This is a genomic window from Pantoea agglomerans NBRC 102470 (assembly GCF_001598475.1).
GTDB classification, from domain to species: domain Bacteria; phylum Pseudomonadota; class Gammaproteobacteria; order Enterobacterales; family Enterobacteriaceae; genus Pantoea; species Pantoea agglomerans.
This window is the reverse complement of the sequence record NZ_BCZA01000005.1, coordinates 173,015-229,085: the sequence shown is the minus strand read 5'-3', so window position 1 is coordinate 229,085 and position 56,071 is coordinate 173,015. Positions and strand designations below refer to the sequence as shown.

Here is a 56,071-nt window from a genome sequence, read left to right as displayed (position 1 = left end):
TTGTTGCGTATTCTATGTAACGCGTTACTTAAAAACGAGATCTGAACCACAATATAAGTATTCGCTATCGTTATATTTTCCAGAAAAGTTCCAGAGATCACGTCCTGTTTACAAATACTTCACTTCAGATAACCACATAATTATTGTCTGAATTTTACACCGGGCGTAAAGTGACACTATTGCTCACATTTTTAGCAATCACATCCTTTACTGTAATGTATAGCAATGGCTATACTTTATAGCAGCATCTATTACACCGATAACAATAAACGAATTTCACTTGCACCTGCTAACCCCTAAGCTGCCGGGGCAGGCAAATGTTCAGACAGGGTACCGGATATGTTTGAAAGTCGTACCGCCGAGCGCGCCGCTCGCGGAGTCAGAAAAGTCAAACTCGCACTACTGGGGCCCGCTTTTATCGCCGCTATCGGCTATATCGATCCGGGCAACTTTGCGACCAACATTCAGGCGGGCGCTGCTTACGGCTACAAATTGCTGTGGGTGGTGGTATGGGCCAACATCATGGCCATGCTGATTCAGCTGATGTCAGCCAAGCTGGGTATCGCTACCGGCAAAAACCTCGCTGAACACATCCGCGATCGTTTTCCCCGGCCTGCCGTCTGGTTTTACTGGGTGCAGGCGGAAATTATCGCCATGGCCACTGACCTGGCGGAATTTATCGGTGCCGCGCTGGGGTTCAAACTGCTGCTCGGCATTTCTTTGATGCAGGGCGCGGTGCTGACAGGCATCGCCACGTTCCTGATATTGATGTTACAGAGCCGGGGGCAAAAGCCGCTGGAGCTGGTGATTGGCGGACTTCTGCTGTTTGTGGCGGCGGCCTATATCGTCGAACTCTTCTTCTCTCAGCCCAGTGTCAAAGAGCTGGTGATCGGTATGGCGCTGCCCGCGTTACCAACGTCGGATGCCGTATTCCTGGCGGCGGGTGTGCTGGGTGCGACCATTATGCCGCACGTGATTTACCTGCACTCCGCGCTGACGCAGGGCAAAAGTGAGGACAGCAAAGGTCAGCGGTACTCCTCAACTAAACTGGATGTGGCGATTGCCATGACCATCGCCGGATTTGTTAACCTGGCGATGATGGCGACCGCCGCAGCGGCGTTTCACTTCAGCGGGCACAGTAAAATCGCTGAACTCGATCAGGCCTATCTGACGCTGCAACCGCTGTTAGGTCAGGCAGCGGCGACGGTGTTTGGTCTGAGCCTGGTGGCCGCCGGATTATCTTCAACGGTGGTCGGTACGCTGGCGGGGCAGGTGGTGATGCAGGGCTTTATCCACTTCCATATTCCCCTGTGGGTGCGCCGAACCGTCACCATGCTGCCCTCTTTTATTGTCATCTGGGCCGGCTGGGACCCGACAAGGGTGCTGGTGATGAGTCAGGTGCTGCTGAGTTTTGGTATTGCGCTGGCGTTGATTCCGCTGCTCTCCTTTACCGGCAACCACGAGCTGATGGGCGAAGATATGGTTAACTCGCGTCTGATGCAGAATACCGGGCGACTGATCGTGCTGCTGGTGATTACGCTGAATCTTTACCTGCTGGTGGGTGAAGCGCTGGGGCTGTAGCGGTTATGGTAAACAAGAAAACGCCCGGTTCTGCCGGGCGTTTTCTTGTTGGCAACGTCTGGCCAGGTTCGCAGTGATACCGAGCCAGCGCAGGAAACACGGTCAGATCGGAAAGACGCAAAATCCGTCATCCATGACATGCTCGGCCCGCGCGATTACGCACCTCATCCCTGAGGTGCGCCCGTAGCCGGGCCAACGCGTTGCGTTGTTCAAAAACGCTCCCGGCGTTTTTGTCCATGGCGCGGGACGCTTTCCTCTTCTGACCGTGTTCCCTGCGCGTTGAGTTTATGCGTTGCGGCCAGAATCACACTGATTGAAGTCTTTGTGTTGTCTGAAACGCCCGGTTCTGCCGGGCGTTTTTATTAATGGCGATCGTGTCCGTGATGGTCTGGACCGCGATGGTCAGGACCACGACGGTCATGATGATCCCAGCCACGATCACGATCGCGGCGATACTGATGTTCCCAGCGACGCTCACGGTCGCGCTCATGCCAGCGGCGTTCGCGCTCCCACTGCTGCTGACGACGCCACTCTTCGTGTCGCCACCAGCGGCGTTCGTTGTAAGAATAGCGGTCGTTCCACCAGCGCGGTTCACGCCAGCGACCACCATCCCAGTAATAGCCACGGCGATCGCGATCGCCAAGATTCAGGGTGACGCCGGGGGCCAGAGTAATAGAGGCACTGGAGGCCTGGGCTGTGTGGTGTGCCAGCGGCGACAACAGGGCCAGCAGGGCAGCAAAAATAAGGGCTCTTTTCATTTTTTTCTCCTCATCAACAGTCTGACACTGTTGCGGCGCAGCGATTATGCCTGCGTATTGCTGTTGTTACCGCATCATTGTGTCGGAAGATTGTGAGGAAATTGGGGAGAGAAAGGGGTTTGAGACTATTCTGGCGCAGAAAACGCCCGGCCTCAGCCGGGCGCTAAAACCGTTACAGCAGCGCCGCGTCAATCGCCGCTAACTCGCTGTCGCTGAACTGACGGCGAGCGAGCATCGCCACCGCGTCATCGATCTGGGCCGTTTTGCTGGCTCCGATCAGTACTGAAGTCACACGCTCATCGCGCAGCACCCACGCCAGCGCCATCTGCGCCAGCTTCTGTTCGCGCTGCTGCGCAATAGCATTAAGCTTGCGGACTTTCTCCATCTTCTCATCCGTCAGCTGGTTCTCATTCAGGAACTTGCTGCCGCTGGCCGCGCGCGAATCTTCCGGAATGCCCTGCAGATAGCGATCGGTGAGCACGCCGCCTGCCAGCGGAGAGAAGGCGATACAGCCGACGCCCGCATCGCCCAACGTCTGAATCAATCCCTGCTCAGGTGTGCGTTCAAACATCGAATAGCGCGGCTGGTGAATCAGACAAGGGGTGCCGAGATCGCGCAGGATAGCTATCGCTTCGGCGGCGAGATCGGCCGGATAGTTAGAAAGGGCAGCGTAAAGCGCTTTGCCCTGGCGCACCACATGATCCAGCGCGCGCATCGTCTCTTCCAGCGGGGTTTCCGGATCGGGACGGTGATGATAGAAAATATCCACATACTCCAGCCCCATTCGCTTCAGGCTCTGATCCAGACTGGCGACCAGATATTTACGCGAACCCCAATCCCCATAAGGCCCCTGCCACATGGTATAGCCCGCTTTTGTGGAGATGATCAGCTCATCACGATGGGCACGAAAATCTTCCCGCATAATACGCCCGAAGTTCTCTTCGGCTGAGCCAGGGGGTGGACCGTAATTGTTGGCTAAGTCGAAGTGCGTAATGCCAAGGTCAAACGCATGACGCAGCAGCTCACGGCTGTTATCGACCCGGGTACTGTCACCAAAGTTATGCCACAGTCCCAGCGAAATGGCGGGCAGTTTGATTCCGCTGCGGCCGCTGCGGCGATATTCCATCTGTTGATAGCGATCGGGATGAGGGAAAAGGGACATTCAGCGCTCCTGGGTAAAAACGGGGATATGTGCCAAAAGTCTATCAGTGTATACGGTTACACTCAGTGACAGCGCGCTGCAATTCGCATTTTTACAGAATATTCCGCCAGCGTAACGTCGCCTTTCCAGCCATTGCGGCTGGCTAAAATAGCGGCACGCCTCGCTAATTTCATCCTCTGTCAGATACTTAACCCGACTCTTCCCTGAAAGGAATGCGCAATGTCCACGTTTACTGTTGGAGATTACCTGCTGACCCGTCTGCAGGAGATTGGTGTAAAGCATCTGTTTGGCGTGCCGGGCGACTATAACCTGCAATTTCTTGACCGCGTCATCGCCCATCCGGCCATCAGCTGGGTAGGCTGCGCTAATGAGCTTAACGCAGCCTATGCGGCAGACGGTTATGCACGCTGCAACGGCGCGGGAGCGCTATTGACCACCTTTGGTGTGGGCGAGCTCAGCGCGATTAATGGCATTGCGGGCAGTTATGCCGAGTATCTGCCGGTGATCCATATCGTTGGCGCGCCTGCGACGCAGGCCCAGTTGCAGGGGGATTGTGTTCATCATTCGCTGGGCGATGGCGATTTCCAGCATTTTATTCGCATGGCCACAGAAGTCAGTGCGGCAACGGCACAGCTTAACGCCGACAACGCCACGGCTGAGATTGATCGCGTGATCGTCAGTGCGCTGCAGGCCCGCCGTCCCGGCTATTTGTCGCTGGCCGTCGACGTGGCAGCCATGGAGGTGCAGCCACCCGCGCAGCCCCTGAACAGTCATCAATCCTCTTCGCCCGCTGCGCGTCGCGCTTTCAGCGATGCTGCGGAACGTTTGCTGGCACCGGCGCAGCGGGTTTCACTCCTGGCCGATTTTCTTGCGCTGCGCTGGCAGCAGCAGTCCGCACTGGCCGCGCTGCGTGAACAGTGTGCGATTCCCTGTGCCAGCCTGCTGATGGGCAAGGGGGTTCTGGATGAACAGCAGCCGGGTTACGTCGGTACCTATGCCGGTGAGGCCAGCGCAGGTCAGGTGTGCGAACAGATCGAGCAGGTGGATGTGGCGATCTGCGTCGGGGTGCGATTTACCGACACCATTACTGCAGGCTTCACGCAGCAGTTTAACCCTGAGCGGCTGATTGATCTGCAGCCCCTCAGCGCCAGCGTGGGCGGTGAACGTTTTGCGCCACTGTCGATGGCGGATGCGCTGAGCGAACTGCTGCCGCTGTTTGAACGCTATGGCCAGCAGTGGCAACCCGGTGCCACGCCGCCCGCCGCGCAGCCTGCAGAACCGGCGGCGGTGATCAGCCAGCAGGCGTTCTGGCAGGCGATGCAGGCATTCCTGCAACCCGGCGACCTTATTCTGGCCGAGCAGGGGACAGCCGCCTTTGGGGCCGCCGCGTTAAGATTGCCCTCGCAGGCGCAGCTGGTGGTTCAGCCATTATGGGGATCAATCGGCTATACTCTTCCGGCAGCATTTGGCGCGCAGACTGCCGATCCTGATCGCCGGGTTATCCTGATCATCGGGGACGGTTCGGCGCAGCTGACAATTCAGGAACTGGGTTCGATGCTGCGTGACCAGCAGCGACTGATACTCTTTTTGCTGAATAATGAAGGCTATACCGTCGAACGGGCGATTCATGGCGCAACACAACGTTACAATGATATTGCCCAGTGGAACTGGACGGCCTTACCGCACGCCCTTAGCCTGCAGGGCCAGGCGCAGAGCTGGCGTATCAGTGAAACGGTGCAGTTAGAGGAAGTGATGGCGCGACTCTCAGAGCCGAAGTGGCTCTCTCTGGTTGAAGTCGTCATGCAGAAAGAGGATTTGCCGCCACTGCTACGAAAAGTCACCGCCTGCCTGAATCAACGCAACGGCTGCTAAGATTCAGATAGTTGCCGCTGTGCAGGGTGGACTATCGCGGTTAGGCTGTAGCACACCTGAGTAAGACGCTCACCAATCGCACCGGTGAGCGTTGTTGTTTTATGGGCAGAATTTTATAGTGTCCTCCAACTCTTAAGACCCCAAGCGGAGCAACAGAAGAATGACAACCTATGCCTTGGTCGGCGATGTCGGCGGTACTAACGCACGCCTCGCCCTGTGTGAGGTGGAAAGCGGCAGCATCACCCAGGCCAAAACATTCTCAACATCAGAATACGACAGCCTCGAAGCCGTCATCCGCCACTATCTTGATGAACAACAGCAGGACGTTAAAGATGGCTGTATTGCCATTGCCTGCCCGATTACCGATGACTGGGTTGAAATGACCAACCATGACTGGGCGTTTTCCACGCGCAAGCTCAAAGAGAACATCGGTTTTGAACACCTGGAAATCATTAACGACTTCACTGCGGTATCTATGGCGATCCCGATGCTGACCGCCGAAAACGTGATTCAGTTTGGCGGTACAGAGCCAGTCAAAGATAAACCTATCGCGATTTATGGTGCCGGCACCGGATTAGGCGTCAGCCATCTGGTGCATGTGGACAAGCGCTGGGTCAGCCTGCCAGGTGAGGGCGGTCATGTCGACTTCGCTGCCAACAGCGAAGAAGAAGATCAGATCCTGGAAGTGCTGCGCGAAGAGCTGGGCCATGTTTCAGCGGAACGTGTGCTGTCAGGTGCCGGTCTGGTTAACCTCTATCGTGCGATTGTTAAAGTGGATAATCGCGTGCCGGAAAACCTGAAGCCGAAAGATGTCAGCCAGCGTGCGCTGGATGACAGCTGCACCGACTGCCGTCGCGCGCTGTCAATGTTCTGCGTCATCATGGGCCGTTTCGGCGGCAACCTGGCGCTGAATCTTGGCACCTTTGGTGGTGTCTATATTGCCGGTGGCATCGTGCCACGCTTCCTGGAGTTCTTTAAGTCGTCGGGTTTCCGTGCGGCGTTTGAAGATAAAGGCCGCTTCCGCGACTATGTTGCCAGCATCCCGGTTTATATGATTACGCACGACCAGCCTGGCCTGCTGGGCGCGGGCGCGCATCTGCGCCAGACGCTGGGTCGCGAAATCTGATTCTGCTTTACCTCGCGCGCACTGCCATTCTGCGCGCGAGCGATTTTCCCGATCGGCCTGCTTCAGCGGGGCAGGATCGGGAAAACCCCCGGATTTTTTGCTGCTGCTCTCCTGCTTCGCCACCCCCCTTTCTGAACAGGCCTTTAACCCTCCTGCGCTACAGGCGCATCAGCTGTCGAAACTGCTTCACCTTACTGCGGCTGACCGGCACCTGAAACTCCAGATCGCGCAGCTTCAGCAGATAGGTGTTGTTAAACCACGGCTCGATTTCACGAATCTTGCTGAGGCTGACGCAGAAAGAGCGGTGGCAGCGGAAAAATTGCTGTTCCGGCAGGCGTGAACAGAACTCGGTAATATTCATCGACATCACGTAGGATTCGCGCCGGGTATAAACAAAGGTCAGCTTCTCATGCGCCTCAACGTAGTAAATATCATTCACGTCAGTGACGATAATGCGCTCATCTTTGATCAGGTTGACTGTCTGCGGCGCGGGCGTGGCGCTGAGATGGCTGACCGCCTGCTGCGCCTGCGCTGTGGCTTCGAGCTTGTTCAGCATGGTAACAATCCGCGACTCCTGATAGGGCTTGAGAATGTAGTCAAACGCCTCCAGCTCAAACGCTTCCACCGCATGCTCTTTCCACGCGGTAATAAAGACAATCAGTGGCTTATGGGCAAACTGATGGATATTCTGTGCCAGCAGCATGCCATCCAGTGAGGGGATGTTGATATCGAGAAAAATCACATCAACCCGATGCTGTTGCAGATACTTCAGCACGTCCAGACCATCGTCAAAACAGGCTTCAATCTCGATTTTGCTGTGATGCTGAATCATCCAGCTCAGCTCCTGCTGCGCCAGGAATTCATCTTCCACAATAATGGCTTTCATAACAGATTCTCCGCCAGGCGCTGGCCATTCTTACTCAGCGTAAAGGAAATCTCGGTGCCCGGCTGATGCCGCACGATATTCAATCCCTGACCCGACAAAAGTTTTACCCGATGATGCACATTGAGCAGGCCGATTTTATTACCGGGCATTTCGTTGCGCGCCACCCGTGCTATCACTTCGTCACTGATGCCCTGGCCGGTGTCCCGCACCGAGATCCGCACCTGATCGCCCAGATCCCGGACGCTCAGCGTCACCACGCCTTTGCCTTTACAGGGCTGGATGCCATGGACAATGGCATTCTCCACCAGAGGCTGGATCAGCAGACTCGGCAGCAGAAAATGGAGATCCTCATCGACGTCATAGATCATCGTCAGCTTATCGCCAAACCGGGCCTGCTCGATGGCGATGTAATCTTTCACCTGCCACAGCTCTTTACGGATGTCGATTAGCTCATCGTCGTTCAGTTCCAGGTTGTAGCGCAGATAGCGTGACAGATTTATCACCAGCTGACGGGCGGTATCGGGATTGAGCCGGATAGAAGAGGAGATAGCATTCAGGGCGTTGAACAGGAAATGAGGATTTATTTTACTTTGCAGCGCACGCAGTTCCGCTTTATTAGCCATCTCGCGTAACTGCTCGGCACGCGATACTTCAAGCTGGGTTGAGATGATTTGTGACAGGCCGATCGCCATCTCCTTCAGCGAGCCGGTAATACGGTGTGCGCGGCGATAGTAGATTTTCAGCGTGCCGGTGACTTTGCCTTTCTCCCACAGCGGGATCACGATCATGGAGTGAATATCTTTGGTGCGATGCGCTTCATCGTTGTTCTTAATGATAATTTTACCGCTGGCGATCGACTGCGCCGTGGTGGGGCTGATGCCATCATCCCCATGTTTATAGTTGTGTTCGCCATAGCCGACGTAGGCCAGAATCTGTTTTTTATCGGTCATCGCCACCGCATCGGCTTTGATCTCCCGTCGGATAATGTCACAGATGTTGCGCAGCGAGTCGCTGTTCACCTGACGGAACAGCGGCAGGGTTTTATTGGCGATCTCCAGCGCCAGCTTGGCCTGGCGGGCGGCAATCGCCTCTTTTTCCCCCTCGACGCTCTGCACCAGCAGTACAATGATGCCGATACTGGAGGCACCGAGGATCATCGGCAGGGCAATTTCCGACACAATCGCCAGCCCGAGTGAGGTGGGGCGCGCCCACACAACAATCAACAACATCGTCAGGGCTTCACAGAGCATGCCGCCGACGATACCGGCACGCCAGCGGTGCTCTTTCAGTACCCGGCGATTAATACCGCCCGCGACGATACCGGCAATGATGCTGGTAATCAGGCAGGGCACGGAGGTCACGCCGTGAATATCGATCAGAAAACGGTGCAGACCGGCGATAACCCCGGTGGCGATCCCGACCCAGGGGCCAAACAGAATGCCACCCGCCATCACGGCGATGACCCGCACATTCAGCAGTGAACCATCGACATCGACACCCGACCAGGTACTCAACAGCGCAAACAGGGAAAAGATGGCAGTAACGGCTACTTTCTCCGCACGGGTGTGTTCATCTTTTTGCAGCAGCTGACGAAACGGGCGGGTGCGTGTCAGGAAGAACAGGCAGATCAGCATCAGGGCGGCGCGGTCAAATACTGCCAGTAACATCGTGAAGTGGGAGGACACAGGCGACTCGTCGGCAATGGAAAGTGCCTCTATGATAAAAAATGTGATCGCGAACCGCTAGCGTCCCGATCAATCACGGCGGGAGTTAGTGTTTCAGATCAATTTTTACGGCATATCTGCAAAAAGAGGAAAGGTTGAGTGCATTAAAGGGGAACAGTTTTTTCGCCCTGCAGAGGCTGGTCGCTAAGGTGCCGTTTTGCTATGTTGCGCGATGAGGCGCGCCAGTGACCGCTGGAAAACCGCGCCCATCGGGAGCATCAGATGCAACTTGTCACCGCCAGATTAACCCTGAGTAAATTACAGCCAGAAGACTGGCAACTGTTTCGTGCCGTCCATGAAGATCGCAACACCATGACCTGGGTGAGCGAAGTCCCCGATGAAGCGGATATCCGCCAGCGCTTCACCGAGCGTCTGGCCCCCTGGCAGGCGAGCAGTTTTCATATGCTCTGCCTGGTTGCGCGACGTCGTGACAACGGTGAGCCGATTGGCCTGTTTGGCTGCAGCCCCGAATGGGAGCCATACCGTCAGGCGGAGGTGGGCTATATGCTGCTGCATCGCCACTGCGGTCAGGGATATGGCAGCGAAGCCCTGGCGGCGCTGTGTCAGTTTTTGCTTGAAGCCGATTTCCACAAACTCAAAGCGATGGTGATTGAAGGGAACTGGGCGTCACGCCGTATTCTGGAGAAAAACGGCTTTCAGCTGGAGGGCACGCTACGGGATAATTATCTGCTGAACGGCTGCTGGGTGAACGATTGGCTGCTGGGGCGGCTGAATCCGCAAAAATAAAAATATTTTCCGCCACCCTCGACAAAATGATCCTCGCCACGTTATGTTCGTAACGGGTCACCACAGTGACCCGCGTCGCTCGGACGGTCCGGGCGCTTACGTAATCCAGAGGACATCATGGCTGATAACAGCACACCCCGTCGTTTCTCGCGTATCGAACGTTTACCCCCTTACGTTTTCAACATCACCGCTGAACTGAAGATGGCTGCGCGTCGGCGCGGCGAAGATATCATCGACTTTTCAATGGGCAACCCGGATGGTCCGACTCCGCCACACATCGTCGAAAAGTTATGCCAGGTGGCGCAGCGTGACGATACCCACGGTTATTCCACTTCTCGCGGTATTCCGCGCCTGCGCCGGGCGATCTCGCGCTGGTACGCCGATCGCTATCAGGTTGAGATCGATCCTGAATCAGAGGCGATTGTCACCATCGGTTCCAAAGAGGGGCTGGCGCACCTGATGCTGGCGACGCTGGATCACGGTGATACCGTGCTGGTGCCCAATCCCAGCTATCCGATCCATATCTACGGTGCGGTGATTGCCGGGGCGCAGGTACGCTCGGTGCCGCTGGTGGCGGGTGTCGACTTCTTCAATGAGCTGGAACGCGCCATCCGCGAGAGCTATCCCAAGCCAAAAATGATGATCCTCGGCTTCCCGTCCAACCCCACCGCACAGTGTGTGGAGCTCGACTTTTTCGAACGGGTGATTGCGCTGGCGAAGCAGTACAACGTGCTGGTGATCCACGATCTGGCCTATGCCGACATCGTCTACGATGGCTGGAAAGCGCCATCGATTATGCAGGTGCCGGGCGCGCGTGATGTCGCCGTCGAATTCTTTACACTGTCAAAAAGCTACAACATGGCGGGCTGGCGTATCGGTTTCATGGTGGGCAACAAAGAGCTGGTCGCCGCGCTGGCGCGAATCAAAAGTTATCATGACTACGGCACCTTTACGCCACTGCAGGTGGCGGCGATTGCGGCGCTGGAAGGGGATCAACAGTGCGTACGCGACATCGCAGAGCAGTACAAACGCCGCCGTGATGTGCTGGTCAAAGGCTTGCATGAAGCGGGCTGGATGGTGGATAACCCGAAAGCCTCAATGTACGTCTGGGCAAAAATACCGGACCATTACGCACATCTGGGGTCGCTGGAGTTTGCCAAGAGACTGCTGCAGGAGGCGAAAGTCTGTGTCTCGCCCGGTATCGGGTTTGGCGACTATGGCGACACGCACGTGCGTTTTGCGCTGATAGAGAACAGCGATCGTATTCGTCAGGCGGTACGGGGAATTAAAGCGATGTTTCGTGCCGATGGCATATTGCCAGGCAGCATAAAAATGGAAGAAGAACGCTGACAGCCAGCAGGGGCGACTCAGGGGTCGCCCCGTAGCGGCACTGTCACGCCATTACTTCAGCAGCAGAACAAAGGTTCCGAACCAAAGTAACGCGAAAAAAGATATTCCCATCAAGGCATATTTCACAAAGCAACTCCTCTGAGCGGTTACGATGATGGCGATCCCAAACCAGTGCAACGCGAACAGATGTGGAAAAGAGATCGCCATTTACAGTCATGGTCTGCTCTCTTCCGGGTTGATCTGAATAACTCAGAACAGGATCGAGCGCTAATTTACGCGTAATCCTCCCCAAATGAAATAGGTCCGTTCTGAGATATTGCTCACAATTTTACGGCACTTCGATTTCAGGGATCGCCGACATGCCTACACGTAACTGAGCCAGATGCTGTTGGTCGCCATCCAGCACAATTTTCACCGGCAGACGTTGAACGACTTTAGTGTAGTTGCCGGTGGCGTTATCGGGAGAGATCGCAGAAAAAGTTGCGCCGGTGGCCGGTGCGATGCTGTCCACATGACCAGTAAAGGTCTTGCCCGGCAGGGCGTCCACCCGGATCCGCACCCGCTGGCCGGGACGCACATCGCTTAACTGCGTCTCAAGATAGTTAGCGGTTATGTAGGTTTGCTGCAGTGGCACCACCGCCAGCAGACGGGTGCCGGCTGATACGTACGCGCCGGTCCGCACCGAGCGCTGACCCACCATGCCGTCAACGGGCGCAGTAATGCGGGTGTAGGAGAGATTCAACCTGGCCTGATCGACGCTGGCCTTCGCCGCTGCAACGTCTGCTTCTGCTGAACGCACCGCCGCCTGTAACACTCCCACCTGTTTTACTGCTGATGCCAGCGCGGCCTGACTCTGATGCACGGCTGCCAGTGCCGAGCGCTGGTTTGAGCTGGCTTTCTGCTGATCGTCGGCTGCCACGGTACCGCTTTTATAGAGGCGGTTATAACGATCGGCGCTCTGACCGGCATACTGCGCAGAGGCTTCGCTGGCCGCGACGCTGGCTTTCTGCTGATCAATCACCGACTGCTGCTGCTCCAGCTGTGCCTGGCTGCTCAGCAGTTTCGCCTGGCTCACCTGCAGGTCAGCCTCCGCACTCTCAAGCGCCACACGATAGTCACGATCGTCCAGCGTCGCCAGCAGCTGACCCGCTTTGACCTGCTGATTATCCTGCACCTGCACGTGGCTGATGTAGCCCGAGACTTTCGGTGCCACCAGGGTGTAGTCCGCATTGACGTAAGCGTCGTTGGTGCGGTGATCATTGCCGGTCATCAGTGACCAGACCACAAAAGCGATGGCCAGTAACACCAGCAGCAACAGACTCAGCAGCAGGGTTCTTTTCATTTCGAAAGCACGCATATTCAGTTATTCCGGGAAGGGTTTTGAATCAAAGTTTGAGGCGGCCACACCCGTTTTGGCAGGATGGCGGTAAGCAATAACAGGCAGGCGGCAAAGCCGGTCAGCATCAGCCAGCTGTCGCTCAGACCAAGGATCGTGGCCTGATGCCTGACCAGGGAAGCGAATCCGCTGAGATTATCGGCGGCGCTGATGCTGCCATCCGGCAACAGCGGCAAGCTGCTGCTGGCCTGACTGGCCGTCGGCGCTGTCATCAGCCAGCTGCGACTGGCCGCCTGATTAATCAGCACACTGGAGTGAAACTGCTCACGATGCGAAAGGAAAACCTCAACCAGCGTAGAGGCAGCGATGCTGGAAAAGCCGCGCACCGTATTAAACATTGCCGAGGCAAACGGGCCTTCTGGCGGGGCCACAACGCTGGTGGCGCTCATCAGTATCGGCAAAATGATCATCGGTTGTCCGAACGCCTGCAGGATCTGCAGCAGCCAGAAATTCTGTCTTGCCCAGTCACTGGTGATCTGTGTGCCCAGCAGACAGGAGGACACCAGCAAGCCGACGCCCGCCGTCAGCATCCAGCGGCAGTCGATCCAGCGGATATTCAGCAGGGCTGCAATCAGCGGTGCGATCAGCAGTTGCGGCAGACCCACCGCCAGCGCCAGCGGGGCAAACTCAAGGGTGCGAAAGCCGCTGACCTGAGCAAAATAGGCCGAAGGCAGCGCGGAGCCAGAAAGCCCAAGGATGAGCACGCAGGCCAGGCCCAGCAAGCCATGCGCCAGATTTGGCCGTCGGAGCATCTGCAATTTAAACAGCGGCAGCGGGTAAAACCACTCATTAATCAGGAAAACCAGCAGCAGCGGCAGCGCGGTGAGCAACATACCGGTAATCAGTGGCGAGTTCAGCCAGTCGAGGCGCTCACCCTGGGTCAGCACCAGAATCAGCAGCGCAACACCACTGCAGCCGGTCACCATGCCGAACAGATCGATCTGCTGAAAGCGTTCCGGTCGCAGCGGATCCTGGGGCAATCCCCATCCTGTCAGCAGCATAGCGATCAGCATCAACGGCACGACCTGCCAGAACACCATCATCCAGCTGACGTGATCGGTCCACAACGAGGCCAGCGAGGCCGCCATATTGGGACCAAACGTTGCGGTCAGGGCATAGCCCGCCAGGCCAAAAAGTTTAAAGGGCGGCGGCAGAAAGCGCAGGGCGACCGTCATCAGCATTGGCGGTAAGGCGCCGCCAAACAGGCCCTGCAATACGCGCAGGCTGATAAATAGCGTCGGATCCCGCACCAGCGGCAGCAGAATGCCAGTCAGCATAAATCCCGCCGACACGCCTAACGTAAAACGCCGCAGCGACAGGGTGACGGCAAACCAGGGCGCAATCATCATGGCGGCCACTTCTGCCGCCTGATAGCCAGAGATAATCCAGCTACCCTGATCGTAACTGATGCCGATCGCGGCACGGATATCGGCCAGCGCGATATCACTGACGCGATCGTTCAGCCCGGAGGTTAGGGCGGCGATGAGCACGCCGACTAATCCCAGTGCCAGTTGCAGTGTAAAAGGATGAGGGGCCGGCGCGGCGGCAGGCTTAGCGTTCATTGCAGGCGATCTCGTTATTATGATGCAGTGTACTGCGATGTGATACAGGTCGTAATATTACATCCCGGTATACTGTATTGCAATGTGGTACAGGCTGTAAAAAGTGCGGCATTCGCGCTACAGTAAGGCAGCTCAAACAGGACGACGCTATGGCACATCAACCCTCCAGCCGCGAGGATGAAAAAACGGGCGGTATACAGGTCATCGCCCGTGCGGCAAAAATTCTTAATGCGCTTGGCGAACAGCCCGGCGGCATGAGCCTCGGTGAGATCGCTCAGGCGGTCGAACTGCCGCGCTCAACGGTGCAGCGTATTGTTGCCGCGCTCGACAGTGCAGAGCTGGTGCGCAGCAGCGGGGCGGGCGGACTGCGTCTGGGGCCAGCGCTGTTAAAACTAATCTCCAGCGTACATACCGATGTGGTTGATCTGGTCAGTCCGCTGCTGGAAAAACTCTCTTCCGACACCAATGAAACCGTCTCGCTGGCGCGCGCCAGCGGCAGTCAGCTGGCGATTATTCACCACGTGGTGGCGTCGCGTGAGCTTCGGGTGGTTCCGCATATGGGACTCAATCTGCCGCTCTACAGCACCTCCGGTGGACGGGCGTTGCTGGCGCTGGAGTGTGAAAAAGATGTACGGACGATCGTTGGCGACGCCTGGCAGGAGTTAACCGATATGACGGTGAAAACGCTGCCTCAGTTGCTGCAACTTATCAGGGAAGTGCGCGAAACCGGTATCGCCGTGGATCGCGGTGAAACGCTGGAAGGTATCTCTACCATGGCGTTTGCGCTGGATACGCTGTTTGGTCGCTTTTCTGTCTCTTTGCTGGTGCCTTCTGCACGTTTTCTGCGACACGAAGCCCGTTTTCGTGACGAGATGCTGAAGTGTAAAGAGGCACTGGTGCGTGAAATCGGCAAAGTCGCCGCGATAGAAGGATAAGCATTCGATGAAAACCCTGCTGATGGCCATTGATCACTCTCCGGTAGCGGAAAAAGTGGTCGCCTTAACCATTGAAGAAGCGCTGGCGCATCGCGCCGAGGTGGTCGTGCTGTGCTGCGTCGATCCCGCTTACTCCTCCTGTAATCAGCCAATGGAAATTGATGCGGGTGAAGATCCGGCCGATTTTGTGGCTGCGCAGGATGAGCAGAATACGGCAGAAATGGTGGTGCGCCATGCACTGGCTCCGTTACTGCGTGCGGGCATTAATGCGCGGGGCATGATTCTGGCGGGTGACGCGGCAGATACTATCGTTGCCCAGTCGCAACAGCTCAAGGCCAGCATGATTATCATGGGACGTCGCCATCTCTCCTCTTTGAATCGGCTGTTAAAAGGCTCGGTCAGCGCATCGGTTATTGAGCGCGCTCACTGTCCTGTGCTGATCGATGTGCGTAAGGATTAATCCCGCCGCATGAATGCTCTGCTTTTTATTACGCTGGCCGCGTTTGCGCTGCTGGCGCTGATTGTTATTGTGCTGATCAAAACCACCCGGCTGCGTTTGTGGCAGGGGCTGATCATCTTTCTGCTGCCCCTGATACTGGCGAATCTGCTCTGGTTCAGCTGGGTTGCGCCGCATCAGTTGCAGGCCAGTCAGCGTGAGCAGGCGGTAAATCAACTGGCAAAGATGCCCGGTTATCGGGTGCTGCAGACTCAGGAACCGGCGTTATGGCTGTTGCTGACCCAGGAGCTGACCCGGCGCATCCGTGCGGGGGAGCCGGCTGAGAAGGCGACGGGCGAGCTACGTGGCTGGCTGATTGAGGTGATTAATCAGCGGCTGATGCGCGGAACTGACGCGGCGGTGGTCAACTATATCAGCGTCTCGGTTGAAGAGATGCGGGCGCTGAACCAAATCGATCCGGGCCTCTGCTTCCGTTATCTCTATCCGCAGGTGAGTGGCGGCATCAATCTGCTGACCACGCTGCCGCCGTCGCTGAATCGCAAAGAGGCGGATGCCATGGAGCAGCTGCTGCTGAACAGTCCATTGCCCGATCAGCCACTGGATAAGGCGCTGGCGCAGGATGATCTGCAAAAAATTGTCGCCCGGCTCTATCAGCAGTGGGGGGATAAGCTGCAGCAGCTGAATATGCCTGCCGACACGGCGGTTGATCGCTCATCGCTGTGTGCCATGTCGATTGATCTCTACAGCGCGATTCTGGCATTACCTGACAAGCGCGCCGCTAACCTGTTACGTAGAATGATTGCACTGACTGGCCAGTAAGCGGCAGCGGAGCAGCGGAATAGCGGAATAGCGGGCGAAAAAAAGCCCGCTAAGCGCGGGCAGGGAAGAGAGGAACAGATTTTTATTTTTGGCATTTCCTGGTGTGGTGCAGTCTTCGTTTTGTCTGAATGCATCTTGTCACGCCGTGCATGATAGTGATAGCCGTTTAATCGTATTACATTAATCGGTAAAAGCTTCTCAAGTTTTGAACTTTCGCGCATTAATCCTATGGATGCGCGGCATGCTGCGTCATAAACTGCGCGGCAACGTGAGGATAACTTAATGAAAAAACTAATAACCGGCGCACTGGCGCTGATTTTGCTGAGTGGATGTACTGCCAGCAAACCCGGGGCATTTGAACGTGTAGATGAAGATCCAGGCTCAAATACCGTGCAGTACCGTTTTGACCCGGTAAAGGTCAATCGTGATGCAATGAATATTGATCTGGCGAATTACTGCAGTAATAAAGGCTTTGATAAAGTCGAGGCGTTACCTGTGCAGGAGAGTCATATTCCGGGACTGCAGAAAGCGTGGTTCCAGTGTAATTATGCTGTAAAAAGCTAAATAAAACGGGCGGGATAATTATCCCGCCCTTAAAGTTTAATGCTTTTATTTTATGCTGTGTGACATCTTTGCCCGTTAGCGGCGATGGTGACCGCCATGATACCCACCGTGATAACCTCCATAGTAGCCTCCATGATATCCGCCGCCACCCCCGCGGTGCCAGCCATTGTCGTGTCTGGGGCTGATGATACAACCACTTAATAAGGTCATCAGCGCAACCACCGAAGCGACTTTAATTAATCTCTTCATCGGAAGCTTCTCCTCTTTTCCAATGACTATGACACTACGCTGGAAAAGTGGAGTGAAGATGCAGGCTTTGTAGAGTTATTTAAGAAGGTATGACGGAATATTTCAGAGTGCTGCGTTTTGCAGCGGAGAATAATAAAGAAATAAGAATGAACTGAATAGTAAATACTATCAAAGAGAATAGTCTCAAAATCAAGCAAAAATAATTCTCATTTGAAAGTTTTTACAACTACATTATTAGCATGTCAGTTCAATGGGAGAGAAACATGGCGCATGACGTTAAAAATATTCTGGCTTTACAGGCTGAACTGGGCGAATGCCCGCTCTGGTCAGTGGAAGAACAGGTGCTGTACTGTGTCGATATTCTGGCACCCGCCATTCACCGTTTTGATCCGGTCAGCGGTGAACTGCAAACCTTCCCGCAGGCGGAAGAGGTGGGATGCATCGGTCTGCGTGAGCAGGGCGGTCTGATAGCTGCATTACGTGGCGGTGTCTGGCTGCTGGATGCGCAGGGCAAGCCAGAGAAAAAGATCGCAGAAAATCCCGGTGAGGCTGCGCAAAGCCGATTTAATGATGGTCGCGTTGATCCCTGGGGAAATTTCTGGTGCGGCAGCCTGTGGGAACCGCAGGACAAAAATGGCGGGCTGCTGTGCCGCGTGACGCCTGACCTGAAGCTGGAAGTCAAAGCGCGTGACATTAAAATTTCCAACGGGCTGGCCTTCTCTCCCGACCGGCGCTGGATGTATCACAGTGACACGCCGAATGAAGCGCTCTATCGCTATCCATTAAACGCGCAGGGCGAACCGGGCGAACGCACCCTGTTCCGCCGTTTCGACGCGAAAGGTGGATTGCCGGATGGTGCCGCAGTGGATAGCGAAGGATTTTACTGGTCCGCACAGTTTGATGGCGGTCGCGTAGTACGCATCGATCCCCAGAGCAGCGAAATCGTCGATGAGATCCTGCTGCCGGTGAAGTGGCCAACCATGGTGGCCTTTGGTGGCGCCGATCTTAAAACGCTGTTTATTACCAGTTCACGGGAAGATCGCACCGAAGAGGAGCTGGCACGCTATCCGCAGTCAGGCGATATCTTTGCGGTGGACGTCTCGGTGGCGGGCATGGCAGAGCCGCGATTCCGCGGCTAAACGTGAACGGGCCGCTCTGGCGCGGCCCGTCGTGATGGTTAATGACGTTGCAATACAGGTGTTGCTGTAACAGAACTCTGTGGTAAGCGGATGGTGAGTGACAGGAACAGGGAGATGACCAGCAGCGTCATAATCAGGCTGAAGGTGACGGTGAACCCGCCAAACAGCGAGGCGACCAGTGAGCCCAGCACGCTTCCGATACCAAATCCGAGATAGAGCAAACCATAGTTTTTTGTCAGGTTGTTAAGGCCGAAAAAGTCACTGACCAGCGACGGGAATACCGTGATGGTACCGCCAAAGCTGAAGGCTACACAGGCGAGTGACAGGAAGAAGGTGATCTCATTCATTCGGGTAAACAGCAGCACGCTCATCCCGATCAGCGACACGATTTGCGCCAGTGAAATAACCCGGATGCGCATCATTTTGTCAGACAGTATGCCCAGCACCAGACGGCCACTCAGGTTGGCAATCGCAATCACCGTTACCGCACTGGCAGCAGTCTGCGTAGTCAGATGCACCAGCCCTTCGCCGATATCTTTGGCAACGCCTATCACATAGAGACCGCTCATGCAGGCTGTCAGGAACATCAGCGCCAGCATCCAGTACTGAGGCAGACGCACCGACTGTGCCAGCGTGTAATCCCGCGCATGTTGCTGACCATTCGTGCTGCTCCCGGTATCCTGAAGGGGGGCATCACGCATCAGCAGTGCACCGAGGATAATCATCGACATCGCGAGCACGCCCCAGATCATAAAGGTCTGCTCCAGACCCACCGTTGCCAGCAACGCCCCGCAGATAAATTTGAATCCCAGACTACCAAGACCGTAAGCGCCAATCGCACAGGCAGAGATCATCCCTTTGCGCTCCGGAAACCACTTCACGCAGTTTGAGAGCGTCATCAGGTAACCTGCGCCATCCGCCAGACCCACCAGCAGCCCGGCGCTGAAATAGAGCATCATCAGGTTATTAGCATGCGCAGTAAGCCAGAAACCCAGCGCCATCAGCACACCCGCCCCGATAGTGACGCGGCGTACGCCAAAACGTTCCTGTAATTTACCGGCCAGCGAGGAGGCAATAGCCAGCCCCAGACTCAGCAGACCAAACGAAAAAGCGACCTGACTGACCGTCGCATCCAGCTTCTGTGAAAGCTGGCCGTTGAACAAACTCCACGTGTAGACTGACCCCAGCGCGAACTGAGTGATTACCGTTCCGAACAATGTAAGCCAGCGAGCACGCTGGTAAGAAGCCTGTTGAGTCTGGTTCATAATTTTTCTCTCCCATCCGGGAATCTGGAAACTGCGGTCAGAATAAAGCAGTGATTCGCGCGCGTGAGCAGTAAAGGCATGAACGGAACGGATCGGGGAATGAAATGCCATTCAGGCGGTATGAATGGCATCGGGAGAGGTTAGCGACGTCGCGTCAAAAGTAAGCAAAACGGCAGCTTAATGATTAAGCGTAATTAGCCGTAAGATAATGTTTCAATCAGATGATTCTGTGAGCAGGTTTTCAGATTATTTGCCAGGCTAACAGTTCACTTATCAGGAGGAAATATGAAAGACCGGACATATGAATCCAGCACCAGTGAGGATGAAGTTTGCTGCATCATCGGTCAGGCGGTGATTGAACTCAGTACAGAACAACAGCCTGTGACCAAATCGACGCTGGCATTAAAACTGCTGTCGATGGCCGATCGTGATAGTGACGATGAGCGTGTTCTTCTTTACTGGATTGCGCGTAAAGCGATCAATAAACCACAGAAACTCCTTCAGCAGCAGTGGGCATAACGCCCATCCGGACGCGGGCTTCAGCCCGCCTCCGCGTCAGATGATTATCCGGCGACGACTTGCCGGCCAACGGGCAAACATCACGATATTGCCCAGTAAAATCATGACAAGGCCAGGGATGGCGCTGGCATGCCACTCATATCCTTCATAACGGGTAGAGAGCGCCAGCGCCACCGGCGGAAACAGCACCGTTGTATAGGCAGCCCGACTGGCTCCGATACGTCCCACCAGCGTAAAATAGGCTCCGAATCCCATCACCGATCCCACGATAGCCAGATAGATCAATGCCCCAAACCACTGTGTATTCCATGTCGGCTGCAGCGAAACACCCTGCAGCAGCGAGACCAGTGCCATGATCAGCGCACCGTATAACATGCCGTAACTGTTGGTTGTCAGCACGTCACGTTGCAGACGCTGATGCCGCTGACTGATCATATTGCCGAATGAAAATCCCAAGGTGCCCAGCGCACTTAACCCAATGCCCCACATCAAGCCGGCCGAGGCCTGAGTGCTACGCAGATCGTGCCAGAACAACGCAACAATACCCGCCATGCCGAGCACTATCGCCGGAATCAGACGTGCGGAAGGGCGCTGACGGAAAAATATCCAGCTGTTAATGGCGTTATACATCACAGCCATAGAGAAAATGACCGACTCCAGTCCGCTGCTGATATAGCCAGAGGCGTAATAAAAGCAGACAAAGTTAAAGCCAAAAACGCAACAGCCCTGCAGCACACAGAAGAGGTGATCCTGCAGCGTCAGCCTGTGCAGACGCTTTATCAGCTTAAGCAGCAATAACATGACCAGCGAGGCCAGCAAAAAACGCCAGAAGACAGCGACAGTTACGGCGCTGATGCCTGCAGACTGTTGCGCATAAATCGCAATCCAGGTCGTGCCCCAGATCAGCACGACTGAGAGATACAAAAACAGGTTCATTACCAGATTCTCCACCGCAAAACGCCGAGTCTGCACCCGCAACGCTCCCTGGTCTTGCAGCGGATTGCGCAGGGTTTGCAAAATCTTGCGCATTTTTACTCTCTGTCCCGATGTGCTCTGTTTTCTGTCCCACGCAATCCGTAAACTGGCACTCTGTTTATCTGAACTGATACCCCGATGAGTCGCTTCCAGACCTTTGACATGCTGCAACGACACAAAGCACAACTGCGCGATCAGGTGCAGCTTCACAGCGGCATTCAGCTGGCAGCCTGGTTTAATAGTGGCGATCGCGTGACAAACCTCAGCGACCATCACACGCTGAGCCTTTACGTGGCGGGCGGCTACGATACCTGGCATAAAACCCCGAATGGCTGGCGTAACGGTGGCGCACCGGACCGCTTCTGTCTGATGCCGGCAGGCACGGAATCGACCTGGGATCTGCGTGCCGATCTCGCCTTTGTTCATCTCTATTGCAGCGAGAACCAGCTACGGCAACTGGCCGAACGGGTCTGGGACCGCAGTCCGGCGCAGTTAAACCTGCATGAGAAAATCTTTTCTGTTGATGACCGCATTACCCAGCTCTATCGACACTTTCTGCTGAGCAGCGACTGGCAACAGCCCGCCAGCCAGCTGACGCTGAGCAGCGCATCAACACTCTTGCTGACCCATCTGCTGCAGCACTACAGCGAAGTAAAGTGGCAACTGCCCCAGGTGCGGGGTGGACTGGCTCCCGCGGTATTACGGCGGGTTCTGGAATTTATTGAAACCCATCTCGATCAGCCTTTAACCCTGTCTGTGCTGGCGCAGGAAGCGGCATTGAGTGAGTTTCACTTTGCCCGCATGTTCCGTCACACCACTGGCGAAGCGCCGCACCAGTTCGTGATGCGCCGTCGTATGGATCGTGCAAGGATATTGCTTGAGCGGCCCGAGCTGACGCTGACCGATATTGCCCTTCAGTGTGGTTACCACTCTTCAGCCCACTTCAGCCATCGTTTCCGGCAGGTTTATGGCATGACGCCCTCAGCGTGTCGTCGGGAAAGTCGATGAACTTCTTAGCGGCAACAGGCACATTAGCAGCGTATAACAGTGCCACAAATCATTAACATAACTTATCATGAAAACTAACCCGTTTGGTCTGGTTCTCGTTTTCACTTTCTGCCGCTATCCTGTAAAAAAAGCATGAACCGCACTTTTTAGCATTGGGTAATTTCTCTGCTCAATCCCGCAATGAACTATTAACTGAAACATTTTTTAGTCCCAGCTATCATGCGCCCCACAGCAGAAATCTTAAGAAAAATCCTATATATCAGATCAGTATCAGATTTTTGCTGGCAAGTTTATCCTGTTACATATGGTTACATATTATCATTTCCTTTGGTTGACCCACTATTTCTAAACTCGCGCCATGGGTGTTTATCTGAAAAATAAATTCAGGATTTACGCTCTTTCATCACGTCATATCGCCAGTAAATGGAATGTACTCGCTTCTGACCGCAGGTTCTGCTTTTCACTGAATGTTTAATAGCAGGAATGTTTTATGGCAGGGTAAGCCATTCTTAATATTTGACACTGGCTGTGGCGGTTTCTATCACTCCATAGAACAGGGACAGCCATGTCTAACTCTTCCTTTCAGTCCGAAATACCCAAGGCACGTATCAATTTAAAACTTGATTTGCATACGGGCGGGGCGAGCAAGAAAACCGAACTCCCCCTGAAATTACTGGTGGCGGGCGACTTCAGTAATGGTCAGGAGTCCGCGCCACTCTCTGAACGCAAAAAAGTTAATCTGAACAAAAATAACTTTGACTCAGTACTTTCCGAATATTCCCCAAAAGTAAATCTCACCGTTAAAAACACGCTTGCCGGTGACGGTAGCGAAGACAATATCAATCTGACATTCCAGAGCATGAAGGATTTCACCCCTGAGCAGGTTTCCCGGCAGATCCCTCAGCTGAAGGCGATGCTTTCCATGCGTAATCTGCTTCGCGATTTAAAAGCTAACCTGCTGGACAATCAGGCTTTCCGGAAAGAGCTTGAAAAAATTCTGCTCGACCCGGCATTAAGCGCAGAACTCAGATCTGAATTGTCTGCTCTGGCCCCTAAACAGCCATAACGGTCAGGATGTTTTAACGGATTAATAAGGAAGATGTTGATGTCTGTAAAAAATGAGAATGCCGCGGGTGGCGAGAGTGTGGTGCTGGAACGTCCGGCCGCTGGTGGGGTTTATGCGTCTCTGTTTAAAAAAATCAATCTGAAGCCGGTCTCCGAACTCAGTGCACTGGATATCTGGCAGGATGCGCAGGCGATACCGCGCCGGGCGCTTCAGAGCACGCTGCTCGACCGCAGTGAGCAGGTGGTCAGTACACCGCTTTCAGTACGCAACCTCTGTAAGCCCACGCTGCCGGTTTACCCGCCTGCGGAAGACCGTTTCCACTGGCGGGTATTGAGCCACCTCGGCTCCGGGTTTCTGAATATGATGAGTACTGCCGAAGTGCTGCGCGGGACGCTGGCACTCTATAACTGGCAGGGAGATGAACTGAATACCCGGCGTCTGGAGGCGATTCAGCAGGTGGAGCACCACCGCCTGCAACGTTTTGAGCAGGGCTACCTGCTGCGGGGGCTGGATATCGAAGTGACCCTCGACAGCAACGGCTTCACCGGCGAGGGCGATATTCACCTGTTCGGTGAAATGCTAAACCGGTTCTTTGCTCTGTATGCCGATATGAACCAGTTTAACCAGCTCACCCTCATTGTTCAGCCAGAAGGAAAATGCATCCGGTGGAAAGAGAATCACAGTCCGCGCCTGCCCGGCTGATAGCGCAACTGGGGGACCGGCTGCCATATATCAACTTTTACCGCTTCTGCCAGTTGCTGGAGCAGAACCAGCCGGACAAACCGGTTACGGGCAGTACCTGGCAGGTACGTCATGAACCGGTACGTTTACCGCTGGTAAATTTCCTCTGGTTGCACTGGCCGCGGGCATCACACTGATGCTCGCTGGCTGTGGGCTGACCCAGAAAGTGACGGACGGCACCGTTGCCGTGACCAAATCGATTTTTTACAAGCAGGTAAAAACCCTGCATCTGGATATCCGCGCCCGCGAGGCCGTTAACAGCAATGCAGGCGGGGTGGCGCTGTCGACGGTGGTGCGTATTTACCAGCTCAAAGACCGGAAAACATTCGACACGACGGACTATCCGTCATTGTTTAAGGCTGACAGTCAGGCCATCAAAGCAGACCTGGTGGCGGAGAAAGACATCCGCCTGCAGCCGGGTGGGGCAGTGACGGTTGATATGCCGATGGAAGAGAGTGCGCAGTATGTGGCGGTGGCCGGGATGTTTATGTCACCGGACCAGGAGAACAACACCTGGCGTGTGGTGCTGAGTCGTGACGATCTCGATCCGGATAAAGCACGCGTCATTGAGGCGGGGAACAACCGGCTGACACTTCAGGCGCTGAAAGATGAGTGAGTTATCCCGTCCTTCATTGTATGAAACACTCTACGGCAACTTCACCGGCGGCCTCGATCTCCATCAGGTCAGTGAACAAAATCAGGTGATTTTGTCCGTGCTCGATAATATGCAACGGATCCTTAACTGCCGTGCTGGCACGCTGGCGCATCTGCCGGACTATGGCCTGCCGGATATGACCAAAATCCTGCAGGGCATGCCGGGGACTGCCCATGAACTGATGGGTGCTCTGTCGGCTGTTCTGCTCAGATATGAGCCACGCCTGAGAAAAATAGCCGTTGTCCTGCTGGAACAGAACATCCCCGGTGAGTTGCGCTACGCCATTGATGCGGAACTTAACGGTGTTGGCCTCGTACGCTATGGCACAGAGTTTATGCCAGAAGGGCGGGTTCTCCTGCGACACCTGAAGCAACAGCAGTATCTCGACACAGCAACCCGGCTGTAAGGCCAGTTAATACCATGTCAGTAAAATCACAGTTCCTCGAAAAACTACAGGCCAGAGAGTCAGCCCCGATCTTATCTACCAGCAAGACTCAGGCCGATATTGCAGAGTTTCGCCTGCGAATGGTGCAGCTTCAGGAGCAGATGGATGCGTGGCTGGTGGGTACCGGATTGAATGTGGAAACATTTACCGTTGCTGTTACGGATCTGCTGGTGGAGGACAGGACTTTTGAGATTGCCGCTATCACCCTGCGTTACGACGATCGCTCTGTAAAATTTACACCGGTATTTTTGTACGGTCAGGGCGTGACAGGATGCGTGGAAGTGACTCTTCATGCAGAAGGCAGTGTGACGTCTGTGGGGCGCCTTTTCATGCGGGCAGGTCATTTCAGTGACTGGTCCTTTACTCCGCCGGGAGCATTATCCCGTCCCGGACAGAGTTTTGATGAAAGCACGTTTTTTGGTTTGATTCTGGCGCTTCTGCCATAACTGCTGGTATTGCAGTACCCGTTCCTCTGAATATGCCCGCATAAGCGTTAATCCTCCATATTTCCGTACGCGTCAAAATGGACAACTGGTCATGAATCACATCCCCCCACATAAAATCAAAACCGGTGGTGACCCGCGCACGCTACCGGATTATGCCGCCCTGCGTGATGAACTGAGTAAGCTGACACATCCGGCTCGCCCGGATGTGAACTGGCGTTATGCCGAAAAACGCTGTCTCTCACTGTTTGAACAAAATGGTGTGGAGCTACAGACGCTGTCCTGGTATACGCTTGCCCGTACGCAACTGGCTGGTTTATTGGGGCTCAATGAAGGGCTGGCGATACTCGAGGCACTGATAAGCCATCAGTGGGGCGCACTCTGGCCGCAGCCTGTCCATGCCCGCATGAAAATCCTCAGCAGTCTGAGTCAGCGTTTACAGCAACTGATTCGCTCGCTCCCGCTAAATCACAGCGACCTCAGCCAGCTGTATCGGGCGGAGCAACAGCTTACCGCTCTGGGTGAGGTGCTGCAGGGCCTGGAGCTTAAGCATCTGAGCCAACTCGATACGTTACGTACCTTGATGCACAACAGTGCTGCCAGGCTGGAAAACAGCGATGGCATAACCAGCACCAGGCCGGACATTCAGCCAGGTATCAGGTTGCCTGCCACCGCGATGAATAGTGCCGCAGCATCCACGAAGGACCTTGCTGGTAGTCCGCCTGAAGATACGTCAGCAAGCGTAGTGAAGTGGGTTTATGCGGCGCTGCCGGAACACCAGGCGAATGCAGAAGCATTGGCGGCAATGCCCGATCAGCTAAAAAAATGGAAATTCTTCGCTGCCGGGATGTGTACCATGCTGGTGGTAAGCACAGCCACACTATGGAGCTGGCAGTTTCTTAATCGGCCAGTCCCGTTGCAGACTCAGCTTGCAGCCTCACTGGCTCCATTGCCTGCACCTCTTACGTCTGAACAGCTGGATATGTCGCGTCAGCAAGCTCCGTTACCACAGGTTTTAATAACACAAACACAGCAGCAGCTTGCCCGGCTGGGTAAATTGCCTCCTGACTGGAATATTGAATACAGTCGACAGTTGCTGGAACAGGTCCGGATACTTTGGCCGGAGCAGGCTAAGCCACTAATCCAGCAGTGGCAGCAACAGCTTAATGCTGCCGCATTGCCAACAGAACAGCTGAATGGCTGGTCTCAGGGAATGGCGACACTACAAAAACTGAGTGACAGGCTGAACGCACTGGATGGGCAGAAAGGAAAATACCTGACGGTCAGTGAGCTGAAATCAGTCGTTTTTTCCGCTATGCAATCCTTTAATCAATCCATACCGGCTGAAGAGCAGCTAAGGGTATTGTCACAAAATCCGGCAGACGAACCTTTGCCTTCGGCTGCCAGAGCTCAGCTGGAGATGCATCTGAAGCAACTGATAGCCCGTTATGCAGAAATAAAACAGGATGCATTAAAATAAAAAAGATATTTAAAGCACAGGTATCCAGCTAATAACCCAAACCTGGCAGGTCATAATCACAACTCATTTACTGGTGTTCATTGATTTGTCCAAAGAACATAGCCAGGGCCGGCGAATGATTATTGATTCTGAGAAGAAAAAGGGCAAAGGGGGATAGCCGTCAGTAATGGCTTGTTATTGATTATTAAGAGTTTTAATTGACTGGGCGGGTTTAAGTACAGGGCAGGCCTGGTGTCCCCTGCAGGAATCGAACCTGCAACTAGCCCTTAGGAGGGGCTCGTTATATCCATTTAACTAAGAGGACAGCGGCGCGCAGTATAGCGCAAACAGGCAGTGAGATTCACTACATCGCCGTCCGTTTGCTCATTCCGCCAGCAATCCCGGTTTTCTGCGCGCGCTAACGTTACGTGCAGAAAGCGGAAACAGCTGTACTGAAGTCCGGGATGTCATCCAGACTGAAGCGGCACCCCGACTCTAAAATCTTCACTCCCTCTTTGCAGCAGACACTTCCAGTAAACGTTTTTCGGACGCCCGCCTGGCAAATCGCCTTCAGCAAACAGACCTGAAAAGCAGACAGAGCGGTTCAATCTGCTCTGTCTGCCCTGGATTTACTCAGCCTTTTCCTGCTCTTCACGCTGGCGACGTTTCTCCTGCTTCTTCTTCTCAGCCTTCGCTTTAGCCACGGCCGCTTCACTCATGTCGTTGCGGATCTGCGCGTGGCTGATCAGGGCAAAAATCAGCGTGCCGCCGGTAATGTTGCCGAGCAGCGTCGGCAGGGCAAACGGCCAGAAGAATTCATACCAGCTGATGCTGCCATTAAAGACCAGATAGAGCACTTCCACCGATCCCACCACGATATGCGCCAGATCGCCCAGCGCAACCAGCCAGGTCATCATTACAATCACCAGCAGTTTGGCACCCCCCGCCGAGGGGAACATCCAGACCATGGTGGCGATAATCCAGCCGGAGATCACTGCATTGGCAAACATCTCGCCGGGCGTATTTTCCATTACCTTCATACTGATGTTGGTAAACGCCTGACGGGTAGCTTCGTCAAATATCGGCATCTCATTAAACGCCAGCGCACCCAGCGCCGTCCCGATCAGGTTACCCAGCAAGACGATGCCCCATAAACGTAATAGCAGAGCGCCATTACTCCAGGTCGGTTTGTGCATCACCGGCAGGACTGCCGTGACGGTATTTTCGGTAAACAGCTGCTGACGCGCCATGATGACGATAACAAAACCAAAGGTATAACCCAGGTTTTCAAGCAGAAACGCCCCTGGTACGCCATCCAGATGCACCTGAAATATCCCCTTCGCCATCAGCGAGGCGCCCATGGATAAGCCCGCCGCAATGGCTGACCAGAGCAGCGCCATACCATCGCGCTCCAGCTCCTTCTCCCCATCCTGGCGGATCTCTTCATGGATGGCGGCGGCGCGGGAGGGTAAAGCCTCCTCATCGACTTCGATGTCAGTGCCCTTATCCTTCTCTTCACTCTCGACGTCGTTAGGACCCTGTTCATTACCTGATGAAGGCTTCATATTTTCTCCTGGTGATAGTGCTGTCGCGTAATAAGCGTAGCCGTTTTTTATTTGCTGATAATGTAACGATTGATGCGAATAAGCGTAACAACGTTTTTCGGAACTGCATTTTTATTCATACTGCGGGCGATACCGCACGAATAAACCCATGGCATCGAAACTGAGCGGTGGCTCACACTTCGGCCCACAGCAACATTGTGGTAATATCCCGGCCACTTTTAGCTGGTGCGATTCCCCCCTCGATGTTGGAAATCATTACGCTCACTTGTGCATACGACGAACGTGCGCTGTTCCGGCAGCTCTCATTTCGCGTCTCTGCAGGCGACATTGTGCAGATTGAAGGTCCCAATGGTGCCGGTAAGACCTCACTCTTGCGCCTGCTGGCTGGCCTGAGCCGTCCTGAACAGGGTGAAATACGCTGGCAGCAGCGGCCAATCCTGCGGCAGCGCGAAGCCTGGCATCAGGCGATGCTCTATCTGGGCCATCATCCCGGTGTCAAAGGCGTGCTTACACCGCTGGAAAATCTGCGTTTCTACCATCCTGATTGCAGTGATGCGCAGATCTTTGCTGCGCTGGAAAGCGTCGATCTCACGGGCGACGAAGAGGTGCCGGTTAGCCGGTTATCGGCGGGCCAGCAGCGTCGGGTAGCGCTGGCGCGTCTGTGGCTCAGCCAGGCCCGCATATGGATTCTCGACGAGCCGCTGACCGCCATCGACAAAGCGGGTGTTAAAAAATTAATGGCGAAATTCGCCCGGCATGCCGATAACGGTGGCGCAGTGATCCTGACAACCCATCAGGATTTGCCCGCGGATGCTGCGCGGGTGCGCAAAATTCGCCTCGGCGACGGGGAGGAAGGCTGATGCTGTTTCGCCTCATCCAGCGTGAATTACGCATCGCCTTTCGCAGCGGGGCTGATGTGATCAATCCGCTCTGGTTTTTCCTGATTGTTATTACCCTGTTTCCGCTGGGCATCGGACCTGACCCGCAACAGCTGGCGCGCATTGCACCGGGCGTAGCCTGGGTTGCCGCGCTGCTGGCGTCGCTGCTGGCGCTGGAGCGGCTGTTTCGCGATGACTTCAGCGATGGTTCGCTGGAGCAACTGGTACTGCTGCCGACGCCGCTCCCGGTAACGGTTATCGGCAAAGTAGTGGCGCACTGGCTGGTCACAGGCGTGCCGCTGATAATCCTGTCGCCGCTGGCCGCGCTGCTGCTGTCGCTGGATTTTAATGGCTGGCGGGCGATGGCCCTGACACTGCTGCTCGGCACGCCAACCCTGAGTTTTCTCGGCGCGATTGGTGTAGGTCTCACGGTGGGTTTACGGCGCGGTGGCGTACTGCTTAGCCTGCTGGTGCTGCCGCTGGCCATTCCGGTCTTGATCTTCGCCAGTGCGGCGATGGAGGCGGCCAGTCAGGGGTTGCCGATTAATGGCTATCTGGCGATTCTCGGCGCGATGCTGCTGGGCAGCGCCACGCTCTCCCCGTTTGCCACGGCGGCAGCGCTAAGAATTACTTTGCAATAACAGCCGTTGAAATAACCGCGCGTAAAAGACGCGGCAACACTCTTTTATCGTTAATGTGAGCATTTGATATGTGGAAAGCGTTACATCAGCTGGCCAGGCCCGAACGGCTCTATCAGTTTTCGGGGCGACTGGTGCCGTGGTTCGCCATCTCAGGACTGGCGGCGTTGCTGCTGGGCTGGGCCTGGGGCTTTGGATTTGCTCCCGCTGACTATCAGCAGGGCGACAGTTTCCGCATCATGTACATTCATGTGCCCGCCGCGATGTGGTCGATGGGCATTTATGCCTCGATGGCCATCGCCGCCTTTATCGGTCTGGTGTGGCAGATGAAAATGGCCGATCTGGTTTCCGCCGCCATGGCACCGGTGGGCGCGGTCTTTACCTTTATTGCGCTGGTCACCGGATCCGCATGGGGTAAGCCGATGTGGGGGACCTGGTGGATCTGGGATGCGCGCCTCACTTCGGAGCTGGTGCTGCTGTTCCTCTATATGGGCGTGATTGCGCTCTGGCATGCTTTTGATGACCGCCGCACCGCAGGGCGGGCCGCGGGTGTTCTCATTCTGGTCAGCGTAGTTAATCTGCCGATCATTCACTTTTCAGTACAGTGGTGGAATACCCTGCATCAGGGCTCGTCGGGCATTCTCCAGCAGGCGATTGCGCCAGTGATGCGAACGCCGCTGCGCTGGGCAATCATCGGTTATCTTCTGGTGTTTATCACGCTGACCCTGATGCGGCTGCGCAACCTGATTCTGTTAACCGAACGTCATCGTCCCTGGGCGATTGATGTGGCGAAGCGGGGAGAGCAGGCATGACACCCGCCTTTTCCTCCTGGCACGCTTTCTTTGAGATGGGGGGCTACGCCTTCTATGTCTGGCTGGCGGTTGCCTGCACGCTGATTCCGCTTGTCGGGCTGACGCTGCATACCCTGTTGCTGCGCCGCCGCCTGCTGGCTGAGATCCGCCAGCACGACGCGCGGGAACGCCGCATCCGGGCAGCGAAATCTAAAAAAGCCGCGGCTGAAGCGGCAGGAGAGATATTGTGAATACCCGTCGACGCAACCGCCTCTATGCGGCAGTGGCGATTCTGCTCGGCCTCGGCCTGGCCACCGCGCTGGTGATGTATGCGCTGCGCTCAAACATCGATCTGTTCTATACCCCAGGTGAAATCCTCTACGGCAAAGGCGAGGCGCACGAGAAGCCCGAAGCGGGCCAGCGGCTGCGCGTCGGCGGCATGGTGATGCCCGGCAGTGTCCGGCGCGATCCGAATACGCTTGCCGTGTCGTTCAAACTTTATGATGCCCGCGGCGTGGTCAGCGTCAGTTTTGAAGGCATCCTGCCGGATCTGTTCCGTGAAGGGCAGGGCGTCGTCGCACAGGGCGTGCTGGCGGCGGGCAACCAGGTAATCGCCAAAGAAGTGCTGGCGAAACATGATGAGAAATATACGCCGCCGGAGATTGAAGACGCGATGAAGAGTAATCACACCGGCCCGCAGTCGCTGTATCAGGCGGGAAATAAATCATCATGATGCCCGAGATTGGTACTTTTCTGCTCTGCCTGGCACTGGGACTCTCCCTGCTGCTGAGCAGCTATCCGCTGTGGGGCGCAGTGCGCCAGGATGCCCGCCTGATGGCGATGGCGCGTCCGCTGGCCTGCGGTCTGTTTATCTGCATCGCGGCGGCTTTCGCGCTGCTGGTCTGGGCCTTTATCAGCAACGATTTTACCGTTGCCTATGTCGTCACAAACTCCAACAGCCTGCTGCCGGTTTACTATCGCATTGCTGCCACCTGGGGCGCGCATGAAGGATCGCTGCTGCTTTGGGTGTTGCTGCTCAGCACCTGGACATTAGCGGTGGTGATATTCAGTCGCGGTATGCCGCAGGATGCGCTGGCACGCGTGCTGGCGGTCATGGGCATGATCAATCTCGGCTTCCTGCTGTTTATCCTGCTGACCTCGAATCCATTTGGCCGCACGCTGCCGGACTTTCCGATAGACGGGCACGACCTGAATCCGATGCTGCAGGATATCGGCCTGATCTTCCATCCGCCGCTGCTCTATATGGGTTATGTCGGCTTTTCGGTGGCGTTTGCTTTTGCTATCGCCTCGCTGATGGCCGGACGGCTGGATACGGCCTGGGCGCGCTGGTCGCGTCCCTGGACCACTGCGGCCTGGGTCTTTCTGACGATTGGTATTGTCCTTGGCTCGGCCTGGGCCTATTACGAGCTGGGCTGGGGCGGCTGGTGGTTCTGGGACCCGGTTGAAAATGCGTCGTTTATGCCGTGGCTGGCAGGCACCGCCCTGATGCACTCGCTGGCGGTCACGGAAAAGCGAGGCACCTTTAAGGCCTGGACCGTGCTGCTGGCGATTACCGCGTTTTCGCTGAGCCTGCTGGGGACGTTCCTGGTGCGATCCGGGGTGCTGGTGTCGGTGCATTCCTTCGCCTCCGATCCGGCACGCGGGATGTTTATCCTCGCGTTTCTGGTGATTGTTATCGGCAGTTCGCTCCTGCTCTACGCGATTAAAGGCGGGCAGGTACGTGGCCGGGTGCAGAATGAAACCTGGTCGCGCGAATCGTTTTTGCTGGGTAATAACGTGCTGCTGATTGCCGCGATGCTGGTGGTTCTGCTCGGCACGTTGTTGCCGCTGGTGCACAAGCAACTGGGCCTGGGCAGCATTTCGGTCGGTGAGCCGTTCTTCAACACGATGTTCAGCTGGCTGATGGCGCCGTTTGCTTTGCTGATGGGGATCGGGCCACTGGTGCGCTGGCGTCGCGATGAGCCGCAGAAGCTGGCAAAGCGGCTGGCGCTGGCACTGATCGCGACCCTGGCCTGTTCCGTCATCATTCCCTGGTGGCTGCAGGATCGCATTGAGGCGATGACCGTGGTTGGCCTGCTGATGTCACTCTGGATTATCGTGCTGACGCTGCTGGAACTGCATGAGCGCGCCACTCACCGTCATCCGTTCTTTGCCGGTTTACGTCACCTGTCGCGCAGTCACTGGGGCATGGTACTGGGCCATCTTGGGGTAGGGGTGACGGTGATCGGTATTGCATTCAGCACCCAGTACAGCGTGGAACGCGATGTGCGGATGAAGGCGGGTGATAGCATCGATATTCATCACTATCACTTTGTCTTCCGCGGCGTGCAGAATCTGCAGGGGCCTAACTACAGCGGTGGCATGGGCATCATCGATGTCACGCGCAACGGCAAACATGAAGCGACGCTGCAGGCAGAGAAACGCTTTTATACGGCCGCCCGCACCATGATGACCGAAGCGGCGATTGATGGGGGTTTCAGCCGCGATCTCTATGCGGCGCTGGGCGAAGAGCTGGAGGATGGCGGCTGGGCCGTGCGCATCTACTACAAACCCTTTGTCCGCTGGATCTGGTTCGGTGGCGCGCTGATGGCGCTGGGTGGGCTGTTCTGCCTGTTTGATCCCCGTTATCGTTCGCGCAAAAAAGCGGGAATTGAGGAGCGGACATGAACAAGAAAATCCTGTTTATTCCCCTGATGCTGTTTCTGTTGCTGGCGGCGGCGCTGCTGTGGCAGCTGACACGTAATGCCGATGGCGACGATCCGACCCGTCTCGAATCCGCTCTGATCGGCAAGCCGGTGCCGCTGTTCCGGCTGGAAGCACTCGATCAGCCAGGCAAAACCTACGACCAGCGCGTGCTGACGGATGGCAAACCGATATTGCTGAACGTCTGGGCGACCTGGTGTCCGACCTGTCGCGCCGAGCATCAGTATCTGAATACGCTGGCGGAGCAGGGCATTCGCGTCGTCGGACTGAACTACAAAGACGATCGTCACAAGGCGGTTAACTGGCTGAATACGCTGGGCAACCCCTACGCGCTGAGCCTCTATGATGGCAACGGCATGCTGGGACTGGATCTCGGCGTCTATGGCGCGCCGGAAACTTTTCTGATCGACGGTAAGGGGATCATCCGTTATCGCCACGCGGGCGATCTCAATGCGCGCGTCTGGGATCAGGAAGTGAAACCCTTGTGGGTTAAATACAGCGCGGAGGCGGGATCATGAGAACGCTGTTACTGCTCTGCGGCCTGCTGTTCAGCATCAACCTATGGGCAAGCATCGACACGCTGCAATTTGACTCGGTGGCCCAGGAAGAACAATACCGCGATCTGACCGCTTCACTGCGCTGTCCGAAGTGCCAGAACAACAGCATCGCCGACTCAAACGCCATGATTGCCGCCGATATGCGGCTGAAAGTCTATCAGCTGATGAAGCAGGGCCAGAGTCGCCAGCAGATCATCGACTACATGGTGGCGCGCTATGGCAACTTCGTCAGCTATTCGCCACCGGTCACGCCCTCAACTTTGGTTTTGTGGGCTGGTCCGGCGCTGTTTGCGCTGATGGGCGGCGCGGTGATTATCCTGCGCAGCCGTCAGCGCAAAACCCGCAGTGAGCTGGATGAAGATGAGCAACAGCGTCTTAATGCGCTACTGAAGTCAGACAGGAAGCCGTAATGAGTGCATTTTGGATTACCCTTTTTCTGTTACTGCTGGCGGCCTGTACGCTGTTCCTGGCGGCGGGCTGGCGGCAACGTCAGGCCAGCACAGGCGATCGCGATCGCCTTAATCAGCGCTTCTACCATCAGCGGATAGATGAGCTGGCACAGGATGAAGATCAGGGCGTCGTCGCTGAGCGTCCACTGATGGAGCGGGAGTTACAGCAGACACTGCTGGCGGATATTCCACCGGCACAGACTATGAAATCACACAGCAGCGGTCGCTGGATTTTGCTGCCAGGCCTGATCGTGCTGATTGGGGTATCGCTGGTGACTTACCTGAAAACCGGTGGCCTGGCACAGCTCACGGGCTGGAAGCAGGTGCAGCAGGCGTATCCTGAGCTGCGTGCCCGACTGATGGACCCTGGCGCTAAACCGCTGAGCATGGAGGAGCTGGCGCGTTTACAGCTCGGATTGCGTACCGCGTTGCAAACGGAACCGGATAATCTGGCTGACTGGACGATGCTGGGACGGCTCGGCATGGTGCTGAATAATGCCGATACGGCCAGCCAGGCATTTGAGCATGCGCTACAGCTTGCTCCCAACGATCTGGCGCTAAAACAGGATTATGCCGAAGTCCTGACGCGATCCCCCGACCCGCAGGATAACCGTCAGGCGTCACTGCTGCTGCAGGCATTGCTAAAAGCGGATCCGCAAAACCTGCGTACGCTGAGCCTGCTGGCATTTAATGCTTACGGACAGCAGCAATATGGTCAGGCTATCGACGCATGGCAGACTCTGCTGGGTCTGTTGCCGGCCGGTGATTCGCGACACGCGATGATCGCCCGCAGCATCGAAAAGGCCAGAAGTGCCGCCGGGCAACAGAGTCGTCAACTGGCACTGACCGTGACGCTGGCACCTAAGGCAGAAAAAATGTTACCGCAGGACGGAGTGTTGTATATTTCGGTTTCTGACGGTGCTTCACCGGTGCCGGTGGCTGTTAAGCGGATGCCGCTCAGTCACTTCCCGCTGTCGCTGACGCTGGATGACAGCAACGCCATGATGCCGGATCGCCTGCTTTCGGCGCAGCATCAGGTCGAGGTCCGGGTGCGTATCTCCCGCGACGGCAGCGCCAATCCCCGGCCGGGTGACTGGCTGGGCCTGAGCGCAGTGACGCCCTGGGATGGGCATCAGCCGATCGCGGTAGAGATTAATCAGCAGCTTCCCTGAACGCATCAACTGACCGCGTTCAGGATGATGCGTGCCATTGCCTGCTGCCTCTGGCACAAAGTCAGCTATGCTCATCGGGTAAGTCGATACGATACCGGGCTGTGACCTGAACGATGGGTAGACCTTTTTCATCCGCACAGGGAGATTGGAATGAATTATCGCCTGACCAGCCTGGCTGTCGCCAGCGTCCTTCTGGTAGGTTGTGCCAGTTCAAAGCCGGCGAATAGCGATCCTGCTCAGCGCAGCGATCCGTTCGAAGGCTTTAACCGCACGATGTTTAACTTTAACTACAACGTGCTGGATCCGTATGTATTGCGTCCGGTCGCTGTGGCCTGGCGTGATTATGTGCCAGTGCCGGCACGTACCGGCCTGAGCAATTTCCTCGGCAACCTGGAAGAACCTGCCAGCATGGTCAACGCCATCCTGATCGGTAACGGACGTGATGCGGGTATTCACTTCACCCGTTTCTTCCTGAACAGCGTGCTGGGACTGGGCGGCTTCATTGACGTTGCCGGTAAGGCGAACCCGGAACTGGCGCGTGAAGAGCCGCACCGTTTCGGTACCACGCTGGGTCACTATGGCGTCGGCTACGGGCCTTACGTTGAGTTGCCTGCTTACGGCAGCTTCACGGTGCGTCAGGATGGCGGCGACTACGTCGATACGCTTTATCCGATCCTTGGCTGGCTGACCTGGCCAATGTCGATTGGTAAATGGACGCTTGAAGGGATTGAGACCCGCGCGCAGCTGCTGGACTCTGATGCAATCCTGAAACAGCAGAGCGATCCGTACGCCTTTATCCGTAATGCTTACTTCCAGCGTCACGACTTCCTGGCGCGCGGCGGCAAGCTCAAGCCGGAAGATAATCCTAACGCAGCCGCGATTCAGGATGACCTTAAGGATATTGACGCCGAGTAATCGCCCGCGATGCGCCGCCAGAGATGGCGGTTTTTGCCTCTTTGCGCAGGGCGTATGCTCCCTGATCCATTAAGCGATCCACGGCCACGAAAAAGGGCGACTCACCAGAGTCGCCCTTTTTAATCGTGCTATCTAATCAGAACTTGTAGTTAAAGTTCGCGCCGTAGAGCCAGGCCTTGCCTTCAGAGGTAAAGGTATAAGGACCTTCTTTCACCGTCACTTTCTGTCCGTGCATATAAGAGATGCCTAAATCAACCGAGGCATCATCGTTAAAGGCGTAAGAAGTACCGGCACTCAGCCATAAACGATCCTGGTCCGGGATGGAGATAGAGCGCTTATCGGCCGGAACCGGGCTGTCATCAAATGCAATACCGGTACGGAACGTCCAGTTCTTGTCGTAGGAATAGGTTGTGCCCAGTGCAATACGGTAGGCGTCGTGGAAGCTTTCATCTTTATAGAACAGCGTCTGGCCGTTAGAGCCAGTGGCTTTCAGCTCCTGGAACTGGCTCCAGCTGGTGTAAGCCATGCTGTAGTGAACCGCCCACTGCGGGGCCACTTTATGCCAGCCTGACACTTCCCACATCTCTGGCAGATTCAGCGTTAACGCGCCAGGAACGGTGGTGCCGTTGGTGCCAAAAGGTACGCCTGACACTTCTGGATTATTCACCGCATTCAGCCGGGATGAGAGATTACTTTTGTAATCGCCATCAAAATCAACTTTCACTTCTGAACGATAGGTAAAGCCGAAGCGGTTATTTTCATCCACTTCATACAGGATGCCAGCATTCCAGCCGTAGCCCCACTCATCGCCTTTCAGATGGGCAACCTGCGTATCAGCCGGAACCCCCAGCCGCGCGCCTGACTCACCGGCATAACGCTCAATTTTGGCTTTAGCGTAAACCGCATCAAAACCGATGCCTGCACTAAAATGTTCATTAAACCGATAAGCGGTGCTGAGATTTAAATTGCCGGTCATCAGGTCAGTTTTACCGCCGTAACCGCCAGCGGTGTAGCCATTATTAAACTCTGTTGCTAAGCCGTAGTTTGAGGTTGCAGAGGCGCCAATCCACCACTGATCGTTGATGGGCTGGACGTAATGAATATTGGGTACCCACTGATTAGGGGCAATATTATTCGCATCAAGGCTGCGGCCACTGGGACTGCGACCACTGATATTTACATCCGGCGCAATATAGACAGCCCCGATAGAAAATTCCGGGCGATCCATTAACGCCATTGTCGCCGGGTTACGGCTGGCAGACGCCGCGGTATCACCCATTGCCCCTTCGCCTGAATATGCGCGACCTAAACCAATCGAAGAGAATTCATTTAACTGAAACCCAGCAGCGTAAACGTGGGAAGAGACAAGCGCCACTGCAGCCGCCACGGCTGACTTTGCAAACAGGTTTTTATGGTTCATGACCACAACCTCATGTGAATTATTATTTAACGCTATAACGTCGCGTAACAAAGGACGGCGGATTGTAGGGACTGATGTAAAGCGCACATATCAGACCAGTGCGGAGAGTATAGGTCCGACCTGTGTGCATGTTGCAATATTGTTTTTAAAATATTTCAGGTTTGATCGCTTAAAATTCGATCTGCATAACAAAAAGCCCCTGATCCTGGACAGCATAACCATTCCAGTTTGTTCTGGATCAATTTTTATTGTGATATTCGTCACTTAGCAACAGGTGCGTGGCGCATCTTTCAGCGAGCAGGTAAGATTTCGTCCATAAAATCGCTCAACCTATGCAATTGCTGGTCTGGAGAATGAAATGACTGATGCCATTAAAAAATGCAGTGCGACCGAAACCGCAGCCTGTTGTTGTGTTGATGTCGGCACGGTAATGGATAACACCGATTGCACCGCCAGCTGGTCAGAATGGTTTGCTCAGCGTGCCGATGCGGAAGCGAAATTAGCGCAACTGACCGAACGTGCCCGCGAGGTTGAATCAGAACCCTGTCTGATTGAATCGCGCTTCAGCGAAGTGGATCAGGGAGTGCAGCTGGATATCGATTTCACCTTCAGCTGCCAGGCTGAAACCATGATTTTTCAGCTCGGTTTGCGTTAAGTCCCATTACGCCGCGTCACCGCGGCGTTTTTCATTTTCGTGTTTCCCTTCGCACTTTTTCCCTTCCGATATTGGCGGCTCACCCGCTTGTGGTTAACACTGATCAGGTCAGACCTCTTCAGGTAATGATGCCACAGTCCCAGCCACAGGTGAGAACAATGAGCAAAGCGCAGCCGCTGCTGACGCGTGATGGTGAACGCATCGCAATAACCCACGGATTACGCACCCCTTTCTTACGCCAGGCGACCGGCTTCCATGGCATTCCCGCCATTGAGCTGGGACGTATGGTGGTCAGCGAATTAATGGCGCGCAGTGAACTGCCGGCTGAGGTGATCGAGCAACTGGTCTTTGGGCAGGTGGTGCAGATGCCGGAAGCGCCGAACATTGCGCGTGAAATTGTATTAAGCAGCGGGTTGAGTGTGCATACCGATGCCTACAGCGTCAGCCGTGCCTGCGCCACCAGCTTTCAGGCGGTAGCGAATGTGGCAGAAAGTCTGCTGGCGGGCACCATCTCTGCCGGTATTGCCGGTGGCGCAGACTCTTCGTCGGTGTTGCCGATTGGGGTCAGTAAAACGCTGGCCCGCGCGCTGGTGGATCTCAATAAAGCCCGCAGCTTCGGTCAAAAACTGCACATCCTGCGGCGTCTGCGTCCGCGTGATCTGCTGCCGGTCCCGCCCGCAGTGGCGGAGTATTCGACCGGCCTGCGCATGGGCGACACTGCGGAGCAGATGGCTAAGAGTCACGGCATCACGCGCGAAGCACAGGATGCGCTGGCGCTGCGATCCCATCAGCATGCCGCAAGGGCCTGGCAATCCGGGGTACTGAATCAGGAAGTCATGGCAGCCTTTGTGCCGCCGTGGAAAAGCGCCATCGATCAGGACAATAACGTGCGGATGAACGCCAAAGCGGAGGATTACGCCCGACTGCGTCCGGCATTTGATCGCCAGCACGGCAGCGTCACCGCGGCCAACAGCACGCCTCTCACCGACGGCGCGGCGGCAGTGATTCTGATGCGCGAGGGCCGCGCCCGTGAACTGGGCATCAGGCCGCTGGGCTATCTGCGCAGCTACGCCTTTACCGCCATTGGTGTGCAGCAGGATATGCTGCTGGGCCCGGCTTACGCTTCACCACTGGCACTGGATCGCGCCGGCATAACCCTGGCCGATCTGACGCTGATCGATATGCATGAAGCTTTTGCTGCCCAGACGCTGAGCAACCTGCACATGTTTCGCGACGAGCGCTTTGCCCGTGAGGTGCTGAATCGGCCACATGCGCTAGGCGAAGTGAATGAAGAGCGCTTTAACGTGCTGGGCGGATCGATCGCCTATGGTCATCCTTTTGCCGCCACGGGTGCGCGCATGATCACCCAGACGCTGAATGAATTACGCCGTCGCGGTGGCGGGTTAGGACTGGTCACGGCCTGCGCGGCAGGCGGCCTGGGTGCGGCAATGATTCTGGAGGCCGAATAATGGAGCAGAATGCGTTTCATCTGAAGATGCGACTGGATCACGTCGGCATCATTACGATCGATGTCCCTGGTGAGAAGATGAACACCCTGAAAGCGGAATTTGCCGGGCAGATCACCGCCATCATTGCGGAAGCGCGACGCGATCCGCAACTGGCTGGCCTGGTGCTGATTTCCGGCAAAGCGGACAACTTCATCGCGGGCGCAGACATCAGCATGATTGACCGCTGTAAGAGCGCGCAGGAAGCCGAAGCGCTGGCAAAACAGGGCCAGGAAGTGATGGCTGCGCTCGACGCGCTGCCGTTCCCGGTGGTCGCGGCAATCCACGGCGCCTGCCTGGGAGGCGGACTGGAACTGGCGCTGGCCTGTGATGCCCGTATCTGCTCGCTGGATGATAAAACCCGCCTCGGTTTGCCGGAAGTGCAACTCGGCTTACTGCCAGGCTCTGGCGGCACTCAGCGGCTGCCACGCTTAATCGGCGTGCAGCAGGCGCTGCCACTGATTCTGACTGGCAAAGCCCTGCGGGCGAAACAGGCCCGTAAGCTGGGCGTGGTCGATGACGCGGTGCCGCAGGCGATTCTGCTGGAGACCGCCATTGCCCGGGTGAAAAAGGGCAAGGTTAGTGGACGAACGCTGCCACTGAGCGATCGTCTGCTACATGGTCCGGTTGGCCGTCAGGCGCTGTTTGCGCTGGCGACCCGACAGACCGTAGCCAAAACGCAGGGTAACTATCCGGCAGCAAAACGCATTATTGAGGTGGTGCGCATCGGGCTGGAGCAGGGCAGTCGGGCCGGACATGAGGCTGAAGCACGCGCTTTTGGTGAGCTGGCGATGACGCCAGAATCTGTTGCGCTGCGCGGGATCTTTTTCGCGACTACGGCTATGAAAAAGGAGCGGGGCGGTGAAGCGGAACCCGGCACCGTTAAGCGTGTTGGTATCCTCGGCGGCGGCCTGATGGGCGGCGGCATCGCCAGCGTCACTGCAATCAACGCCGGGTTGCCGGTACGCATTAAAGATATCAGCCTGGAAGGGGTGAACCATGCGCTGAAAACCAGCTGGGAACTGCTGAGCAAAAAGGTTAAACGCCGCCAGCTCACTCCGGCACAGCGTCAGCAGCAGATGGCACGTATCACGGGCGGCATCGATTATCAGGGCTTCTCACAGCGCGACGTGGTAATTGAAGCCGTATTCGAAGATTTAGCCCTTAAGCAGCAGATGGTCAGCGAAGTGGAGGCACACTGTCAGCCGCATACGCTGTTTGCCTCAAATACCTCTTCGCTGCCGATTGAGGCGATCGCCGCCGGCGCCCAGCGTCCTGAGAACGTCATCGGGCTGCACTATTTCAGTCCGGTAGAGAAAATGCCGCTGGTGGAGGTGATTCCTCATCTGAATACCTCTACCGCGACGCTGGTGACGATTGTGGCGCTGGCGCGCAGCCAGGGTAAAACTCCGATTGTGGTGGCGGACAAGCCTGGCTTCTATGTTAACCGCATCCTGACGCCCTATATAAATGAAGCGATGCGCTGCCTGCTGGAGGGCGAACCGATTGACCATATTGATCGGGCGCTGGTGAAGTTTGGTTTCCCGGTCGGCCCGATTCAGCTGCTGGATGAGGTCGGTATCGACGTTGGCAGCAAAATCAGTCCCATCCTGTATCAGGCTTATGGTGAACGCTTTGCCGCGCCAGCCGCTTTTGATGCGGTGCTGAAAGATGGCCGCAAGGGGCGTAAAAACAGTAAAGGCTTTTATCGCTATGACCAGCCGCGCTGGCAGCGTAAAAAACCGGACGCTTCGCTGTATACGTTGCTGAAAGTCTCGCCGCAGGCCAGGCAGAGCGAAGCGCAGATTGCTGAACGCTGCGTGATGATGATGCTGAACGAAGCGGCTCGCTGTCTTGATGAGCAGGTGGTTCGCTGCGCCCGCGATGGGGATATCGGTGCGGTGTTTGGCATCGGCTTTCCGCCTTTCTTAGGCGGCCCGTTCCACTACATGGACAAACTGGGCGCGGCGGAAGTGGTCAACAGATTAACCCGGCTTGCGCAGCAGCATGGCGAACGATTCACACCCTGTGAGGCGCTGATTCAGGCGGCTGCAAAATAGACGAAATTTTACATTTCTGCTGAATATGGAATAACCAATCCGATTCAGCGGCTTAGAAAAGCGCCGCCAGAGTGTGCGGCGCAGCATGATTCTGAGAAGTGCTTATTTAATAAACAACCGGTTGACTATACTAAAGCCATTAGGGTAAAACACAGCGTTCATTCGCAGAGTGAAGAGTCAGGCGCTACGCGTCGGGCGATGTCGACAAACAACAGCGGTGCTTTATGCAAGTTTTTATCATGCGTCACGGCGATGCGGCTCTGGAAGCAGCCAGTGATTCAGTCAGGCCTTTAACCTTATGTGGCTGCAATGAATCACGTCAGATGGCCAACTGGCTTAACAGCCAGACGCCGGACATTGAGCGTGTCCTGGTGAGTCCCTATTTACGCGCGCAGCAAACGCTCGCGACCGTGCGTGAAGCCTTTCCCTTGCCGGAAAGCCAGGACGTTCTGCCGGAATTAACGCCGGGCGGCGATCCGGAGATGGTCGGGTGTTATCTGCAGGCCCTGGCGAATGAAGGCGTGAAATCGGCTCTGGTGATCTCACATTTACCGTTGGTGGGGTATTTAGTCTCTGAACTGTGCCCGCAGGAAGCACCGCCAATGTTTGCCACTTCCGCTATTGCCTGCGTGGAATTCGATCCCGCGGCGAGTGCCGGTAAACTGCTGTGGCAGGTCAGTCCCAAAAAGCTGGCTAAAGCAATCTGACGTCTGTGGGCCGATCATTCCGGCCCCTCTCAGGGCAATTCAGGCGGTTGCCACTCCTCAATCTCAATCAAAACCAGCAGCGCGGCGTCACCGCCGAACATTTTGGGTGCCTGATGAAAAGCCATCACCCACGGATGCTGGGCCAGCCACAGCGGCGTCTGCTGCTTCAGGATATGCTTTCCATGACCGGTCATGACGCTGGCGCAGAACAGATGTTCACGGCGGCAGGCGGCGATCAGTGCCCCCAGTTCCTGCTTGGCCTGCTGCTGCGTTAAGCCGTGCAGATCGAGGAAAATCTCTGGCGTATAGTCGCCACGACGTAATTTTTTCAGCTCAAAATGGCTGACATCGGCGCGCACATAACGGGTGGCACCTTCCGTTGAGAGCAGTGGCTGAAACTCATCCGAAAAGTAATGACTGTTGTCCGCCTGCTCTGAAAGCAGACGCTTTACCGGGATGTGGCGGGTTTTAACCGGCGCTTTGTGGACAAACGTGTCCTGTTTTAACTGGCGTGTACCCGTCATCAACTGGCGAAATAGCGCCTGGTCATCCGGGCTTAGTGGTGTTTTTTTACTCATGGCAGGTCAGTCATATCAGAAAAGGCTGTCACACAGCAGAGCCGATACCTTACCGTTAAGCGTCATTAAATGTCAGCTTTTTCACCTCGCTGCGCTGAATTCTCCCCGGCTTCATGGCACACTACTGGCCGATTTAGCAAAAGGCCTGCGGAGGGCTACGTGGACAAAATTTTCGTCGATGAGGCAGTGAACGAACTGCACACCATTCAGGACATGCTGCGCTGGGCGGTCAGCCGCTTTTCCGCTGCCGGAATCTGGTACGGACATGGCACAGACAATCCCTGGGACGAAGCCGTTCAACTGGTCCTGCCGTCACTCTGGCTGCCGCTGGATATTCCTGAAGATATGCGCAATGCGCGTCTGACCGCCAGCGAACGTCTTCTGATCGTCGAGCGCGTCATTCGTCGCGTTAACGAGCGCATTCCGGTCGCCTATCTGACCAATAAAGCCTGGTTCTGCGGCCACGAGTTCTTTGTTGATGAGCGCGTGCTGGTGCCGCGTTCACCGATTGGCGAACTGATTGAGAACCGCTTTGCCGGTCTGGTCAGCACGCCACCTCATCATATTCTGGATATGTGTACCGGCAGCGGCTGTATTGCGATTGCCTGCGCCTATGCCTTCCCGGAAGCGGAAGTGGACGCGGTGGATATCTCTACCGGTGCGCTGGCGGTTGCCGAGCAGAACATTGAAGAACATGGCCTGATTCATCAGGTTACGCCGATTCGCGCTGACCTGTTCCGCGAATTGCCACCGCTGAAATATGATCTGATCGTCACCAATCCGCCGTATGTTGATGCGGAAGATATGGATGATCTGCCGAACGAATATCGCCACGAACCAGAGCTGGGGCTGGCGGCAGGCAGCGACGGCCTGAAGCTGGTGCGTCGCATTCTGGCCTGTGCACCGGATTATCTCAGCGAGCAGGGCGTCCTGGTCTGCGAAGTGGGTAACAGTATGGTGCACATGATCGAGCAGTATCCCGATGTGCCCTTTACCTGGCTGGAATTCGACAACGGCGGTGACGGCGTCTTTACGCTGACGCGCCAGCAGATTGTCGACGCAAAACACCATTTCTCTTTTTACAAAGACTAAAAGTGGGGCGAAGCATCGCCCGCCGAACCCTGAGAAGGAAATAGCATGGCCGGAAACAGCATCGGGCAATTTTTTCGAGTAACGACCTTTGGCGAGTCCCATGGGCTTGCGCTGGGCTGTATCGTTGACGGCGTGCCGCCAGGCATCCCGCTGACCGAAGCGGATATTCAGCATGACCTCGATCGCCGTCGTCCTGGCACATCGCGCTATACCACGCAGCGCCGCGAGCCGGATCAGGTGAAAATTTTGTCCGGCGTCTTTGAGGGGGTGACCACCGGTACTTCGATTGGCCTGCTGATTGAAAATACCGATCAGCGTTCGCAGGATTACGGCGCTATCAAAGATCTCTTCCGGCCGGGCCATGCTGATTACACCTACGAGCAGAAATATGGTCAGCGCGACTACCGTGGCGGTGGACGCTCGTCGGCGCGCGAAACCGCGATGCGCGTGGCGGCCGGTGCGATTGCCAAGAAATACCTGCAGATGAAACACGGTGTCGTGGTGCGCGGCTATCTGTCACAGATTGGTGACATCGCCTGTGAGCTGAAAGACTGGAGCATCGTGGAAGAGAATCCATTCTTCTGCCCGGATGCGGACAAGCTGGAGGCGCTGGATGAACTGATGCGCGGCCTGAAAAAAGAGGGCGACTCCATTGGCGCTAAAGTCACGGTCATGGCAGATCACGTGCCGCCAGGCCTGGGCGAGCCGGTATTTGACCGACTGGATGCCGATCTGGCGCATGCGCTGATGAGTATTAATGCCGTTAAAGGCGTTGAAATCGGCGACGGCTTTGCGGTGGTTAACCAGCGCGGCAGTCAGCATCGCGACGAGATCCGCCACGATGGTTTCCAGAGCAACCACGCCGGGGGGATTCTGGGCGGCATCAGCAGCGGCCAGACCATCAGCGCCAATCTGGCGATGAAACCAACCTCCAGCATCACCGTGCCGGGTAAAACTATTACCCGCGACGGCGAAGAAGTGGAGATGATCACCAAAGGCCGCCACGATCCCTGCGTCGGGATCCGCGCAGTGCCGATCGCCGAGGCGATGATGGCGATCGTCCTGATGGATCATCTGCTGCGCCAGCGGGCGCAGAACGGTGACGTTAACAGCTCCGTACCGCGCTGGTGATGCCATGAAGGCTCTTCTGCTTACCCTGAGTGCGCTGTTGATCAGCGCCTCCAGCCTGGCGGCGACGCCGTGGCAACGCATCCAGCAGCCGATCACCGGCGCACCGCAGTCAATCGGCGGCTTTGCCAACGGCTGTATTGTTGGCGCCGAGGCGCTGCCGCTGAATTCACCGCACTATCAGGTGATGCGTCAGGATCAGCGGCGCTACTTTGGTCATCCCGATCTGATTCAGTTTATTCAGCGTCTCAGTACGCAGGTGCATAACCTGCAACTGGGCAACGTGCTGATTGGTGACATGGGCATGGCAGCAGGCGGACGTTTCAGCAGTGGTCACGCCAGCCATCAGACCGGACTGGATGTCGATATCTGGCTGCAACTGCCGAAAACCCGCTGGAGCGCCCAGCAACTGCTGAAGCCGCAGCCGCTCGATCTGGTCGGGCCGGGTGACAAAAATGTGATTGCGCGTCACTGGCAGCCAGAAATTGATAGCCTGATTAAACTGGCCGCCAAAGATGATGATGTGACACGGATCTTCGTCAATCCGGCGATTAAAAAGCAGCTTTGTGCCGATGCGGGTAACGATCGTGACTGGCTGCGTAAAGTGCGCCCGTGGTTTGCTCACCGTGCCCATATGCATGTGCGCCTGCGCTGCCCGGCGGGCAGTATCGGCTGTGAAGATCAGCCTGCACCGCCTGCTGGCGATGGCTGTGGCGCAGAGTTGCAGAGCTGGTTCCTGCCAAAACAGCCTGGCTCGGGCGCGCCGGTGAAACGTGAGCCGCCGCCATTACCGCCTGCCTGTCAGGCCCTGCTGGATAAACATCTACTGTAAGGGATTCCATGGATTGGTTTGTGGTCAGCCCGCTGCTCGTCGGGCTGCTGTTTTTAATCGCCATGCTCGCCGGTTTTATTGATTCAATCGCGGGTGGCGGGGGATTACTTACGGTACCTTCGTTGCTGGCGGCGGGCCTCTCTCCGGCCCAGGCGCTGGCGACCAATAAACTGCAATCGGTCGGCGGATCGTTTTCCGCCAGTCTCTACTTTATCCGGCGTGGTGCGGTCAATCTGAATGAACAGTGGCTGAACATTGCCATGACGCTGCTGGGTTCCGTGCTGGGCGCGATACTGATTCAGCGCCTGCAGGCGGATTTCCTGCGCCAGATGTTGCCGCTGTTTTTAATCGCTATCGGTCTGTGGTTCCTGCTGATGCCGCGACTCGGCGAAGTGGATCGCGCGCGCCGTCTGCATGGTCTGGCCTTTGCACTGGTCGGCGGCGGGGCAGTGGGATTCTATGACGGATTTTTCGGACCGGGCGCAGGATCTTTTTATGCGCTGGCTTTCGTCACGCTCTGCGGCTACAACCTTGCCAAAGCGACCGCCCATGCCAAGGTCCTCAACTTCACCTCGAACCTCGGCAGCCTGCTGTTCTTTATGTTCGGCGGCAAAGTAGTGTGGGGAACCGGCCTGATCATGATGCTCGGCGCTTTCTGCGGCGCGCGTCTGGGCGCAAGACTGGTGCTGAGCCGCGGACAGAAGCTGATCCGCCCGATGGTGGTGATTGTGTCTGCCGTCATGAGCATTAAATTACTGTGGGACAGCCATGGCAGCGCCGTTATGGCCTGGCTTGCCACGCTGCAATCGTAACCTAAAACCTGATACCGTCATGAACCCGACTCATCATTATGAACAGCTGATCACGCTGTTTGATCGCTGTTTCAGCGATGAATTTCAGACCCGTCTAATTAAAGGCGATGATGAACCGATCTATCTTCCTGCTGATGCCGAATCGCCGTGGAATCGTGTGGTCTTTGCTCACGGCTTCTACGCCAGCGCCTTGCATGAGATCTCTCACTGGTGCATCGCCGGTGAAGCGCGCCGCAAACTGGTCGATTTTGGCTACTGGTACTGTCCGGATGGCCGCGATGCGCTGACCCAGAGTCAGTTTGAAGCGGTGGAAGTGAAGCCACAGGCGCTGGAGTGGATGTTTTGTACGGCGGCAGGCTTTCCCTTCAACGTGAGTTGTGACAATCTCGACGGGGATTGTGAGCCGGATCGCATTGCGTTCCAGCGTAAAGTGCATGCTCAGGTCATGAGCTATCTGACGTCGGGCATTCCCGACCGTCCCGCGCGTTTTATTACCGCCCTGGCGGAATTTTATGGCAGGCCTTCATTAACAGCATCGCAGTTTCCCTGGCCGGACGATCTGTGATGCAGAAAGGCATTATTAAAAGAGGAATTGAGATGATCGCAGAATTTGAAGCGCGTATTCTGGCCCTGATTGACGACATGGTCGAGCATGCCAGTGACGATGAGCTGTTCGCCAGCGGTTATCTGCGCGGGCATCTGACACTGGCCGTCGCTGAAGTGGAGCAACTGGGCGAACATACGCCAGAAGCGCTGCAGATTCAGGTAACCCGCAGTCTGCAAAATGCCATTGCTGCCGGAGAACTTTCGCCGCGCGATCAGGCATTAGTGGTCGGGATGTGGGATAACCTGTTTGTTCAGGCACGCCAGCTCTCCGCGTAGTGGTGCAGGGCGGCGTGCCGCCCTTAGCGTCCGCTAAACGGCTTTTCCCTTCAGTAATTTCCTCACCCAGTAACGATTCGGATTGAGTGCTGCCAGGGTACTGGCATCCAGAGGCTGCGGCTCGCCCGCCAGCTGAGCTGCCAGCACTTCGGCCGCCAGCGGCGCACTGCACAGGCCGCGCGATCCCAGCGCCCCAAACAGATACAAGCCCGCAAGATCGGGTGCGTCAGCGATATCGCTGCCTGCCGCCTGCTGTGCCGGTAAATCAGTATACTGCGCCAGCGTAGCAGCATAATCCGGCACGCCGCCCACCATCGGCAGGTGATCCCGGGTGGCGCAGCGCACCCCCATTCTTGCCTCTCCGTCACTGACATCCACCGTTTCGGGCCAGCTGCTGTCAGGCAGGCAATGCAGCAGGCGGCTGCGGTTCTCCTGCTGATCCTCTTCCCGATACGCGGTTGCGGTATCGCCACGGTGATAGCTGGCCCCAATACAGTGCGTACCAAACTGCGGGCTGACAGGCGTCAGATAGCCGTCGTAACAGAGCACCGTTTGCAGCGCGTTGAGGCCCGGCGTGGAGGGAACATGGCTTACCTGACCGGCTACCGGATAGGTCGGCAGCGGGGCGCTTTGCGCAAAGTCAGCAATCGCATGACCGTTTGCCAGTACGACGGTCGGATGACGCACAGCCGGACGATCGCTGAACGTCAGCATCCAGTGATCATCCTCACGGGAAAGCGCGCTCACCCGGTGCAGCCAGTGAATGCGCAATCCCTGGGTTTCGCCATGCGCCAGCATCGCGGTGGTCAGCTCTGCCGGTGAGAGCCAGCCGCCTTGCGGATAGAAAATGCCGCCACAGCCATGTTCAACATTTGCCCGTTTTTCAGCTTCTGCCACATCGACGCCACAGGCGATGATTTCAGGCAGGTCCATCGCCAGCATCTGATCGATCTTCTTACGGCTTTTCTCATCCCAGCCCAGCTGCAGCACACCGCTCCAGTGATGCTCATAGGTGACGGTTAATTGATCATAGAGCCGCCGGGCAAAGCTGAAGGCCGAGGGGAAAAAAGTGGCAAGTGCCGGGTCGTGCTGATTGAGCAGCGGATAGAGCGCTCCCTGACGGTTGCCGGATGCGCCCAGCGCGGGCGCCTCATCGGCGCAATAAAGCGTTACCCGCCAGCCGCGACGCAGCAGCGCCAGCGCCAGGGTGGCACTGGCGACGCCGCCGCCAATCAGGGCTACATCACGCTGCTCCGCAGCCTGACGATGATACCAGGGCTGTGCGGCGGGCAGCGGAGGCGCATCCTGCAACGGCCCGCATAGCATTTCGCGCTTCGGACCAAATCCTTTGCGGCGGATGACCGCAAAGCCCGCCTGCTGCAGACCGCGCCGGACAATGCCTGCGGCGGTAAAGGTCGCGAAGGTCCCCTGCGGCCGCGCCAGTTTTGCCATCATGCCGAACAGCTCCGGCGTCCACATATCCGGGTTCTTTGAGGGCGCGAACCCATCCAGGAACCAGGCATCTACCTGACGATTCAGGCTCTCATCCAGCTGGCCCATCAGCAGGTTAATATCGCCCAGCCACAGGTCGAGCGTGATGCGGCCGCCATCAAACAGCAGACGCTGACAGCCGGGCAGGGCAGCGGGCCACTGCGCCTGCAGCGCCTCCGCCCAGGGGGCCAGTTCGGGCCAGTGCTGCTGCGCCGCAGTTAAATCTTCACGGGTTAACGGAAATTTCTCAAAGCTGATGAAATGCAGACGTTTTAAAGTGGCGTCGGGCTGTTCGCGCTGAAACGCATCGAACGCCTGCCACAGCGTCAGGAAATTAAGACCGGTGCCAAAACCGCTCTCCGCCACGATCAGCAGATCGCGCGGATGCTCAGTAAAACGCTGGGGAAAACCGTTGCCGCCAAGGAAGACATAGCGTGTCTCTTCCAGACCGTTGTCATTAGAGAAATAGACATCGCCAAACGCTCGGGAAACAGGTGTACCCTGTTCATTCCAGTTTAGCTTTGCATGTTCAACCGGGGTCAATTTCACGGTAAAGGCTCGTTTTTCAGGCAGTGGCGCGATTCTAGCGACCCGCGTGACATGACGCAAATTTACAAAAGGAAATAGCTGATCGGACTTGTTCGGCGTACAAGTGTACGCTAGAGTGCATGCCAATTAAGAAGAAGTGGATGAGGAAGATTGAATGAAACGTGCTGTGATTACTGGCTTAGGGATCGTTTCCAGTATTGGTAATAACCAGCAGGAGGTGCTGTCATCTCTGCGTGAAGGACGCTCTGGCATCACCTTTTCTGAAGAGATGAAAGATTCCGGCATGCGTAGTCACGTCTGGGGTAACGTTAAATTAGATACCACCGGCCTCATCGATCGCAAAGTTGTGCGCTTTATGAGTGATGCGTCCATCTATGCTTATCTTTCCATGGAAGAAGCGATTAAAGATTCTGGCCTCAGCGCTGAAGCGTATCAGAGCAACCCACGTGTGGGTCTGATTGCGGGTTCAGGCGGCGGCTCCCCACGTTTCCAGGTATTTGGTGCTGACGCAATGCGCAGCCCACGCGGCCTGAAAGCGGTTGGCCCTTATGTTGTCACCAAAGCGATGGCCTCTGGCGTCTCTGCCTGCCTCGCAACGCCATTCAAAATTCATGGCGTAAACTACTCGATTAGCTCCGCCTGTGCCACCTCTGCGCACTGTATCGGTAACGCCGTTGAGCAGATCCAGCTTGGCAAACAGGATATCGTTTTTGCGGGCGGCGGCGAAGAGCTGTGCTGGGAAATGGCCTGTGAGTTCGACGCCATGGGCGCGCTCTCTACCCGTTACAACGACACGCCAGAAAAAGCGTCACGCACTTATGACAATGAGCGCGACGGCTTTGTTATCGCCGGTGGCGGTGGCATGGTCGTCGTTGAAGAACTGGAGCATGCGCTGGCACGTGGTGCGCATATCTATGCCGAAATCGTCGGTTATGGTGCCACTTCAGACGGTGCAGACATGGTTGCTCCATCAGGTGAAGGCGCAGTGCGCTGCATGAAGATGGCGATGCACGGTGTCGATACCCCGATTGACTATCTGAACAGCCATGGAACCTCTACCCCGGTGGGTGATGTGAAAGAGCTGGGTGCGATTCGTGAAGTGTTTGGCGATAACACGCCATACATCTCAGCAACGAAAGCGATGACCGGCCACTCTCTGGGTGCGGCTGGCGTGCAGGAAGCGATCTACTCGCTGCTGATGCTGGAGCATGGCTTTATCGCGCCAAGCATCAACATCACCTCGCTTGATGCGGCAGCAACCGGTATGAACATCGTCACTGAGCCGATGGAAAAAGAGCTGACTACCGTGATGTCTAACAGCTTTGGTTTTGGCGGCACCAACGCCACATTGACCATGCGTAAATATCAGGCGTAATTATTACGTCAGCACTCTGAAGGGCCGGCTTGCCGGCCCTTTTTGTTTTACAGCCCATCCGCTTTACCTCATTCAACCCTCCGTTTTAGCCCTCCCGCTGCAGCAGCCGCAGCAATGTATCGCATCCTGCCACAATCTCGTCAGGCGTCAGTGCGGCAAAGCCCAGCATCCAGCCTTGCTGAGATGAAGGCCCGGCATAGAGCGGACTCAGACGCGGCAGCAGCAAACCCTGTTGAGCCGCCAGTGCGCTTAATCGCGCTTCATCCTGTTGCAGTCTGACAGTTACCTGTAATCCGCCGCTGCTGACAATCGGCGTGATCCACGGCGACAGTTGCTGAGCGATTAGCGTCAGCAGCAGATCGCGACGGCTGTGATAGAGCTGACGCATCAGCCGCAGATGGCTGGCGAAATGTCCCTGTTGCAGAAAGGCGGCGGTGACAGCCTGCGGCAGCAGGGCGCTGTGTCCATCCAGCACGCTGCGTGCCTGGCCTATGGGGGTAATCAGCGCAGGCGGGACCACCATCCAGGCCAGCCGCAGGGAGGGAAACAGCGACTTCGAGAAGGTGCCCAGCGTAATCACCCGCTGATGGCGATCCAGTCCCTGTAGCGCAGGGATAGGACGTTCGTCGTAGTGAAATTCGCTGTCATAATCGTCTTCGATCAGCCAGCACCGGTTGCGCTGCGCCCAGTCCAGCCACGCCAGGCGTCGCGTCAGGCTCAGCGTCACGCCGGTAGGGTAATGATGCGATGGCGTCAGATACATCAGTTTTGCACTGCCGCTGGCGGGGATGGCACCTTCGGCATCGACCTCAATCCCGCGCACCTGTGCGCCGGCAGCCAGAAAGGCGTTACGCGCACCAGGATAGCCCGGCTCCTCCATCCATACCTCATCACCGGGATCGACGAACATCATTGCCAGTAACTGCAGTGCCTGTTGTGAACTGGTCAGAATGATCACCTGTTCCGGCTGGCATGCCACGCCCCGGGAAAGTGCCAGATAATCCGCGAGTGCGCTGCGTAACGGCAGGTAGCCGCAGGGATCGCCATATCCCATTGCGGCACTGCCTAGTGAACGCTGCACGCTGCTGCCGAGGCGTCGCCACGTGTCATGGGGAAAAGCGCGTAACTCCGGTGAACCGGCGGCGAATGCATGGGGAAAAGGGGGATCCTGACAGCCACCGGTTGCCAGTACCTGCTGGCCCCGCGCCGAGAAACGGACGGGCTGAGGCCGGGCCGGAAATGATGATGAGTGGGTGGGGATGATGATGGCAACAAAAGTACCGCGACCGGTCTCGCGTCGCAGATAGCCTTCACTTTCCAGCTGTCCGTAGGCCGCTTCCACCGTCACACGTGACAGACGCAGATCCTGCGCCAGCTGCCGACTGGACGGCAACTGCTGACCAGCATGCAGATGGTGCCGGTTGATCGCCAGTCGCAGGGTAGAGCAGAGCCGCTCGCGCACGCCGCCACTGGTCTGATGCTGAAAAAGTTGTAATAACGGTGAAGACATATGGGTCTTATACCTGATGGGGAATGGGTATCAGTAAGCAGTCCACTTTGCCGTAAACTGCAGACTCACCACAACAGGAGAATCGCTATGTCATCGGTTTTACGAATTCCGGCCGCCACCCCGCAGCAAAGCCTCGACTATCTGCAGGCAAAACTCGCTTTTTACACCGACGCCTGGGATCTGGCGGAAGATCTGGAACGGCAAATCCCGGATATCGTGGTAATCGATGCTCGTGCGCCGGAGGCTTATCGCGCCGGGCATATTTGCGGCGCGATCAACTTTCCGCATCGCGAGATGGATGCCACTACGACGGCCCGGCTTGATCGCAGTAAAGTTTATGTCACGTATTGTGACGGCATTGGCTGTAACGGCTCGACGAAAGCGGCCTGGAAACTGGCCTCGCTGGGATTTCAGGTGAAGGAGTTGATTGGCGGGCTGGATTTCTGGAAACGTGACGGTCATCCGCTGACCTGGGGTGATGCACCGGGCGAATGGCCAGTCGCCACGCCCAAAGCATTCTGTGGCTGTTAACTCAGAGGACCAGCCAGAGTAAAAGGGTGATGACAACCAGTGCGACAAAGAAACCCAGCAGGGGGCGCTCTGCCAGAGGCTGAATCGCGGGCGGCAGCGACGCAACAAAGGGCGACCAGATCGGCTGCGGTTTAATCTCGCTGGCAGCCAGCGGCTGTTCGAGAAGTTTTTCTGCCCGGTCGGCGCGACGGCTGAACAGGAAGTTCAGCAGATCCTGGGTCTGCGTTACGGTGAGCACCGTCTGCGGTGTCGCCTGGAAACGCTGCTGGCTGTAATCCTCCAGTTGCTGCCGCTCCTGCTGATCAAGCGGCTGTTTCAGGGACGCTTCCAGCAATTGCAGCGTCGGTGCACTGTGCTGACTCAGCGTCTGACGTACCTGCAGATACTGGGTCAGCAGCGGGAAGTGGCGCGACGGGATGGGATCACCGCTGGTCAGGTTGACCAGTTTCAGCGCAGCCGTCCACAGCTTACCGGTGGATTCGCCCGTGGCAGCGGCCAGGCGTACCACCTGCTGATTCAGCGTATGGTGCTCGGCAGGCAGCAGCGTGCGATCGCTGACGCGGATCTGCTGCGGCTGAGGAATCGTCATCTGCCCGTTCTGCAGCATCGTCAGCACCTGGCGCAGCTGATCCTGGCTCAGCGCGCTCAGTACGGTCTGACCAAATTGCTGACGGATAAAGTCGCTGACGGCCTGACGGTTATTCCCTTTCGGCAGCAGATCGGTGAGCTGGGTCATCAGCTGGCGTGTGGCATGCCCATTTTGCGTCTGCGTAAGGCGGCCATTAAGGTACTGTTCCGCTGCCGGAAAATGACGCGACTGTAATTCCGCTTCACTCTTTACGCCCACTTCATGGCGTACGCCCGCCCACAGTTCAGGCGCTTTAAGATTACTGAGCGATGAGATACGCACGATCAGGCGTTCTAACGTTGTGCGCTGCGCAGGGGAGAGGGGCTGTTCACCGGCCACTGAACCGTGACGCGTTACGCCAGTTTGCGGATTGACAGATGAACGATCGCCGACCGGCACACCGGGGCCGCTGAGTGGTTGCATGGCGGATTCCTTGGGAAAACAGAACAGCGTGGGGTGCGCCGGAAAATGAATAGGCCATGATAGCAAAAGCCCCCGGGAAATCCCACGGGGGACATGCGTTTCGGCGCGAGATTTACGCTTCAGCTGTAGCCTTTCTTCACTGCCATCCTCAACAGCACCCTCACTCGCCACAGCCGCGCTATTCAGGCCTGTGGGTGGCTCACCGGTTTACGGCGGGATAAGGGGGTACGCAGCCGCTGCGCCAGTATCACACCGCCAAGCGTCAGACCGCCGCCAATCCAGTGGTAACTATGTAGTTGCTCATGCAGGAAAATCACCGCGATCACCGCGGTAAATACCGGGATCAGATTCATAAAGATACTGGTGGTGCTGGCACCCAGACGCTGCACACCGTGGATCCACAGGAACGGCGCGATGATCGAAGCAAACAGACCGGCAAAGGCCACCAGCGGCAGGTTGTGCCGGTTAAGCGCCACCTCGGGGGCCAGCAGAAAACCAGGCAACAGCAGTACGACACCAAATAAAATCTGCACATACAGGCTTTGCCAGATCGGCAGCGGCAGCGCCCAGCGGCGTGTCAGCACGCCATACAGCGCATAGGCGGCAGAGGCGGCCAGCATCAGCAGTTCACCTTTGCCCAGACCGTGATTCAGCAGCTGCATCACGTTGCCCTCACTGACCAGCCACACCAGACCGGTAAAGGAGATGATGCTGCCGAGCAGGATGCCCAGCGTCGGCGCAATCCGTAGGATCACCACGCTCAGCAGCACGGTGAGCAGGGGGATGAGGGCGCCGATAATGCCCATAAAGAGTGCGCTGACACTTTGTGCTGCGTAGTAGGCGAGACTCTGATAGAGCACCATGCCGAGCAGGCCAAGGATCGCCAGCCGCCAGAGGTGCGGTTTAATGACCTGACGCGTGCGCCACACGCCGGGCAGCACAAAGGGCGTCAGCACCAGCAGCGCCAGTAACCAGCGGTAGAATGAGATCGCCGCCGGATCGATCGCATCCGCCGAGAGTTTGCTGACAATTGAGTTGATCGACCAGATTATTACCGCAAAGAGCGGGTACAGGAAAAACATGCTGACTCTCCACACGCCATAATGAGGCGCAGTGTACGCTTGTCCGGATTTATTCAGATAGTTAATATCGGACAAAATTAGTTGTGGAGCGGACAGAATGACCCTGAAAGTGATCTACCAGCCGCCCCTTGACGCGCCGCAACTGCGCTACTTTATGCGTTATGAGCAGGCCAATGCCCGCACCGAATATCTGCCGCATGCGCATGCCTGGGGTCAGCT

At 56.3% G+C, this 56,071-nt stretch carries 56 protein-coding genes, 1 tRNA gene and 2 pseudogenes (1 of these 59 only partly in view); 42 read left to right on the top strand and 17 right to left on the bottom strand.

Annotated elements, in window-relative coordinates; all coding sequences use genetic code 11:
- The first annotated feature begins 339 nt into the window (after nt 1-339).
- Nucleotides 340-1,581, top strand: coding sequence for an Nramp family divalent metal transporter (locus PAG01S_RS11580; protein ID WP_062758765.1), 1,242 nt, complete (start codon nt 340-342; stop codon nt 1,579-1,581).
- A 362-nt stretch (nt 1,582-1,943) separates the two neighbouring features.
- On the opposite strand, the gene PAG01S_RS11575 is transcribed toward PAG01S_RS11580, so the two are convergent.
- Both PAG01S_RS11575 and mgrA read right to left on the bottom strand, forming a co-directional pair.
- Nucleotides 1,944-2,339 (bottom strand): DUF2502 domain-containing protein, encoded by a 396-nt coding sequence (locus tag PAG01S_RS11575; RefSeq protein WP_010257849.1) that lies wholly within the window; start codon nt 2,337-2,339, stop codon nt 1,944-1,946.
- A 172-nt stretch (nt 2,340-2,511) separates the two neighbouring features.
- The gene (mgrA, locus tag PAG01S_RS11570) at nt 2,512-3,501 is read right to left on the bottom strand and encodes an L-glyceraldehyde 3-phosphate reductase (protein ID WP_062758762.1); all 990 of its coding nucleotides are present in this window, start codon (nt 3,499-3,501) and stop codon (nt 2,512-2,514) included.
- A 219-nt stretch (nt 3,502-3,720) separates the two neighbouring features.
- Here mgrA and ipdC point away from each other — a divergent pair, with 219 nt between their 5' ends.
- Entirely contained in the window at nt 3,721-5,373 is a 1,653-nt protein-coding gene (gene ipdC / locus PAG01S_RS11565; RefSeq protein WP_062758759.1) for an indolepyruvate decarboxylase, read from the top strand.
- Nucleotides 5,374-5,533: 160 nt separating this feature from the next.
- Nucleotides 5,534-6,499, top strand: coding sequence for a glucokinase (gene glk / locus PAG01S_RS11560; protein WP_010257856.1), 966 nt, complete (start codon nt 5,534-5,536; stop codon nt 6,497-6,499).
- A 157-nt stretch (nt 6,500-6,656) separates the two neighbouring features.
- Here the strand turns inward: glk and PAG01S_RS11555 are convergent, their stop codons facing one another.
- Together PAG01S_RS11555 and PAG01S_RS11550 are read right to left on the bottom strand one after the other, a co-directional pair.
- Nucleotides 6,657-7,385 (bottom strand): LytR/AlgR family response regulator transcription factor, encoded by a 729-nt coding sequence (locus PAG01S_RS11555; RefSeq protein WP_033769736.1) that lies wholly within the window; start codon nt 7,383-7,385, stop codon nt 6,657-6,659.
- Nucleotides 7,382-9,052: a sensor histidine kinase gene (locus tag PAG01S_RS11550; protein ID WP_062758756.1), complete on the bottom strand. Its 1,671-nt coding sequence runs from the start codon at nt 9,050-9,052 to the stop codon at nt 7,382-7,384. Before PAG01S_RS11550 ends, PAG01S_RS11555 begins: the two co-directional genes overlap by 4 nt.
- A gap of 279 nt (nt 9,053-9,331) precedes the next feature.
- Here PAG01S_RS11550 and PAG01S_RS11545 point away from each other — a divergent pair, with 279 nt between their 5' ends.
- A complete protein-coding gene (locus tag PAG01S_RS11545; protein ID WP_010257862.1) occupies nt 9,332-9,856 on the top strand; it encodes a GNAT family N-acetyltransferase in 525 nt (174 codons plus the stop codon).
- A gap of 117 nt (nt 9,857-9,973) precedes the next feature.
- On the top strand, nt 9,974-11,206 hold the full coding sequence (alaC, locus tag PAG01S_RS11540; RefSeq protein WP_052272202.1) for an alanine transaminase: 1,233 nt from the start codon (nt 9,974-9,976) through the stop codon (nt 11,204-11,206).
- Nucleotides 11,207-11,257: 51 nt separating this feature from the next.
- On the opposite strand, the gene ypdK is transcribed toward alaC, so the two are convergent.
- From ypdK to PAG01S_RS11530, 3 genes are all read right to left on the bottom strand, one after another.
- A complete protein-coding gene (gene ypdK / locus PAG01S_RS22235; RefSeq protein WP_099257831.1) occupies nt 11,258-11,332 on the bottom strand; it encodes a membrane protein YpdK in 75 nt (24 codons plus the stop codon).
- 202 nt (nt 11,333-11,534) lie between these two features.
- Complete coding sequence (locus PAG01S_RS11535) at nt 11,535-12,563, bottom strand: HlyD family secretion protein (protein ID WP_062758754.1); 1,029 nt, start codon at nt 12,561-12,563, stop codon at nt 11,535-11,537.
- A 2-nt stretch (nt 12,564-12,565) separates the two neighbouring features.
- On the bottom strand, nt 12,566-14,164 hold the full coding sequence (locus PAG01S_RS11530; RefSeq protein ID WP_062758752.1) for an MFS transporter: 1,599 nt from the start codon (nt 14,162-14,164) through the stop codon (nt 12,566-12,568).
- Nucleotides 14,165-14,313: 149 nt separating this feature from the next.
- On the opposite strand from PAG01S_RS11530, the gene PAG01S_RS11525 reads away from it, so the two are divergent.
- The 5 genes from PAG01S_RS11525 to PAG01S_RS11505 all read left to right on the top strand — a co-directional run bounded on the left by PAG01S_RS11525 (nt 14,314) and on the right by PAG01S_RS11505 (nt 18,327).
- Nucleotides 14,314-15,099, top strand: coding sequence for an IclR family transcriptional regulator (locus tag PAG01S_RS11525; protein WP_010257875.1), 786 nt, complete (start codon nt 14,314-14,316; stop codon nt 15,097-15,099).
- A gap of 7 nt (nt 15,100-15,106) precedes the next feature.
- Nucleotides 15,107-15,559, top strand: a complete 453-nt coding sequence (locus PAG01S_RS11520; RefSeq protein WP_010257878.1) for a universal stress protein — start codon at nt 15,107-15,109, stop codon at nt 15,557-15,559.
- Nucleotides 15,560-15,568: 9 nt separating this feature from the next.
- Nucleotides 15,569-16,375 carry a hypothetical protein gene (locus PAG01S_RS11515; protein ID WP_010257881.1) on the top strand — a complete coding sequence of 269 codons (807 nt, stop codon included), beginning with the start codon at nt 15,569-15,571 and terminating at the stop codon, nt 16,373-16,375.
- A 282-nt stretch (nt 16,376-16,657) separates the two neighbouring features.
- A complete protein-coding gene (locus PAG01S_RS11510) occupies nt 16,658-16,939 on the top strand; it encodes a putative periplasmic lipoprotein (protein WP_010671379.1) in 282 nt (93 codons plus the stop codon).
- 512 nt (nt 16,940-17,451) lie between these two features.
- The gene (locus tag PAG01S_RS11505; RefSeq protein WP_022624175.1) at nt 17,452-18,327 is read left to right on the top strand and encodes an SMP-30/gluconolactonase/LRE family protein; all 876 of its coding nucleotides are present in this window, start codon (nt 17,452-17,454) and stop codon (nt 18,325-18,327) included.
- A 38-nt stretch (nt 18,328-18,365) separates the two neighbouring features.
- Here PAG01S_RS11505 and PAG01S_RS11500 read toward each other — a convergent pair whose 3' ends face one another.
- Nucleotides 18,366-19,592: an L-lactate MFS transporter gene (locus tag PAG01S_RS11500; RefSeq protein WP_022624176.1), complete on the bottom strand. Its 1,227-nt coding sequence runs from the start codon at nt 19,590-19,592 to the stop codon at nt 18,366-18,368.
- 285 nt (nt 19,593-19,877) lie between these two features.
- Here PAG01S_RS11500 and PAG01S_RS11495 point away from each other — a divergent pair, with 285 nt between their 5' ends.
- The gene (locus PAG01S_RS11495; RefSeq protein WP_010257893.1) at nt 19,878-20,111 is read left to right on the top strand and encodes a hypothetical protein; all 234 of its coding nucleotides are present in this window, start codon (nt 19,878-19,880) and stop codon (nt 20,109-20,111) included.
- 36 nt (nt 20,112-20,147) lie between these two features.
- Here the strand turns inward: PAG01S_RS11495 and PAG01S_RS11490 are convergent, their stop codons facing one another.
- Nucleotides 20,148-21,047, bottom strand: a complete 900-nt coding sequence (locus tag PAG01S_RS11490; protein WP_062758865.1) for a DMT family transporter — start codon at nt 21,045-21,047, stop codon at nt 20,148-20,150.
- A 177-nt stretch (nt 21,048-21,224) separates the two neighbouring features.
- Here PAG01S_RS11490 and PAG01S_RS11485 point away from each other — a divergent pair, with 177 nt between their 5' ends.
- The 8 genes and pseudogenes from PAG01S_RS11485 (at nt 21,225) to PAG01S_RS11450 (ending at nt 26,924) form a co-directional block, all read left to right on the top strand.
- The gene (locus PAG01S_RS11485) at nt 21,225-22,094 is read left to right on the top strand and encodes a helix-turn-helix domain-containing protein (protein ID WP_062758749.1); all 870 of its coding nucleotides are present in this window, start codon (nt 21,225-21,227) and stop codon (nt 22,092-22,094) included.
- A 565-nt stretch (nt 22,095-22,659) separates the two neighbouring features.
- Nucleotides 22,660-23,160, top strand: coding sequence for a type VI secretion system contractile sheath small subunit (tssB, locus tag PAG01S_RS11480; protein ID WP_010671384.1), 501 nt, complete (start codon nt 22,660-22,662; stop codon nt 23,158-23,160).
- 192 nt (nt 23,161-23,352) lie between these two features.
- A pseudogene (locus PAG01S_RS11475) lies at nt 23,353-23,862 on the top strand (type VI secretion system baseplate subunit TssF); the annotation flags it as partial.
- Nucleotides 23,817-23,987 (top strand): annotated as a pseudogene (locus PAG01S_RS11470) (type VI secretion system baseplate subunit TssG); the annotation flags it as partial. The pseudogenes PAG01S_RS11475 and PAG01S_RS11470, both read left to right, overlap by 46 nt.
- A 50-nt stretch (nt 23,988-24,037) precedes the next feature.
- Complete coding sequence (gene tssJ, locus PAG01S_RS11465; protein ID WP_245006271.1) at nt 24,038-24,517, top strand: type VI secretion system lipoprotein TssJ; 480 nt, start codon at nt 24,038-24,040, stop codon at nt 24,515-24,517.
- A complete protein-coding gene (gene tssE / locus PAG01S_RS11460) occupies nt 24,510-24,962 on the top strand; it encodes a type VI secretion system baseplate subunit TssE (protein ID WP_062758737.1) in 453 nt (150 codons plus the stop codon). Before tssJ ends, tssE begins: the two co-directional genes overlap by 8 nt.
- A 14-nt stretch (nt 24,963-24,976) precedes the next feature.
- Nucleotides 24,977-25,447, top strand: coding sequence for a hypothetical protein (locus PAG01S_RS11455; protein ID WP_062758734.1), 471 nt, complete (start codon nt 24,977-24,979; stop codon nt 25,445-25,447).
- Nucleotides 25,448-25,538: 91 nt separating this feature from the next.
- A complete protein-coding gene (locus PAG01S_RS11450) occupies nt 25,539-26,924 on the top strand; it encodes a VasL domain-containing protein (RefSeq protein WP_062758731.1) in 1,386 nt (461 codons plus the stop codon).
- A 229-nt stretch (nt 26,925-27,153) separates the two neighbouring features.
- On the opposite strand, the gene PAG01S_RS11445 is transcribed toward PAG01S_RS11450, so the two are convergent.
- Together PAG01S_RS11445 and PAG01S_RS11440 are read right to left on the bottom strand one after the other, a co-directional pair.
- Nucleotides 27,154-27,228 (bottom strand) — tRNA-Arg (locus tag PAG01S_RS11445).
- Between the two features lie 304 nt (nt 27,229-27,532).
- Complete coding sequence (locus tag PAG01S_RS11440) at nt 27,533-28,468, bottom strand: formate/nitrite transporter family protein (protein ID WP_010671426.1); 936 nt, start codon at nt 28,466-28,468, stop codon at nt 27,533-27,535.
- Between the two features lie 242 nt (nt 28,469-28,710).
- Between PAG01S_RS11440 and ccmA the strand changes: the two genes are divergently transcribed.
- The 10 genes from ccmA to mlaA all read left to right on the top strand — a co-directional run bounded on the left by ccmA (nt 28,711) and on the right by mlaA (nt 36,592).
- The gene (gene ccmA / locus PAG01S_RS11435; RefSeq protein ID WP_033767505.1) at nt 28,711-29,328 is read left to right on the top strand and encodes a cytochrome c biogenesis heme-transporting ATPase CcmA; all 618 of its coding nucleotides are present in this window, start codon (nt 28,711-28,713) and stop codon (nt 29,326-29,328) included.
- Complete coding sequence (gene ccmB / locus PAG01S_RS11430) at nt 29,328-29,987, top strand: heme exporter protein CcmB (RefSeq protein WP_010257910.1); 660 nt, start codon at nt 29,328-29,330, stop codon at nt 29,985-29,987. The genes ccmA and ccmB overlap by 1 nt, the downstream gene beginning before the upstream one ends.
- Before the next feature lie 68 nt (nt 29,988-30,055).
- The gene (locus tag PAG01S_RS11425) at nt 30,056-30,796 is read left to right on the top strand and encodes a heme ABC transporter permease (RefSeq protein WP_062758728.1); all 741 of its coding nucleotides are present in this window, start codon (nt 30,056-30,058) and stop codon (nt 30,794-30,796) included.
- Nucleotides 30,793-31,026, top strand: coding sequence for a heme exporter protein CcmD (gene ccmD / locus PAG01S_RS11420; RefSeq protein ID WP_060680658.1), 234 nt, complete (start codon nt 30,793-30,795; stop codon nt 31,024-31,026). Before PAG01S_RS11425 ends, ccmD begins: the two co-directional genes overlap by 4 nt.
- Nucleotides 31,023-31,508, top strand: a complete 486-nt coding sequence (gene ccmE, locus PAG01S_RS11415; RefSeq protein WP_010671430.1) for a cytochrome c maturation protein CcmE — start codon at nt 31,023-31,025, stop codon at nt 31,506-31,508. Before ccmD ends, ccmE begins: the two co-directional genes overlap by 4 nt.
- Nucleotides 31,505-33,463, top strand: coding sequence for a heme lyase CcmF/NrfE family subunit (locus PAG01S_RS11410; protein WP_062758725.1), 1,959 nt, complete (start codon nt 31,505-31,507; stop codon nt 33,461-33,463). The genes ccmE and PAG01S_RS11410 overlap by 4 nt, the downstream gene beginning before the upstream one ends.
- Entirely contained in the window at nt 33,460-34,017 is a 558-nt protein-coding gene (locus PAG01S_RS11405) for a DsbE family thiol:disulfide interchange protein (protein ID WP_010257920.1), read from the top strand. The genes PAG01S_RS11410 and PAG01S_RS11405 overlap by 4 nt, the downstream gene beginning before the upstream one ends.
- Entirely contained in the window at nt 34,014-34,466 is a 453-nt protein-coding gene (locus tag PAG01S_RS11400; RefSeq protein ID WP_081114152.1) for a cytochrome c-type biogenesis protein, read from the top strand. Before PAG01S_RS11405 ends, PAG01S_RS11400 begins: the two co-directional genes overlap by 4 nt.
- On the top strand, nt 34,466-35,677 hold the full coding sequence (gene ccmI / locus PAG01S_RS11395; RefSeq protein WP_062758719.1) for a c-type cytochrome biogenesis protein CcmI: 1,212 nt from the start codon (nt 34,466-34,468) through the stop codon (nt 35,675-35,677). Before PAG01S_RS11400 ends, ccmI begins: the two co-directional genes overlap by 1 nt.
- 150 nt (nt 35,678-35,827) lie before the next feature.
- A complete protein-coding gene (mlaA, locus tag PAG01S_RS11390) occupies nt 35,828-36,592 on the top strand; it encodes a phospholipid-binding lipoprotein MlaA (protein WP_010257927.1) in 765 nt (254 codons plus the stop codon).
- Between the two features lie 136 nt (nt 36,593-36,728).
- On the opposite strand, the gene fadL is transcribed toward mlaA, so the two are convergent.
- A complete protein-coding gene (gene fadL, locus PAG01S_RS11385; RefSeq protein ID WP_010671434.1) occupies nt 36,729-38,012 on the bottom strand; it encodes a long-chain fatty acid transporter FadL in 1,284 nt (427 codons plus the stop codon).
- Between the two features lie 358 nt (nt 38,013-38,370).
- On the opposite strand from fadL, the gene PAG01S_RS11380 reads away from it, so the two are divergent.
- The 4 genes from PAG01S_RS11380 (at nt 38,371) to sixA (ending at nt 42,939) form a co-directional block, all read left to right on the top strand.
- A complete protein-coding gene (locus tag PAG01S_RS11380) occupies nt 38,371-38,667 on the top strand; it encodes a YfcZ/YiiS family protein (protein WP_010671435.1) in 297 nt (98 codons plus the stop codon).
- A 158-nt stretch (nt 38,668-38,825) separates the two neighbouring features.
- Complete coding sequence (fadI, locus tag PAG01S_RS11375) at nt 38,826-40,136, top strand: acetyl-CoA C-acyltransferase FadI (RefSeq protein ID WP_033767497.1); 1,311 nt, start codon at nt 38,826-38,828, stop codon at nt 40,134-40,136.
- On the top strand, nt 40,136-42,232 hold the full coding sequence (gene fadJ, locus PAG01S_RS11370) for a fatty acid oxidation complex subunit alpha FadJ (protein WP_062758716.1): 2,097 nt from the start codon (nt 40,136-40,138) through the stop codon (nt 42,230-42,232). The genes fadI and fadJ overlap by 1 nt, the downstream gene beginning before the upstream one ends.
- A gap of 224 nt (nt 42,233-42,456) precedes the next feature.
- Nucleotides 42,457-42,939: a phosphohistidine phosphatase SixA gene (gene sixA, locus PAG01S_RS11365; protein WP_010257941.1), complete on the top strand. Its 483-nt coding sequence runs from the start codon at nt 42,457-42,459 to the stop codon at nt 42,937-42,939.
- A gap of 29 nt (nt 42,940-42,968) precedes the next feature.
- Here sixA and smrB read toward each other — a convergent pair whose 3' ends face one another.
- Nucleotides 42,969-43,517 carry an endonuclease SmrB gene (smrB, locus tag PAG01S_RS11360; protein ID WP_010257944.1) on the bottom strand — a complete coding sequence of 183 codons (549 nt, stop codon included), beginning with the start codon at nt 43,515-43,517 and terminating at the stop codon, nt 42,969-42,971.
- Between the two features lie 159 nt (nt 43,518-43,676).
- Here smrB and prmB point away from each other — a divergent pair, with 159 nt between their 5' ends.
- The 6 genes from prmB to PAG01S_RS11330 are packed head-to-tail and all read left to right on the top strand — an operon-like array spanning nt 43,677 to nt 48,263.
- Nucleotides 43,677-44,609: a 50S ribosomal protein L3 N(5)-glutamine methyltransferase gene (prmB, locus tag PAG01S_RS11355; RefSeq protein ID WP_010257947.1), complete on the top strand. Its 933-nt coding sequence runs from the start codon at nt 43,677-43,679 to the stop codon at nt 44,607-44,609.
- A 45-nt stretch (nt 44,610-44,654) separates the two neighbouring features.
- Nucleotides 44,655-45,740, top strand: coding sequence for a chorismate synthase (gene aroC / locus PAG01S_RS11350; protein ID WP_010257950.1), 1,086 nt, complete (start codon nt 44,655-44,657; stop codon nt 45,738-45,740).
- Nucleotides 45,741-45,744: 4 nt separating this feature from the next.
- Entirely contained in the window at nt 45,745-46,569 is an 825-nt protein-coding gene (gene mepA, locus PAG01S_RS11345; protein WP_010257953.1) for a penicillin-insensitive murein endopeptidase, read from the top strand.
- An 8-nt stretch (nt 46,570-46,577) separates the two neighbouring features.
- Nucleotides 46,578-47,381 carry a sulfite exporter TauE/SafE family protein gene (locus tag PAG01S_RS11340; protein WP_010257955.1) on the top strand — a complete coding sequence of 268 codons (804 nt, stop codon included), beginning with the start codon at nt 46,578-46,580 and terminating at the stop codon, nt 47,379-47,381.
- Nucleotides 47,382-47,400: 19 nt separating this feature from the next.
- The gene (locus PAG01S_RS11335) at nt 47,401-47,946 is read left to right on the top strand and encodes an elongation factor P hydroxylase (RefSeq protein ID WP_003854284.1); all 546 of its coding nucleotides are present in this window, start codon (nt 47,401-47,403) and stop codon (nt 47,944-47,946) included.
- 32 nt (nt 47,947-47,978) lie between these two features.
- Nucleotides 47,979-48,263, top strand: coding sequence for a YfcL family protein (locus PAG01S_RS11330; RefSeq protein ID WP_010257960.1), 285 nt, complete (start codon nt 47,979-47,981; stop codon nt 48,261-48,263).
- A gap of 33 nt (nt 48,264-48,296) precedes the next feature.
- On the opposite strand, the gene mnmC is transcribed toward PAG01S_RS11330, so the two are convergent.
- Nucleotides 48,297-50,303, bottom strand: coding sequence for a bifunctional tRNA (5-methylaminomethyl-2-thiouridine)(34)-methyltransferase MnmC2/FAD-dependent 5-carboxymethylaminomethyl-2-thiouridine(34) oxidoreductase MnmC1 (gene mnmC, locus PAG01S_RS11325; protein WP_062758715.1), 2,007 nt, complete (start codon nt 50,301-50,303; stop codon nt 48,297-48,299).
- A 154-nt stretch (nt 50,304-50,457) separates the two neighbouring features.
- On the opposite strand from mnmC, the gene fabB reads away from it, so the two are divergent.
- Nucleotides 50,458-51,678 carry a beta-ketoacyl-ACP synthase I gene (fabB, locus tag PAG01S_RS11320; protein WP_010257968.1) on the top strand — a complete coding sequence of 407 codons (1,221 nt, stop codon included), beginning with the start codon at nt 50,458-50,460 and terminating at the stop codon, nt 51,676-51,678.
- Nucleotides 51,679-51,763: 85 nt separating this feature from the next.
- Here the strand turns inward: fabB and pdxR are convergent, their stop codons facing one another.
- Nucleotides 51,764-53,188, bottom strand: coding sequence for a MocR-like pyridoxine biosynthesis transcription factor PdxR (gene pdxR / locus PAG01S_RS11315; protein WP_010671441.1), 1,425 nt, complete (start codon nt 53,186-53,188; stop codon nt 51,764-51,766).
- An 87-nt stretch (nt 53,189-53,275) separates the two neighbouring features.
- Between pdxR and PAG01S_RS11310 the strand changes: the two genes are divergently transcribed.
- Nucleotides 53,276-53,719, top strand: coding sequence for a rhodanese-like domain-containing protein (locus PAG01S_RS11310; RefSeq protein ID WP_062758712.1), 444 nt, complete (start codon nt 53,276-53,278; stop codon nt 53,717-53,719).
- A gap of 1 nt (nt 53,720) precedes the next feature.
- Here the strand turns inward: PAG01S_RS11310 and flk are convergent, their stop codons facing one another.
- Nucleotides 53,721-54,770 (bottom strand): flagella biosynthesis regulator Flk, encoded by a 1,050-nt coding sequence (gene flk, locus PAG01S_RS11305; RefSeq protein WP_010671443.1) that lies wholly within the window; start codon nt 54,768-54,770, stop codon nt 53,721-53,723.
- A 182-nt stretch (nt 54,771-54,952) separates the two neighbouring features.
- Entirely contained in the window at nt 54,953-55,852 is a 900-nt protein-coding gene (locus PAG01S_RS11300) for a DMT family transporter (protein ID WP_010257979.1), read from the bottom strand.
- A 97-nt stretch (nt 55,853-55,949) separates the two neighbouring features.
- Between PAG01S_RS11300 and PAG01S_RS11295 the strand changes: the two genes are divergently transcribed.
- On the top strand, nt 55,950-56,071 hold the 5' portion of the coding sequence (locus PAG01S_RS11295) for an AraC family transcriptional regulator (protein WP_062758709.1). Its footprint extends 658 nt past the window's final position; the window shows 122 of its 780 coding nt (coding positions 1-122); its start codon is at nt 55,950-55,952; its stop codon lies off the right edge, out of view.

Coding starts and splice junctions, on each gene's coding strand:
- PAG01S_RS11550 (WP_062758756.1), bottom strand. CDS start 9,052: ATGTTACTGGCAGTATTTGACCGCGCCGCCCTGATGCTGATCTGCCTG.
- ccmI (WP_062758719.1), top strand. CDS start 34,466: ATGAGTGCATTTTGGATTACCCTTTTTCTGTTACTGCTGGCGGCCTGT.
- ccmA (WP_033767505.1), top strand. CDS start 28,711: ATGTTGGAAATCATTACGCTCACTTGTGCATACGACGAACGTGCGCTG.
- mgrA (WP_062758762.1), bottom strand. CDS start 3,501: ATGTCCCTTTTCCCTCATCCCGATCGCTATCAACAGATGGAATATCGC.
- PAG01S_RS11505 (WP_022624175.1), top strand. CDS start 17,452: ATGGCGCATGACGTTAAAAATATTCTGGCTTTACAGGCTGAACTGGGC.
- PAG01S_RS11575 (WP_010257849.1), bottom strand. CDS start 2,339: ATGAAAAGAGCCCTTATTTTTGCTGCCCTGCTGGCCCTGTTGTCGCCG.
- PAG01S_RS11555 (WP_033769736.1), bottom strand. CDS start 7,385: ATGAAAGCCATTATTGTGGAAGATGAATTCCTGGCGCAGCAGGAGCTG.
- PAG01S_RS11450 (WP_062758731.1), top strand. CDS start 25,539: ATGAATCACATCCCCCCACATAAAATCAAAACCGGTGGTGACCCGCGC.
- tssE (WP_062758737.1), top strand. CDS start 24,510: ATGAGTGAGTTATCCCGTCCTTCATTGTATGAAACACTCTACGGCAAC.
- PAG01S_RS11455 (WP_062758734.1), top strand. CDS start 24,977: ATGTCAGTAAAATCACAGTTCCTCGAAAAACTACAGGCCAGAGAGTCA.
- PAG01S_RS11485 (WP_062758749.1), top strand. CDS start 21,225: ATGAGTCGCTTCCAGACCTTTGACATGCTGCAACGACACAAAGCACAA.
- PAG01S_RS11380 (WP_010671435.1), top strand. CDS start 38,371: ATGACTGATGCCATTAAAAAATGCAGTGCGACCGAAACCGCAGCCTGT.
- fabB (WP_010257968.1), top strand. CDS start 50,458: ATGAAACGTGCTGTGATTACTGGCTTAGGGATCGTTTCCAGTATTGGT.
- PAG01S_RS11310 (WP_062758712.1), top strand. CDS start 53,276: ATGTCATCGGTTTTACGAATTCCGGCCGCCACCCCGCAGCAAAGCCTC.
- PAG01S_RS11525 (WP_010257875.1), top strand. CDS start 14,314: ATGGCACATCAACCCTCCAGCCGCGAGGATGAAAAAACGGGCGGTATA.
- PAG01S_RS11405 (WP_010257920.1), top strand. CDS start 33,460: ATGAACAAGAAAATCCTGTTTATTCCCCTGATGCTGTTTCTGTTGCTG.
- fadI (WP_033767497.1), top strand. CDS start 38,826: ATGAGCAAAGCGCAGCCGCTGCTGACGCGTGATGGTGAACGCATCGCA.
- PAG01S_RS11300 (WP_010257979.1), bottom strand. CDS start 55,852: ATGTTTTTCCTGTACCCGCTCTTTGCGGTAATAATCTGGTCGATCAAC.
- PAG01S_RS11425 (WP_062758728.1), top strand. CDS start 30,056: ATGTGGAAAGCGTTACATCAGCTGGCCAGGCCCGAACGGCTCTATCAG.
- sixA (WP_010257941.1), top strand. CDS start 42,457: ATGCAAGTTTTTATCATGCGTCACGGCGATGCGGCTCTGGAAGCAGCC.
- PAG01S_RS11510 (WP_010671379.1), top strand. CDS start 16,658: ATGAAAAAACTAATAACCGGCGCACTGGCGCTGATTTTGCTGAGTGGA.
- PAG01S_RS11340 (WP_010257955.1), top strand. CDS start 46,578: ATGGATTGGTTTGTGGTCAGCCCGCTGCTCGTCGGGCTGCTGTTTTTA.
- ipdC (WP_062758759.1), top strand. CDS start 3,721: ATGTCCACGTTTACTGTTGGAGATTACCTGCTGACCCGTCTGCAGGAG.
- PAG01S_RS11440 (WP_010671426.1), bottom strand. CDS start 28,468: ATGAAGCCTTCATCAGGTAATGAACAGGGTCCTAACGACGTCGAGAGT.
- aroC (WP_010257950.1), top strand. CDS start 44,655: ATGGCCGGAAACAGCATCGGGCAATTTTTTCGAGTAACGACCTTTGGC.
- PAG01S_RS11535 (WP_062758754.1), bottom strand. CDS start 12,563: ATGCGTGCTTTCGAAATGAAAAGAACCCTGCTGCTGAGTCTGTTGCTG.
- fadJ (WP_062758716.1), top strand. CDS start 40,136: ATGGAGCAGAATGCGTTTCATCTGAAGATGCGACTGGATCACGTCGGC.
- flk (WP_010671443.1), bottom strand. CDS start 54,770: ATGCAACCACTCAGCGGCCCCGGTGTGCCGGTCGGCGATCGTTCATCT.
- PAG01S_RS11500 (WP_022624176.1), bottom strand. CDS start 19,592: ATGAACCAGACTCAACAGGCTTCTTACCAGCGTGCTCGCTGGCTTACA.
- PAG01S_RS11410 (WP_062758725.1), top strand. CDS start 31,505: ATGATGCCCGAGATTGGTACTTTTCTGCTCTGCCTGGCACTGGGACTC.
- PAG01S_RS11545 (WP_010257862.1), top strand. CDS start 9,332: ATGCAACTTGTCACCGCCAGATTAACCCTGAGTAAATTACAGCCAGAA.
- PAG01S_RS11400 (WP_081114152.1), top strand. CDS start 34,014: ATGAGAACGCTGTTACTGCTCTGCGGCCTGCTGTTCAGCATCAACCTA.
- tssJ (WP_245006271.1), top strand. CDS start 24,038: ATGCTCGCTGGCTGTGGGCTGACCCAGAAAGTGACGGACGGCACCGTT.
- PAG01S_RS11335 (WP_003854284.1), top strand. CDS start 47,401: ATGAACCCGACTCATCATTATGAACAGCTGATCACGCTGTTTGATCGC.
- ccmD (WP_060680658.1), top strand. CDS start 30,793: ATGACACCCGCCTTTTCCTCCTGGCACGCTTTCTTTGAGATGGGGGGC.
- mepA (WP_010257953.1), top strand. CDS start 45,745: ATGAAGGCTCTTCTGCTTACCCTGAGTGCGCTGTTGATCAGCGCCTCC.
- PAG01S_RS11490 (WP_062758865.1), bottom strand. CDS start 21,047: ATGAACCTGTTTTTGTATCTCTCAGTCGTGCTGATCTGGGGCACGACC.
- glk (WP_010257856.1), top strand. CDS start 5,534: ATGACAACCTATGCCTTGGTCGGCGATGTCGGCGGTACTAACGCACGC.
- PAG01S_RS11330 (WP_010257960.1), top strand. CDS start 47,979: ATGATCGCAGAATTTGAAGCGCGTATTCTGGCCCTGATTGACGACATG.
- PAG01S_RS11495 (WP_010257893.1), top strand. CDS start 19,878: ATGAAAGACCGGACATATGAATCCAGCACCAGTGAGGATGAAGTTTGC.
- tssB (WP_010671384.1), top strand. CDS start 22,660: ATGTCTAACTCTTCCTTTCAGTCCGAAATACCCAAGGCACGTATCAAT.
- PAG01S_RS11515 (WP_010257881.1), top strand. CDS start 15,569: ATGAATGCTCTGCTTTTTATTACGCTGGCCGCGTTTGCGCTGCTGGCG.
- PAG01S_RS11580 (WP_062758765.1), top strand. CDS start 340: ATGTTTGAAAGTCGTACCGCCGAGCGCGCCGCTCGCGGAGTCAGAAAA.
- fadL (WP_010671434.1), bottom strand. CDS start 38,012: ATGAACCATAAAAACCTGTTTGCAAAGTCAGCCGTGGCGGCTGCAGTG.
- pdxR (WP_010671441.1), bottom strand. CDS start 53,188: ATGTCTTCACCGTTATTACAACTTTTTCAGCATCAGACCAGTGGCGGC.
- alaC (WP_052272202.1), top strand. CDS start 9,974: ATGGCTGATAACAGCACACCCCGTCGTTTCTCGCGTATCGAACGTTTA.
- ccmB (WP_010257910.1), top strand. CDS start 29,328: ATGCTGTTTCGCCTCATCCAGCGTGAATTACGCATCGCCTTTCGCAGC.
- PAG01S_RS11530 (WP_062758752.1), bottom strand. CDS start 14,164: ATGAACGCTAAGCCTGCCGCCGCGCCGGCCCCTCATCCTTTTACACTG.
- mlaA (WP_010257927.1), top strand. CDS start 35,828: ATGAATTATCGCCTGACCAGCCTGGCTGTCGCCAGCGTCCTTCTGGTA.
- PAG01S_RS11520 (WP_010257878.1), top strand. CDS start 15,107: ATGAAAACCCTGCTGATGGCCATTGATCACTCTCCGGTAGCGGAAAAA.
- smrB (WP_010257944.1), bottom strand. CDS start 43,517: ATGAGTAAAAAAACACCACTAAGCCCGGATGACCAGGCGCTATTTCGC.